The 57,671-nt window shown below is 72.0% G+C and carries 43 protein-coding genes and 1 pseudogene (2 of these 44 running past the window's edge); 25 read left to right on the top strand and 19 right to left on the bottom strand.

The window, feature by feature from the left end; all coding sequences use genetic code 11:
* Together NOO62_RS06220 and NOO62_RS06215 are read right to left on the bottom strand one after the other, a co-directional pair.
* Positions 1–1,123 carry the 5' portion of an MFS transporter gene (locus NOO62_RS06220; RefSeq protein ID WP_268769906.1) on the bottom strand. The gene continues 398 nt to the left of window position 1, outside the view, so the window shows 1,123 of its 1,521 coding nt (coding positions 1–1,123); it begins with the start codon at positions 1,121–1,123; the stop codon falls past the left edge of the window.
* A 106-nt stretch (positions 1,124–1,229) separates the two neighbouring features.
* Positions 1,230–2,405: an alpha-hydroxy-acid oxidizing protein gene (locus tag NOO62_RS06215; RefSeq protein WP_268769905.1), complete on the bottom strand. Its 1,176-nt coding sequence runs from the start codon at positions 2,403–2,405 to the stop codon at positions 1,230–1,232.
* 247 nt (positions 2,406–2,652) lie between these two features.
* Between NOO62_RS06215 and NOO62_RS06210 the strand changes: the two genes are divergently transcribed.
* From NOO62_RS06210 to NOO62_RS06200, 3 genes are all read left to right on the top strand, one after another.
* On the top strand, positions 2,653–3,078 hold the full coding sequence (locus tag NOO62_RS06210; protein ID WP_268769904.1) for an ATP-binding protein: 426 nt from the start codon (positions 2,653–2,655) through the stop codon (positions 3,076–3,078).
* Between the two features lie 231 nt (positions 3,079–3,309).
* Positions 3,310–3,438, top strand: a complete 129-nt coding sequence (locus NOO62_RS06205; RefSeq protein ID WP_268769903.1) for a hypothetical protein — start codon at positions 3,310–3,312, stop codon at positions 3,436–3,438.
* Positions 3,439–3,483: 45 nt separating this feature from the next.
* Positions 3,484–4,443 carry a GNAT family N-acetyltransferase gene (locus NOO62_RS06200; protein WP_268769902.1) on the top strand — a complete coding sequence of 320 codons (960 nt, stop codon included), beginning with the start codon at positions 3,484–3,486 and terminating at the stop codon, positions 4,441–4,443.
* A 76-nt stretch (positions 4,444–4,519) separates the two neighbouring features.
* On the opposite strand, the pseudogene NOO62_RS06195 reads toward NOO62_RS06200, so the two are convergent.
* The 6 genes and pseudogenes from NOO62_RS06195 to NOO62_RS06170 all read right to left on the bottom strand — a co-directional run.
* Positions 4,520–5,086 (bottom strand): annotated as a pseudogene (locus NOO62_RS06195) (dioxygenase); the annotation flags it as partial.
* Between the two features lie 196 nt (positions 5,087–5,282).
* Positions 5,283–6,263, bottom strand: a complete 981-nt coding sequence (locus NOO62_RS06190; RefSeq protein ID WP_268769901.1) for a helix-turn-helix transcriptional regulator — start codon at positions 6,261–6,263, stop codon at positions 5,283–5,285.
* A 125-nt stretch (positions 6,264–6,388) separates the two neighbouring features.
* Positions 6,389–7,102: a respiratory nitrate reductase subunit gamma gene (gene narI / locus NOO62_RS06185; protein ID WP_268769900.1), complete on the bottom strand. Its 714-nt coding sequence runs from the start codon at positions 7,100–7,102 to the stop codon at positions 6,389–6,391.
* Positions 7,099–7,731 carry a nitrate reductase molybdenum cofactor assembly chaperone gene (gene narJ / locus NOO62_RS06180; RefSeq protein ID WP_268769899.1) on the bottom strand — a complete coding sequence of 211 codons (633 nt, stop codon included), beginning with the start codon at positions 7,729–7,731 and terminating at the stop codon, positions 7,099–7,101. Before narJ ends, narI begins: the two co-directional genes overlap by 4 nt.
* Entirely contained in the window at positions 7,728–9,371 is a 1,644-nt protein-coding gene (gene narH / locus NOO62_RS06175; protein ID WP_268769898.1) for a nitrate reductase subunit beta, read from the bottom strand. Before narH ends, narJ begins: the two co-directional genes overlap by 4 nt.
* Positions 9,371–13,048: a nitrate reductase subunit alpha gene (locus NOO62_RS06170; RefSeq protein ID WP_268769897.1), complete on the bottom strand. Its 3,678-nt coding sequence runs from the start codon at positions 13,046–13,048 to the stop codon at positions 9,371–9,373. The genes narH and NOO62_RS06170 overlap by 1 nt, the downstream gene beginning before the upstream one ends.
* A 235-nt stretch (positions 13,049–13,283) precedes the next feature.
* Here NOO62_RS06170 and NOO62_RS06165 point away from each other — a divergent pair, with 235 nt between their 5' ends.
* Positions 13,284–14,009 (top strand): nucleotidyltransferase domain-containing protein, encoded by a 726-nt coding sequence (locus NOO62_RS06165; RefSeq protein ID WP_268769896.1) that lies wholly within the window; start codon positions 13,284–13,286, stop codon positions 14,007–14,009.
* Between the two features lie 17 nt (positions 14,010–14,026).
* Here NOO62_RS06165 and glgB read toward each other — a convergent pair whose 3' ends face one another.
* The 5 genes from glgB to NOO62_RS06140 all read right to left on the bottom strand — a co-directional run bounded on the left by glgB (position 14,027) and on the right by NOO62_RS06140 (position 21,781).
* Complete coding sequence (glgB, locus tag NOO62_RS06160) at positions 14,027–16,255, bottom strand: 1,4-alpha-glucan branching enzyme (RefSeq protein WP_268775486.1); 2,229 nt, start codon at positions 16,253–16,255, stop codon at positions 14,027–14,029.
* 61 nt (positions 16,256–16,316) lie between these two features.
* A complete protein-coding gene (locus NOO62_RS06155; protein ID WP_268769895.1) occupies positions 16,317–17,657 on the bottom strand; it encodes a maltokinase N-terminal cap-like domain-containing protein in 1,341 nt (446 codons plus the stop codon).
* 13 nt (positions 17,658–17,670) lie between these two features.
* On the bottom strand, positions 17,671–19,404 hold the full coding sequence (gene treS, locus NOO62_RS06150) for a maltose alpha-D-glucosyltransferase (RefSeq protein ID WP_268769894.1): 1,734 nt from the start codon (positions 19,402–19,404) through the stop codon (positions 17,671–17,673).
* Positions 19,401–21,431: an alpha-1,4-glucan--maltose-1-phosphate maltosyltransferase gene (locus NOO62_RS06145; RefSeq protein WP_268769893.1), complete on the bottom strand. Its 2,031-nt coding sequence runs from the start codon at positions 21,429–21,431 to the stop codon at positions 19,401–19,403. The genes treS and NOO62_RS06145 overlap by 4 nt, the downstream gene beginning before the upstream one ends.
* 56 nt (positions 21,432–21,487) lie before the next feature.
* On the bottom strand, positions 21,488–21,781 hold the full coding sequence (locus tag NOO62_RS06140; RefSeq protein WP_268769892.1) for a DUF5133 domain-containing protein: 294 nt from the start codon (positions 21,779–21,781) through the stop codon (positions 21,488–21,490).
* Between the two features lie 240 nt (positions 21,782–22,021).
* Here NOO62_RS06140 and NOO62_RS06135 point away from each other — a divergent pair, with 240 nt between their 5' ends.
* Positions 22,022–22,552 (top strand): pep a2, encoded by a 531-nt coding sequence (locus NOO62_RS06135; RefSeq protein ID WP_268769891.1) that lies wholly within the window; start codon positions 22,022–22,024, stop codon positions 22,550–22,552.
* A gap of 118 nt (positions 22,553–22,670) precedes the next feature.
* Positions 22,671–24,806 carry a glycogen debranching protein GlgX gene (gene glgX, locus NOO62_RS06130; RefSeq protein WP_268769890.1) on the top strand — a complete coding sequence of 712 codons (2,136 nt, stop codon included), beginning with the start codon at positions 22,671–22,673 and terminating at the stop codon, positions 24,804–24,806.
* Here the strand turns inward: glgX and NOO62_RS06125 are convergent.
* Positions 24,787–25,215 carry a hypothetical protein gene (locus NOO62_RS06125; protein WP_268769889.1) on the bottom strand — a complete coding sequence of 143 codons (429 nt, stop codon included), beginning with the start codon at positions 25,213–25,215 and terminating at the stop codon, positions 24,787–24,789. The two genes, glgX and NOO62_RS06125, sit on opposite strands and share 20 nt — an antisense overlap.
* 342 nt (positions 25,216–25,557) lie before the next feature.
* On the opposite strand from NOO62_RS06125, the gene NOO62_RS06120 reads away from it, so the two are divergent.
* On the top strand, positions 25,558–27,066 hold the full coding sequence (locus NOO62_RS06120) for an FUSC family protein (RefSeq protein ID WP_268769888.1): 1,509 nt from the start codon (positions 25,558–25,560) through the stop codon (positions 27,064–27,066).
* Between the two features lie 21 nt (positions 27,067–27,087).
* On the opposite strand, the gene NOO62_RS06115 is transcribed toward NOO62_RS06120, so the two are convergent.
* Entirely contained in the window at positions 27,088–27,717 is a 630-nt protein-coding gene (locus NOO62_RS06115; protein ID WP_268769887.1) for a sigma-70 family RNA polymerase sigma factor, read from the bottom strand.
* A 151-nt stretch (positions 27,718–27,868) separates the two neighbouring features.
* Between NOO62_RS06115 and NOO62_RS06110 the strand changes: the two genes are divergently transcribed.
* The 4 genes from NOO62_RS06110 to NOO62_RS06095 all read left to right on the top strand — a co-directional run bounded on the left by NOO62_RS06110 (position 27,869) and on the right by NOO62_RS06095 (position 32,479).
* Positions 27,869–28,837, top strand: coding sequence for a MerR family transcriptional regulator (locus tag NOO62_RS06110; RefSeq protein ID WP_268769886.1), 969 nt, complete (start codon positions 27,869–27,871; stop codon positions 28,835–28,837).
* A 114-nt stretch (positions 28,838–28,951) separates the two neighbouring features.
* Entirely contained in the window at positions 28,952–30,184 is a 1,233-nt protein-coding gene (locus NOO62_RS06105; protein WP_268775485.1) for a lycopene cyclase family protein, read from the top strand.
* Between the two features lies 1 nt (position 30,185).
* Complete coding sequence (locus tag NOO62_RS06100) at positions 30,186–30,914, top strand: methyltransferase domain-containing protein (protein WP_268769885.1); 729 nt, start codon at positions 30,186–30,188, stop codon at positions 30,912–30,914.
* A complete protein-coding gene (locus NOO62_RS06095) occupies positions 30,911–32,479 on the top strand; it encodes an FAD-dependent oxidoreductase (RefSeq protein ID WP_268769884.1) in 1,569 nt (522 codons plus the stop codon). Before NOO62_RS06100 ends, NOO62_RS06095 begins: the two co-directional genes overlap by 4 nt.
* 221 nt (positions 32,480–32,700) lie before the next feature.
* On the opposite strand, the gene NOO62_RS06090 is transcribed toward NOO62_RS06095, so the two are convergent.
* The 4 genes from NOO62_RS06090 to NOO62_RS06075 are packed head-to-tail and all read right to left on the bottom strand — an operon-like array spanning position 32,701 to position 37,380.
* Entirely contained in the window at positions 32,701–33,696 is a 996-nt protein-coding gene (locus NOO62_RS06090; RefSeq protein ID WP_268769883.1) for a DUF5914 domain-containing protein, read from the bottom strand.
* Positions 33,693–34,721, bottom strand: coding sequence for a phytoene/squalene synthase family protein (locus NOO62_RS06085; protein WP_268769882.1), 1,029 nt, complete (start codon positions 34,719–34,721; stop codon positions 33,693–33,695). The genes NOO62_RS06090 and NOO62_RS06085 overlap by 4 nt, the downstream gene beginning before the upstream one ends.
* Positions 34,718–36,202: a phytoene desaturase gene (locus NOO62_RS06080; RefSeq protein WP_268769881.1), complete on the bottom strand. Its 1,485-nt coding sequence runs from the start codon at positions 36,200–36,202 to the stop codon at positions 34,718–34,720. The genes NOO62_RS06085 and NOO62_RS06080 overlap by 4 nt, the downstream gene beginning before the upstream one ends.
* Entirely contained in the window at positions 36,199–37,380 is a 1,182-nt protein-coding gene (locus NOO62_RS06075) for a polyprenyl synthetase family protein (protein ID WP_268769880.1), read from the bottom strand. Before NOO62_RS06075 ends, NOO62_RS06080 begins: the two co-directional genes overlap by 4 nt.
* Before the next feature lie 823 nt (positions 37,381–38,203).
* On the opposite strand from NOO62_RS06075, the gene NOO62_RS06070 reads away from it, so the two are divergent.
* The 14 genes from NOO62_RS06070 to NOO62_RS06005 all read left to right on the top strand — a co-directional run.
* Positions 38,204–39,682 carry a sugar transferase gene (locus NOO62_RS06070; protein WP_268769879.1) on the top strand — a complete coding sequence of 493 codons (1,479 nt, stop codon included), beginning with the start codon at positions 38,204–38,206 and terminating at the stop codon, positions 39,680–39,682.
* 73 nt (positions 39,683–39,755) lie between these two features.
* Positions 39,756–41,072 carry a nucleotide sugar dehydrogenase gene (locus NOO62_RS06065; RefSeq protein WP_268769878.1) on the top strand — a complete coding sequence of 439 codons (1,317 nt, stop codon included), beginning with the start codon at positions 39,756–39,758 and terminating at the stop codon, positions 41,070–41,072.
* On the top strand, positions 41,062–42,327 hold the full coding sequence (locus tag NOO62_RS06060; protein ID WP_268769877.1) for a glycosyltransferase family 4 protein: 1,266 nt from the start codon (positions 41,062–41,064) through the stop codon (positions 42,325–42,327). The genes NOO62_RS06065 and NOO62_RS06060 overlap by 11 nt, the downstream gene beginning before the upstream one ends.
* Positions 42,324–43,724, top strand: a complete 1,401-nt coding sequence (locus NOO62_RS06055) for a Wzz/FepE/Etk N-terminal domain-containing protein (protein ID WP_268769876.1) — start codon at positions 42,324–42,326, stop codon at positions 43,722–43,724. Before NOO62_RS06060 ends, NOO62_RS06055 begins: the two co-directional genes overlap by 4 nt.
* Entirely contained in the window at positions 43,721–45,250 is a 1,530-nt protein-coding gene (locus tag NOO62_RS06050; protein WP_268769875.1) for a Wzz/FepE/Etk N-terminal domain-containing protein, read from the top strand. Before NOO62_RS06055 ends, NOO62_RS06050 begins: the two co-directional genes overlap by 4 nt.
* Before the next feature lie 3 nt (positions 45,251–45,253).
* A complete protein-coding gene (gene asnB, locus NOO62_RS06045) occupies positions 45,254–47,182 on the top strand; it encodes an asparagine synthase (glutamine-hydrolyzing) (protein ID WP_268769874.1) in 1,929 nt (642 codons plus the stop codon).
* Positions 47,183–47,207: 25 nt separating this feature from the next.
* Entirely contained in the window at positions 47,208–49,400 is a 2,193-nt protein-coding gene (locus NOO62_RS06040) for a bi-domain-containing oxidoreductase (protein WP_268769873.1), read from the top strand.
* On the top strand, positions 49,397–51,358 hold the full coding sequence (locus tag NOO62_RS06035) for an alginate lyase family protein (protein WP_268769872.1): 1,962 nt from the start codon (positions 49,397–49,399) through the stop codon (positions 51,356–51,358). Before NOO62_RS06040 ends, NOO62_RS06035 begins: the two co-directional genes overlap by 4 nt.
* A 9-nt stretch (positions 51,359–51,367) precedes the next feature.
* The gene (locus tag NOO62_RS06030) at positions 51,368–52,915 is read left to right on the top strand and encodes a right-handed parallel beta-helix repeat-containing protein (protein WP_268769871.1); all 1,548 of its coding nucleotides are present in this window, start codon (positions 51,368–51,370) and stop codon (positions 52,913–52,915) included.
* A gap of 1 nt (position 52,916) precedes the next feature.
* On the top strand, positions 52,917–54,155 hold the full coding sequence (locus tag NOO62_RS06025; protein WP_268769870.1) for an O-antigen ligase domain-containing protein: 1,239 nt from the start codon (positions 52,917–52,919) through the stop codon (positions 54,153–54,155).
* A 44-nt stretch (positions 54,156–54,199) separates the two neighbouring features.
* Positions 54,200–55,477, top strand: coding sequence for a glycosyltransferase (locus tag NOO62_RS06020; protein ID WP_268775484.1), 1,278 nt, complete (start codon positions 54,200–54,202; stop codon positions 55,475–55,477).
* The gene (locus NOO62_RS06015; RefSeq protein WP_268769869.1) at positions 55,474–56,727 is read left to right on the top strand and encodes a class I SAM-dependent methyltransferase; all 1,254 of its coding nucleotides are present in this window, start codon (positions 55,474–55,476) and stop codon (positions 56,725–56,727) included. Before NOO62_RS06020 ends, NOO62_RS06015 begins: the two co-directional genes overlap by 4 nt.
* Positions 56,724–57,518, top strand: a complete 795-nt coding sequence (locus NOO62_RS06010; RefSeq protein WP_268769868.1) for a sugar phosphate nucleotidyltransferase — start codon at positions 56,724–56,726, stop codon at positions 57,516–57,518. Before NOO62_RS06015 ends, NOO62_RS06010 begins: the two co-directional genes overlap by 4 nt.
* On the top strand, positions 57,515–57,671 hold the start of the coding sequence (locus NOO62_RS06005; RefSeq protein WP_268769867.1) for a PIG-L deacetylase family protein. 491 nt of this gene lie beyond the right edge of the window; the window shows 157 of its 648 coding nt (coding positions 1–157); its start codon is at positions 57,515–57,517; its stop codon lies beyond the right edge, outside the window. Before NOO62_RS06010 ends, NOO62_RS06005 begins: the two co-directional genes overlap by 4 nt.

The following is a 57,671-nucleotide window of genomic DNA, read 5'->3' as shown; positions in this document are numbered from 1 at the left end:
CGATGCCGACGCCGCAGCCGAGCACGCCGAGCGCCACGGCGACCTCGCCGTAGCCGAGCGGGCCCGACAGCTGGAGCAGCCACGGCAGGGAGAGCCCGGCGGTCATCAGGAGCAGCCCGCCGCCCATGACGTGGCGGATCGGCAGGCGGTGCATCAGTGCTGGGGTGACCAGTGAGGTCAGGACCAGGCCGAGCGGCGCGGGCAGCAGGCGCACACCCGCTTCCAGGGGGCTGTAGCCCTCCCCGTACTGGAACCACTGGGTGATCAGGAACAGCGCCGAGCCCAGCGCGATCATGCCGAGGAAGATCGAGGCCGCCGCGATGGCGAAGGGCCGGGACGCGAAGAGGCGTACCTGGAGCAGCGGGTGGGCCAGGCGCAGCTGGCGGCGCACGAAGACCGTGAGTGTCACCGCGGCGACCACGAGGAGCGCCCAGGCGGCGGGGTCGGCGGGGCCGCCCTTGCCGAGCTGTTTGATGCCGCCCGCGAGGGCGAGCATGCCGACGACGGACTGGCCGACGCCCCACCAGTCCCAGCGGCCCTCGCGGGGCTGGCGGGACTCGGGCAGGAACCACAGGCCGAGCGCGATGATCACCAGCGCGACCGGGATGTTGATGAGGAACGCCGACTGCCAGCCGTTGTGCTCGACCAGCAGACCGCCGACGACCGGACCGAGCGCCATGCCGCCACCGAAGACGGCCGACCACACCGCGTAGGCGAGCGCGCGCTCGCGGGCGTCGGTGAAGACCTTCCGCAGGATCGACAGGGTCGCGGGCATGATCGTCGCGCCACCGGCGCCGAGCAGCGCCCGGGCGGCGATGACCTGCCAGGCGGCCGTCGCGAAGACGGCGAGCAGCGAGGCGAGGGCGAACACGCCGAAGCCGATCAGGAGCAGCCGCTTGCGGCCCCACCGGTCGCCGAGCGCGCCCGCGGTCACGAGGAGTCCGGACAGCACGAGGGCGTAGACGTCGATGATCCACAGCTGCTGTACGGAGCTGGGCCGCAGATCGGCGACGAGGGAGGGGAAGGCGACGTTCAGGATCGTGGTGTCCATGGCGATCAGCAGGAGGCTGCCGGAGAGGATCGCGAGGACGGCCCAGCGTCGTGGATCACGCTGCGGGGTCATGTGGGGTAACACCTCAGTTTCGAATGAGACATCAATGTCTCACAAGGAACGTACGGGTGTCTAATGGATGGCGGGGCGGGCCCCGCACCCGGCCTGGGGCCTCGCGTCACCGCACGCGCTGAAGCGCCTCCGCAGTGAGGTCCGCGAGCGTCGGATAGCCGTCGACGGCCATCAGCAGGTCGGCCTCGGCGAGGAGCGAGCGCAGCACATGCGTGACGCCGTCGGCCCCGCCCATGCCGAGCCCATACGCGTACGGGCGGCCCACACCCACGGCGGTGGCGCCCAGCGCGACGGCCTTGACGACGTCCGCGCCGCTGCGCACCCCCGAGTCGAAGAGGACGGGCAGCCCTCCGGCGGCCTCGACGACCGCGGGCAGCACGTCGAGCGCGGGGAGTCCGCCGTTGGCCTGGCGGCCGCCGTGGTTGGAGCAGTAGATGCCGTCGACGCCGCCGTCCCTGGCCCGGCGCACGTCCTCGGGGTGGCAGAGGCCCTTCACGATGAGGGGCAGCGAGGTCAGGGAGCGCAGCCACGGCAGGTCGTCCCACGTCAGCGGGTTGCCGAAGACCTGCACCCACTTGAGCACCGCGGACTGCATGTCGTGCTCCGGGTCGGCGGGCAGCTGGGCGCGGAACACCGGGTCGCTCGTGTAGTTGGCCAGGCAGTGGCCGCGCAGCTGGGGGAAGTTGGAGGTGCTCAGGTCGCGCGGGCGCCACCCGGTGATCCAGGTGTCCATGGTGACGACGATGCCCTTGAACCCGGACTTCTCCGCCCGGCGCACGAGACTCTCGGCGAGAGCGCGGTCGGTCGGCGTGTACAGCTGGAAGAAGCCGGGCGTCCCGCCGAACTCGGCGGCGACCTCCTCCATCGGATCGGCGGACAGGGTGGAGGCGATCATCGGGACCCCGGTCCGCGCGGCCGCCCGCGCGGTCGCGAGATCTCCGTGCCCGTCCTGCGTGCAGATGCCGAGGACCCCGATGGGCGCCATGAACAGCGGAGAGGGCAGCGTCATGCCGAACAGGTCGACGGAGAGATCGCGCTCCGCGGCCCCCACGAACATGCGCGGGATCAGCCCCCACCGCTCGAACGCGGTGACGTTGGCATCCTGCGTGCGCTCGTCACCCGCGCCGCCGGCGACGTACGAGACGACCGAGGGCGGCAGCGCGGCATGGGCGCGTGCCTCCCATTCCGCGTACTTCATCGGGTACTTCGGGACGACGCCGCGCAGACCGTCGAGGTAGATCTCGTCCTGGTAGTCCTTGAAGGGGCGGGGCGTCGGTTGCATGGAGGCCTTCCCGGCACGGAGGATCGGATGGCCGCTCAGTCTTCTTCGAAGCTGATGTCAAGGTCAATGCGCGCGGTCATATGCGGTCCGACGGATGCGCACGGAAGTGGCGCGGGGCGGATTGGGGATCTGTACGCGAGGGCATCACCGTGAGGCAGGACAGGTCGCGCCGGATGAGCAGCGACCCCGGTGGCGACGTGGTTCGCGGGTGGACGCCGGTCTGTTTCAGGGAGGGGAGTGAGCTGCCATGCGTGCGCACCAGCGCGCCCATCGGCCCACGGAACGCGTGGAGTACGCACTGCCGCAGGAGCCCGCTTCGGCGGGCCGCGCGCGGAGGCTGGCCTCGGCGTTCCTCGCCGGGTCCCGGCGCCGCAAGACCGAGGTGGACGCCGAGCGGCTCGACGACGCCGCGCTGATCGTCTCGGAGCTCGTGTCCAACGCGCTGCGGCACGGGCAGGGCGGCTGCCGGCTGCGCGTGGAGGTGTCGGGCGCGAGGGTGACCGTGGCGGTCACCGACGCCAGTCCCGAGCATCCACGGTTCCGGCAGCACGGCATGGACGACGCGGAGAAGGAGAGCGGGCGCGGCCTGGCGATGGTCCGGCTGCTGACCCATCGGCTCGAGGTCGTGGGGGCGCACCGCGGGGGCAAGACGGTGCGGGCGGTGCTGGCTTGAACCTGTGGCGGTTCTGGTGCTCGCCTGAGCCCGTGGCCGTTCCGGTTCAGGAGATTTCCAGCGCCGCCTCGTCCGCGAGTGCCGTCAGCTGTGCCGCGATGGCCGCCGAGACGTCGTGCACCAGCCGGCGAGCACGGCCACGCCCCGCACGACCTCCTCGGCCTCCCCGCGGGCGCGCGGGCCACGGAGACATCCGCGCGCGCCCGGGAACGCCTCACACACTGGGCGGCGTTGACGGCCGACCCGACGCATGCGGGCGCGACCCGCCGCGCGTGCCGTGTGGTCCGCCGCTCGTACGAGCGGCTGATCGACCGCCTCGACCACCCCGACCGGCACCGGACGGCGGGGCCCTACGCATGAAAAAGTCCGTTGCGGGCCGGGGGCCGGTCCCCGGACAGTGGCCCCATGACGACGTCTCTCACGCTGCCCCCGGGGCTCACCGTTCGCCCGGCGACCCTCGACGACGCGGCGGCCGTGTGCGCGCTGCTCAACGAGATCGACCTGCTGGAGATCGGCCGCGCCGACACCGAACTCGAACTGGTCACCGCCGACTTGAAGCACCCCGAGGTGGACCTGGAACGGGACTCCCGGCTGCTCTTCGCCGGTGACCGGCTCGTCGGGTACGCGCTGGTGTGGGACGAGTCCGCCGGTGAGCGCGTCAACGTCGACCACTACGTCCTTCCCGGCCACCCGCAGGGCGCCCTGTACCTCCTCGGCCTCCTGGAGGCACGCGCCGCGGAGCGCGCGGCGGCCAACGGCGCGGCGCGGGCGGTCGTGCATCTGTATCTCAACACCGAGCCCACCACGGATCCGGCGGAGCTCCGCGCGCGGGGCTGGCGAACCGTCCGGCACTACAAGGTCCTCGAGCGGCGGATCGGCGTGGACACGGACCCGTTGCCGAAGGCACCGCCCGGTGTGGTCCTGCGGTCCTGCCTCGCCGAGGAGGACCGCAGGCGCGCCCACGCCCTGCTCCAGGAGAGCTTCACGGAGCACTTCGACCACCAGCCGCGCACCTACGAGCAGTGGCTCGACGACATCGGCGCCCAAACCGTCGACTGGTCGCTCATCTGGATCGCCCACGTCGAAGGAGTCGGCTACGCCGCCGCGATGCGCACCCGCGACAACCGTGCGTCGTCGAAGGGGTGGATAGGCGATCTCGGCGTGCTGGCCGAGGCCCGCGGGCGCGGCCTCGGCAGCCACCTCCTGCGCCACGCCTTCGGGCACTACGCCGCGCTGGGCCGCGACCGGATCGGCCTCGGCGTCGACACCGACAACGGCAGCGGCGCACTCGCCCTGTACGAACGGCACGGCATGACCCTCGACCACGCCGTCGACACCTGGGAGCTGATCCGCCCGGGGTTATGACACAGGCTCTGCGCCCCACACAACCACCGCGCAGGGCCGCAAGGCCGCTGCCCGCCAACAGCTGCACGCGGGGTTACTGCGGCACGTTCAGGACGAAGTCGAAGTCCGCCTCCTTCGTGTTGCCGACGTTGCGGACGTTCATGAGGAGGCGCGGGTCGAAGAGGGTGTCCGTGTTGTTGCGGGGCTCACCGGGGAAGTACAGCTGCGTCGTGAGGATCGGACGTCCGGGGGCCTGCACCTTGACGTGCAGGTGCCGGGTGCGGCCGGGGTAGAGGCCGGGCACGATCGTGGTGAGCTTGAACGCGCCGTTGGCGTCGGTGAACTGGTGCCCGCGGAAGCGGAAACCGACGTTGTCGTACGTGCCGTACGTGTCGGCCTGCCAGAAGTCCAGCAGGGCCCGGGCGATCGGCTTGCAGGCACGCCCGAAGACGTAGCCGGTGACGGTGAGGCGCACGCCGGGGGTGCCGGCCTGGACGAGCGACGTGCGCTGCGGGGAGTTGCGCTTGAAGTACGGCCCCTCCATCTGCGGGATGGTCGGGTCGTCACCGTCGTCGCAGGTGGGCGTGAGCTCTGGCGCCTCGCCCCGCTCGGCGGCGGTCCTGGCCAGTGCGGGCACGCCCATGAGGGACACCGGCACGGCCATGCCCAGCGCGGCCGCGGCCCGCAGGACGGTCTTGCGGCTGGGGCCCTTGCTGCCGTTCACGCCGTCGGTGGCGGGGGCGCCGCCCGCGCCCTGCGTGTCGTCCGCGCCCGGTATGCCGTCTCCGGGGCTGCCGGTCTCGTGGTCCATCGCTCCTCCTGAGCCTGTGGGGGTCGGTGGTTCCGGATCGGCTATGAAGCTATGCGGGGGAGGAGGGCCCGGCGATGGACTCGAGCCGGTGGTCGTGGTGAATATCGCCACCGCCGCGCCGGAAGTCCCCGGGGCTCGCGCCGGTCTCGCGGCGGAAGAAGCGGCAGAAGTACGCCGGGTCCTTGAAGCCGACCCGCCCGGCGACCTGGCGCACCGTCAACTCCGTGCGCAGCAGCAGTCGTTTGGCCTCGTGCACGCGGGTCTGCCGGATCAGTTCGCCGGGCGTCCTGCCGGTCTCCGCCTTCACCACCTCGCTCAGGTAGCTCACCGAGACACCCAGGTGGTCCGCGCAGGACCGCACCGACTGCAGGGCGCCGTCGGAAGACCCCATCAGCGTCAGGAAGTCCGCGGCCACCGAGCCGGGACGTGAGTGGGAGGGGCCTTCGGGCAGGGGTGGCGGCGCGGGTGGTTCGACGGGCGACCGGGGCGCGGGGAGCCGTGCCGCCCGCACGATCAGGACGTGCAGCAGCGCCCGCAGGACGCTCTGGAAACCGGCGGCCCCCGACCGGTACTCCCCGTCGAGCTCGGCGACCAGGCGCGTGGTCTCCTCTGCCGCCTCCCCGGACAGGTCCAGCCAGGAGCGCCGGGAGAGGGTCCGCAGGACGTGCCGGTCGGCGGGGTGGTCCACGAGGAAGTCGTCGGTGAAGAGGATGACCCGGCCCTCCAGACCGGTCACGTTCTCCCAGTGGTGGACCTGGCCGGGGGCGATGAAGCACAGGTTGGGCGGCCGCAGCGGGAAACGGCCCAGGTCGACGACGTGCCGGCCGGTCCCGCCGGTGACGTGGACGATCTCGTGGAAGGTGTGCCGGTGCGGGAACGGGGCGCGCGACATGGGGCCGATGCTGTCGAACGTGCCGATGGCGAAGGGCAGGGCGTTGGGCATCGGCACCTGCAGCCGGTGCATGGGCATGCCGTCCTCGCCCGGCTCTCCGTTGTTTCCCTCACCGGGTAAGACCGTGGTGCCTCGCATGCGCACGCTCCTTCGTCGGGGCACGGCGCCGACCGCGGGGGCTGGTCCGTACCAATCGCCGGTCCGTCCTCACGATGGCACGAGCGGACGCCCGGGGGCAGGGGCGCGGATGCCAGGGCCTGCGGTCAGCGCCGCGTCGCCTCCTCCCGGCGCCCCGCGGGGACCCCGCGCGACCGGTAGACCACGTACGGGCGGGCCAGGTAGCCGAGCGGTGCCGTGAAGGCGTGCACCAGGCGGCTGAACGGCCACAACGTGAACAGGGCCATGCCGAGCAGGGCGTGGACCTGGTAGGCGAGCGGGGCGTCCGCCATCGCGGAGACGTCGGGGTCGAGGGCGAACAGTGAGCGGAACCACACCGAGACCCCGAGGCGGTAGTCGTAGGAGTGCGGTCGCAGTGTGGTGGCCGTGGCGACGAGGCCCGCCAGGATCACGCAGAGCAGGACCGGCAGGACGACGCGGTCGCTGCCGCTGGTCGCCCCGCGCACGGCGGGCACGCGCAGCCGCCGGTGGATGAGGACCGCCAGGCCCGCGAGCGTGGCGAGGCCCGCCGTGCCGCCCACGACCAGCGCGTTGGCGTGGTACATCCACTCGTGGACATGGGCGCGTTCGGTGAGTGACTCGGGGATGAGGAGTCCGACGGCGTGCCCGGCCACCACGAACAGGAGCCCGTAGTGGAACAGCGGGCCGCCGATGCTCAGCAGGCGGTGCTCGTGCAGCTGGCTGGAGCGGGTGGTGAAGCCGAACCGGTCGTAGCGGTAGCGCCACGCCGTGCCGGTGACCATGACGAGGAGGGCCAGGTAGGGCAGTACGCCCCACAGGACGATGCGCAGATGGTTCACCGGGAGGTCTCCTCCGCGTGCGGGGCGTCGGGCACCGGTCGGAGCCGGGGGAAGGGCAGCAGGCCGACCGATTCGGCGGGCGGGCCCGTGCGGGCCAGGCGCAGGGCCGCCTCGCGGGTGGCGGGGCCGGGGCCCGGCAGGGTGCGGCAGACGGCCTCGACGATGTCGGCGTAGGGGCTGTCGTAGGCCGTGAGGCCGAAGCGGAGCAGTTCCAGGGCGGGACGGTGCTCGGTGAGCAGCCGCGCCCCGGCGTCGGGGGTGCGGGCGGCGAACTCCAGCACCAAGGGCAGGAAGTCGGGGAGTTCGTCCGCGGGCGGTTGCCAGCCGTGGTCGCGGTAGAGCGATTTGAGCCCGGCCATGGTGGTGCCGCGCCTGCGGGTGTCCCCGTCGGTGTAGTACGTGAGGTAGAGGCAGCGTCGGCGGCTGCGGTCGAACGTGGCGACGTACCGGGCGGCGAGTTCGAGCGGCGCCGTGCCGTCGACGCGGGTACAGAACCGCCGCAGGAGCCGGACGTCGGCGCCCGGCACGGGTTCCAGCGCCGAGCGGACGGTGTGCAGCCGCCCGGACCAGTCCTGGTCCGGGTAGCCGAGCAGCAGGGACGCGGCCTGATGGACGACGGCCCGGTTCACCGGGCGTCGCCCTCCGCGCTCGGGAAGAGGCCGTCGGGGCGGCCGCGGCCGTTCCAGTTCAGCAGGTTGACCCGGTCGCGCAGTGAAGTCCCCGCGTGCTCCGCCCCCTTGCCGGACGCCGGAAGGCTCGGCGGGACGTGGAAGGCGTCCGGGTCGTACATGCCGGGCCCGTCGTGCCCGTCCAGGCTGCACCCGGCGTCGAGGTCGTCGGAGCCGGGGGCCGGCGCGGTGTAACTGGTGGGGACGACGTACCGCTCGTCGTACTTGGCGAGGGCGAGCAGCCGGTACATCGCCTCGATCTCGTCGGCGTCCATGCCGACGGCGCGCGCGATGGCGGGGTCCTGCTCCTCGCCGAGGTTGACGCGCCGCATGTGGGAGCGCATCGCGGCGAGTCGGCACAGCGCCGCCTCCACCGGCGCCGGGTCGCCCGCGGTGAACAGTTCCGCGAGGTAGCCGACGGGGATGCGCAGCGAGTCGATGGCGGCGAAGAGCTTGGCCGGGTCCTCGCCGTCGTGCCCGGTTGCGGTCAGGGACTCCACGACGGGCGACAGCGGAGGGACGTACCAGACCATCGGCATGGTGCGGTACTCGGGATGCAGCGGCAGCGCCACCTTGTGGCGGCTGATGAGCGCGTGCACCGGGGAGCGCCGGGCGGCGGTCACCCAGTCGTGGGGGATGCCGGACGCCTCGGCGGCGCGCGCCACCTCGGGGTCGTCGGGGTCGAGGAAGCAGTCCAACTGGGCCTGATACAGGTCCTGTTCGTGCTCCGTGGCTGCTGCCTCGCCGACCTTGTCCGCGTCGTAGAGGATGACGCCGAGGTAGCGCAGGCGGCCCACGCACGTCTCGGAGCACACGGTCGGCAGGCCCGCCTCGATGCGCGGGTAGCACATCGTGCACTTCTCGGCCTTGCCGGTGCGGTGGTTGAAGTACACCTTCTTGTACGGGCAGCCGCTCACGCACATGCGCCAGCCCCGGCAGCGGTCCTGGTCGACGAGGACGATGCCGTCCTCGATGCGCTTGTAGAGGGCGCCCGACGGGCACACCGCGACGCACGACGGGTTGAGGCAGTGCTCGCAGATCCGCGGCAGATAGAACATGAACGCCTGCTCGTACTCCAGGCACACCTTGTCGTTCATCTTCTTCAGCACCGGGTCCCCGGCGAGGTGTTCGGGGCCGCCGCCGAGGTCGTCGTCCCAGTTCGGCCCCCACGTCACCGCGGCGGGCTCGCCGTCGATCAGGGAGCGCGGCCGCGCGGTGGGCACGTCGTCGCCGAGGGGGGCGGTGGTGAGGGTCTCGTAGTCGTACGTCCACGGCTCGTAGTAGTCGTCGAGCGCGGGGAGTTCGGGGTTGGCGAACAGCCGGGCCAGGCGCCGGGCGCGGCCGCCGCCGCGGGGCACGAGCCGGCCGCGTTTGAGCTGCCAGCCGCCCCGCCACTTCTCCTGGTCCTCGTAGCCGCGGGGGTAGCCCTGGCCGGGGCGGGTCTCCACGTTGTTGAACCACACGTACTCGGTGCCCGCCCGGTTGGTCCAGGTCTGTTTGCAGGTGACCGAGCAGGTGTGGCAGCCGATGCACTTGTCGAGGTTCATCACCATGGCCACCTGTGCCATGACCCGTCCGACAGTGACTCCGTCACTTGGCATCAGTACTGCACCTCCTGGGAGCGGCGCCGGATGACGGTGACCGCGTCGCGCTGGTTGCCGGTGGGGCCGTAGTAGTTGGGGGCGAAGCTGAGCTGTGCGTGGCCGCCGATCAGGTGCGTCGGCTTGATCAGGAGCTTGGTGAGCGCGTTGTGGACGCCGCCGCGCCGCCCCGTCGCCTCGGACTTGGGCACGTTCACCATGCGTTCCTGGACGTGGTACATGAACACCGTGCCGGGCGGCATGCGGTGGGAGACGACCGCGCGGGCCACCACCACGCCATTGGCGTTGTGCGCCTCGATCCAGTCGTTGTCGGCGACGCCGATCGACGCGGCGTCGGCCACGCCGATCCAGATGACGGGGCCGCCGCGGGCCAGCGTCTGCATCAGCAGGTTCTCCTGGTACTCGGAGTGGATCGACCACTTGGAGTGGGGCGTCAGATACCGCACGGTCACGGAGCGTCCGCCGTCCGGGTCGGCCGTCGGCTGCTCGCCGAGCGCGGGGAGGTTCAACGGCGGCCGGTAGACCGGGAGTTGCTCGCCGTACTCGGCGATCCACGGATGGTCGAGGTAGAAGTGCTGGCGTCCGGTGAGGGTGTGCCAGGGCTTGAAGTGCTCCGTGTTGATCGTGAAGGGGGAGTAGCGGCGCTCGGGGCCCTCCTTGCCCGACCACTCGAAGCTCGCGCCCACCTGCACCGGCCGTGCCTGCGTGTCGGAGAACGTGACGCGCCGCTCGGCCACCGAGGCCGCGAGCTCGCCGAGGCCCGTGTCGGCGCCGCAGCGCTCGGCGAGCCGGTCGAATCCCTCGGCGGCGAGCCGCCCGTTGGTGGTGCCCGACAGGGCGAGGATCGCCTCGCACATCTTGACGTCCGTGTCGAGGAGCGGCCGCCCGCGTGCGGGGCCGCGCGTCGCCGTGCCGCAGCGGGTGCCGAGCCAGTCGATCTCCGGCAGCGGCCGCACGGTCACGCCCTTGACCGTGATGCCCTCGTCGCCGGTGAGCGGCCCGAGCGCGGCCATCTTGTCGCCGATGGCCGTGTAGTCCCGCTCCACGAGGGTGAAGCGGGGGCCTGTGGGGCCTTCGGGCGGCGCCTCGCCGGGAGTGTCGTGCTGCAGGGGGGTGGCGACCAGGTCGTGGGCCACGTCCAGGCGGCCGGCGGCTAGGCGGGCGACCTCGGCGGCCAGGCCGTGGAAGATCTCGAAGTCGGTGCGGGCCTGCCACGGCGGGTCGATGGCGGGCGAGAAGGCGTGCACGTAGGGGTGCATGTCCGTGCTGGACAGGTCGTGCTTCTCGTACCAGGTGGCGGCGGGCAGCACGAGGTCGGCGAAGAGCGTGGTCGACGTCATGCGGAAGTCCAGCGCGAGCAGCAGGTCGACCTTCCCGCGCGGCGCGTCGTCCCGCCAGGTCACCTCACGCGGCCGCTGTTCCGGCGGCGCCTCCTCGGCGCTCGCGTTGTCGGACGCGCCCAGCAGGTGCCGGAGGAAGTACTCGTTGCCCTTGGCGGACGACCCGATGAGGTTGGCCCGCCACACGGTGAGCACCCGTGGCCAGTTGGCCGGATCGTCCGGGTCCTCGCAGGCGTACGCCAGACGCCCCGCGTCGCGTTCGGCCGCCACCCAGCCCGTCGCGTCGGCCCCCGACTCGTGCAGGCGCCGCCCCAGATCCAGGGGGTTCGCGCCGAACGTCGGGTACGAGGGCATCCAGCCCTGCCGGACGGAGCGGGCCACGAGGTCCGCGGTGTGCAGGCCCGCGAGGGTGCCGGGCGCGGTGGGCGCCGCCAGGGCGTCCGCGGTGAACTTCTCGTACCGCCACTGGTCGGTGTTCAGGTACCAGTACGGCGTCCCGGCCATCTGCCGCGAAGGACGCACCCAGTCCGACGCCGTCGCCACTTGCTGCCAGCCCGCGTACGGCCGCACCTTCTCCTGCCCCACGTAGTGCGCCCAGCCGCCGCCGTTGACGCCCTGGCAGCCGGTGAGCAGCAACAAGGAGAGGAAGGACCGGTAGATGGTGTCCGAGTGGAACCAGTGGTTGGTGCCCGCCCCCATCACGATCATGCAGCGGCCGTGTGTCTGCTCCGCGGTACGGGCGAACTCCCGCGCCGCTCGCACGACGGCCTGCGCGGGCACCGACGTGACCGCCTCCTGCCAGGCAGGGGTGCAGGGCGTGGCCGCGTCCTCGTACGACACGACCGCCTCGCCGCCCAGCCCGGCGCGCCCGACACTGTACTGAGCGAGCATCAGGTCGAAGACCGTCGTCACCAGATGCCCGTCGACGCGCAGTGCGGGGACCGTGCGCCGCACGGTGGCGCCCTCCTCGTCGAAGCGGGGCAGCACCACGTCGGCCGTCTCCGTGCCGGGGTGCCCGAGCAGGCTCAGGAGCGGGTCGATGTCCCCCAGGTCGAGGTTCCAGCGGCCTTCGCCGTCCTTGCCCCAGCGGTCGCCCAGGGTGCCGTTGGGGACGGCGGGGCGGCCCGTGGCAGCGTCGTGGAGGACGGGCATCCAGCGCCGCGACTCGGCCTCGGCGTCCTTGGCCAGGTCCAGGTCCCTGGCCGTGACGAACGCGCCGGGCACGCGGGCACCCGTGCCGGGCTCGCCGCGACCGAGCTCGTCGAGCGCGACGAGGAACGGCAGATCGGTGAAGCGTTTGACGTAGTCCGTGAAGTAAGGCACCTGCCGCTCCACGAAGCACTCCCGCAGGATGACGTGCCCCATCGCCATGGCCAGCGCACCGTCCGTGCCCGGATGCGGGTGCAGCCACTCGTCGGCGAACTTCGTCGCGTCCGCGTAGTCCGGCGAGACCACGACGACCTTCTGCCCCCGGTAGCGCGCCTCCGCCATCCAGTGGGCGTCGGGTGTCCTGGTCACCGGCACGTTGGAGCCCCACAGCATCAGATACGCGGCGTCCCACCAGTCTCCGGACTCCGGTACGTCGGTCTGGTCGCCGAAGACCTGCGGCGAGGCGATCGGCAGGTCCGCGTACCAGTCGTAGAAGGAGAGCATCGGGGCGCCGATGAGGGAGTGGAAGCGGGCTCCGACGGCGTGCGAGGCCATCGACATCGCGGGGATCGGTGAGAATCCTGCGATGCGGTCGGGCCCGTACTCCTTGAGCGTGTGCACGTGCGCTGCGGCCGCGATCTCCAGCGCCTCGTCCCAGCCGATCCGCACCAGGCCGCCCTTGCCGCGCGCCGACTGGTAGCGGCGCCGCTGGTCCGGATCACCCGTGATCTCCGCCCAGGCCGCCACCGCGTCACCGCCGAGGCGTCGCTTGGCGTCCCGGAACATCTCCACGAGGGCGCCGCGGGCGTGCGGGTAGCGGACGCGCGTCGGGGAGTACGTGTACCAGGAGAACGACGCACCGCGCGGGCAGCCCCGCGGCTCGTAGTCGGGCCGGTCCGCGCCCGCCGAGGGGTAGTCGGTCGCCTGCGTCTCCCACGTGATGAGGCCGTCCTTGACGTACACCTGCCAGGAACACGAACCCGTGCAGTTCACTCCGTGGGTGGAGCGCACCACCTTGTCGTGTGCCCAACGGTCGCGGTACGGGCTGTCGTTGACGTCTTGATCGGTGCGGAACACCGCCCTGCCGTCGGGCGTCGTCGGCGCCCTCCGCAGCAACTGTCCCGCGGCGAGAAGGCGTTCTGCGGCATCCGCCGCGATACGCTCCGCCTTCGCCCTGCCACGTCCCATTCCTCGGACTCCCCTCGGGGACCGGCCTGCCGGAGCGGTCACATCCGGCCTGCGTGTTTCGACGAACGAGCTCAGAGTCCTCCCGCCCCGTCCGCGATGTGGAATCCATTCCGGCCAGTTGGTTGTACCGAGAAGTTGTTTTTCCGGTTCTTGGTACGGACCAGTGCCGGGCAAGGCCGGACCAGCACGGTCCCTTTACCCGGAGCACGCACGTGCGCTGGCACGATGACCGTCCATGAACAGTCAGAACAGCGCCACCGCCCAGGCCTCGCGCCTCGTCGCGGAGCGCTTCCCGGGCGCTCTCGGCGCCGTCCTGGGAGGTTCGGCCGCCCAGGGGCGCGCCGCCGCGACGAGCGACCTCGACATCGCCGTCCTCCTCCCGGACTCCGACGTCAGCCGCCGCGAAGTGATACGCCACGAAGGACGGCCCGCCGAGCTTTTCCTCACCACGCTCGCGGACGTGCCGGAGTTCTTCGCGTGGGACAGGGGCCGCCGCCGCGGCACGGTCCTGTTCGTCTACGCCGAGGGACTGTCAGTCCTGGACCCCCACGGGCATCTCGCCCGCGCGTGCGCGCGGGCCCGTGCCGTGCTCGCCGACGGGCCGCCTCCCCTCACCCCCGGGGAACGGGAACGGGACCGCTACGCCCTCACCTGCTTCATGGACGACCTCGCCGACACCACGCCGGACCAGCGGTACGAGCAGCTCTCCGTCGCCGACCTCACGCTCGGCAAGGCGGCGCACCTCCTCACCGCCCACCACAACGCCTGGGCAGGCATCGGCAAGTGGCTGCCCCGCAGGCTGCTCAGCGCGGACCCGGCGCGCGGCAAGGCCCTGCTGGACGGCCACCGGACCGTGGCCGAGCACGCCGACCCCGCACCCCTGACGGCCGCCGTCGCAGAGGTGCTCGACCTGTACGGCGGACCGCTGCGGGAGGGGTACGCGCAGCGCTGGCGGCCCTGAACCTCAGAGCCCGTCCCTCACTCGGGTCGCAGCCACAGCGTGGCCAGCGGCGGAAGCGTGACGCGCAGGCGGGCGGGGAAGGCGCCCGCGGGCTCCGGCTCAACCAGCAGCGGCGCCGTGTTGCGCACGTCGCCGCCGCCGTAGTCCGCCGCGTCCGTGTTGAGCGTCTCCCGCCACACGCCGGGCGACTCCGGGACGCCGAGCACGTAGTCGTGGCGGATGACCGGGGAGAAGTTGCTCACGGCGAGGAGCGGTGTCCCGTCGGCGGCGAACCGCAGGAACGCGACCACGTTGTCCTGGGCGGCGTCCGCGTCGACCCAGGCGAACCCGGCGGGCACCGTGTCCTGCTCCCACAGGGCGGGCGCGTCCCGGTACCCGTGGTTGAGGTCGCGCACCAGCCGCCGCACCCCATTGTGGTCCGGTTCCGCGGGGTACGCCGGGTCGAGGAGACCCCAGTCGGGACCGTGGTCCGGCGACCACTCGGCTCCCTGCGCGAACTCCTGCCCCATGAAGAGGAGTTGCTTACCGGGGTGGGCCCACATGTAGGCCAGGTAGGCGCGGTGGTTGGCGCGCTGCTGCCACCAGTCGCCGGGCATCTTCGACACCAGCGCCTGTTTGCCGTGGACGACTTCGTCGTGGGAGATCGGCAGGAGATAGTTCTCGCTGTACGCGTACACCATGGCGAACGTCAACTCGTTGTGGTGGTACTGGCGGTGCACCGGCTCGTGCCGGATGTACTCCAACGAGTCGTGCATCCAGCCCATGTTCCACTTCAGGCCGAAGCCGAGGCCGCCTAGCTCCCCGTACCCCGTGTCGTGCGTGGCGCGTGTGACGCCGTCCCACGCCGTCGACTCCTCGGCGATGGTGACGACGCCGGGGCAGCGGCGGTACACCGTCGCGTTCATCTCCTGGAGGAACGCCACCGCGTCCAGGTTCTCCCTGCCGCCGTGTTCGTTGGGCCCCCACTGGCCGTCCTCGCGCGAGTAGTCGAGGTACAGCATGGAGGCCACGGCGTCGACGCGCAGGCCGTCGATGTGGAACTCCTCGCACCAGTAGACGGCGTTGGCGACGAGGAAGTTGCGGACCTCCGTGCGGCCGTAGTCGAAGGTGAGGGTGCCCCAGTCGGGGTGCTCGGCACGCCGGTGGTCCCCCGGCTCGTACAGCGGGCCCCCGTCGAACTCCGCGAGCGCCCAGTCGTCCTTCGGGAAGTGCGCCGGAACCCAGTCCACGATGACGCCGATGCCCGCCCGGTGCAGCGCGTCGACGAGGAACTTGAAGTCGTCGGGCGTGCCGAGGCGGGCGGTCGGCGCGTAGAGCCCGGTGACCTGATAGCCCCACGAGCCGCCGAACGGGTGCTCGGCCACCGGCATGAACTCCACGTGGGTGAAGCCCGCGTCACAGACGTAAGCCGTGAGCTCCTCAGCAAGCTGTCGGTACGTCAGGCCCGGGCGCCAGGACGGGAGATGGACCTCGTACACGGAGAAGGGGGAGCGGTGGACGGGCCGGTCCGCCCGGTGCTCCATCCACTCCTGGTCCGACCACTCGTGCGTCGACCGCGTGACGACGGAGGCGGTCGCCGGTGGCACCTCCGCGCGGCGGGCCATCGGGTCCGCGCGGAGGGTGTGCGTGCCGTCGGGGCGGGTGATGTCGAACTTGTACAGGTCGCCCTCGCCGATGCCGGGCAGGAACAGCTCCCACACACCGGACGAGCCGAGCGAGCGCATCGGGTGGGCGGCGCCGTCCCAGTGGCAGAACTCCCCGCACACCCGCACCCCCAGGGCGTTGGGCGCCCACACCGTGAAGCGGGTCCCGACGACGCCTCCATGCGTCATCGGGTGCGCCCCCAGCGCCTTCCACAGCTCCTCGTGCCTGCCCTCGCCGATCAGGTGCAGGTCGAGTTCACCGAGCGCGGGCAGGAAGCGGTACGGGTCCTGGAGCTCGGTCTCGACGCCGTCGTACGTCACCCGCAGCTCGTACACGGGAATCGACGCGAGCGGCAGCAGACCGGAGAAAAGGCCGTCGCCCACGTCGTGGAGCGGAACGGCCTGCCCCTCGACGACGACCCGCACCGCCTCGGCGTACGGGCGCAGCACCGTGAACGCCACGCCGCCCGCGACCGCGTGGGCGCCGAGCACGGCGTGCGGGTCGTGGTGCGTGCCGGCCAGCAGGCGGCCGCGGCTCTCGTCGTCGAGGGGCGCGACCGCGGCGCGGAGGACGGGCGCGGGGGCGGTGGTGGACGTATCGATGAGGACCACGGGTGTCAGGTCTCCTTAAGGGGGCGTGCGGGCGACGGGGACGGCGGTGAGGTCAGCGGCCCTCCGCGAGACGGGCGATCGCCGCCATGGGCACGGGCAGCCAGTCCGGTCGGTGCCGGGCCTCGTACAGGGCCTCGTACACGGCCCGGTCCGTCTCGTAGGCCCGCAGGAGTCCGGCCTCCGTCCGCGGGTCCCAGGACGCCTCGGCGGCGTACCCCGCGCAGTACGCCTCGCGGCAGCGCCGGGCCCAGCGGGGCTGCCAGGGGCGCCTGGCGTGGGCCGCGTAGTCGAAGGAGCGGAGCATGCCCGCCACGTCCCGCACGGTCGCCTGGGCGCGCCGCCGTTCGGCGATCGGGCGGGCGGGCTCGCCCTCGAAGTCGATGACGAACCACCGCTGCCCGGCCCGCAGGACCTGGCCGAGGTGCAGATCGCCGTGGATCCGCTGGGGCGGTCGCGCCGGACCGCGCGCCGCGACCGCGTCGTAGGCGGCGCGCAGGCGGGACACGTACGGCACGAGTGCCGGCACCTGACGGGCGCTGGTGTCCAGGCGCGACGTCATGCCCTCGGCGAGGCGACGGCCGCCGTGCCGGTCCGGGATGTCGGGGTCGAAGACCTGGGCGAGGGCCAGGTGCACTTCGGCGGTGGCGCGTCCCAGTTCGTATGACTCGTCGGTGAAGTCCCGCCCCGCCGCGAGGGATTGCAGGGCGAGCGTCCAGCCGTCGGTCGCGCCGCGCAGGAACGGCTGGAGCACGCCGAGCGTCGTCTTGCGCGGCTCGCTCGTCCAGAACCAGGCCACGGGGGACGGCACGCGGGCGCAGCCCTGACCGGCGAGCGCCCACGGCACTTCGAGGTCGGGGTTGACGCCGTACTGGATGCGGCGGAAGAGCTTGAGGATGAAGGAATCGCCGTACACGAGGGAGGTGTTGGACTGCTCGCCGTCCAGGACGCGGGCCGTGAGGTTCGGGGGCACCACGGTCTGTACGTCGCGTTCGAAGCGCAGGGGGCCCGCCGTGCCCGGGGTGCGCAGGCGTTCCAGGAGCAGCGCGGCGGAGCGGGGGTCGTGCAGGGCGTCGTACACGGTGAGGCCCGCGAGCGGGCCCTCGCTCGGGCGGCCGATCACGGCGTGGTGCAGGCGCGGCGGCAGGTCCCTGCGCACGCCGAGGAGCAGCTGGTAGCAGTCGTCGCGGGACCCGGCGTGCCGGGAGCGGATCAGCAGGTGCAGGCAGCCCGGGTGCAGCTCGGTCATCGACACCACGGCGAGCTCAGTGACGGGCAGTCCCTTGCCGGCGAACCACCGCTGTTCGGGCAGCCACTTCTGAAGCACTCCGGCCAGCGACGTGAGCAGCAGCGGCGGGCTGAGGCTTTCGCGCGACTGCGTAGCGGTCTTGAGCATGCGACACGTCCCTTCAGAGGCGCACGGCGGGTTCGGCCGGACGGCGCGGGTGGAGGTCGTTGCACAGCCGGAACCAGTAGAAGCCGTGTCCCGCGAGGGTCAGGAGGTACGGCAGCTCACCGATGGCGGGGAAGCGCACGCCGCCGATGAGCTCGACGGGGTGGCGTCCGTCGAAGGTCTGGAGGTCGAGTTCGGTGGGCTGGGCGAAGCGCGAGAAGTTGTGCACGCACAGCACGAGGTCGTCCTGGTATTCGCGCAGGAAGGCGAGGACCGCCGGGTTGGAGGAAGGGAGTTCCGTGTACGAGCCGATGCCCATGGCGGGGTTCTGCTTGCGGATCTCGATCATGCGGCGCGTCCAGTGGAGCAGGGAGGACGGTGAGGACATGGAGGCTTCGACGTTGGTGACCTGGTAGCCGTAGACCGGGTCCATGATCGTGGGGAGGTAGAGCCGCCCGGGGTCGCAGGACGAGAATCCCGCGTTGCGGTCGGGGGTCCATTGCATGGGGGTGCGGACGGCGTCGCGGTCGCCGAGCCAGATGTTGTCGCCCATGCCGATCTCGTCGCCGTAGTAGAGGATCGGCGAGCCGGGCAGGGAGAGCAGGAGTGCGGTGAAGAGTTCGATCTGGTTGCGGTCGTTGTCCAGGAGCGGGGCGAGCCGTCGGCGGATGCCGATGTTGGCGCGCATGCGCGGGTCCTTGGCGTATTCCGCGTACATGTAGTCGCGCTCTTCGTCGGTGACCATTTCCAGGGTCAGTTCGTCGTGGTTGCGCAGGAAGATGCCCCACTGGCAGCCGGAGGGGATGGCGGGGGTCTTGGCGAGGATTTCCGAGACGGGGTAGCGGGATTCACGGCGTACGGCCATGAAGATGCGGGGCATGACGGGGAAGTGGAATGCCATGTGGCATTCGTCCCCGCCGTTCTGGAAGTCGCCGAAGTAGTCGACGACGTCCTCGGGCCACTGATTGGCCTCGGCAAGAAGAACGGTGTCCGGGTAATGAGCATCGATGACCGCACGCACATGCTTCAGCATTCCGTGGGAGCGGGGGAGATTTTCGCAGTTGGTGCCCTCTTCGGCGAAGAGGTAGGGGACGGCGTCGAGGCGGAAGCCGTCGATGCCGAGGTCGAGCCAGAAGCGCAGGGCGGAGATGATCTCTTCCTGGACTGCGGGGTTCTCGTAGTTGAGGTCGGGCTGGTGGGAGAAGAAGCGGTGCCAGAAGTACTGCTTGCGGACGGGGTCGAAGGTCCAGTTGGAGGCTTCGGTGTCGACGAAGATGATGCGGGCGTCCTGGTACTGCTTGTCGTCGTCGGCCCAGACGTAGTAGTCGCCGTAGGGGCCTTCGGGGTCGGTGCGCGAGGCCTGGAACCACGGGTGCTGGTCGCTGGTGTGGTTCATGACGAAGTCGATGATGACGCGCATGCCGCGCTGGTGGGCGGAGTCGACGAATTCGACGAAGTCGGCGAGGTCGCCGAATTCGGGGAGGACGGCGGTGTAGTCGGAGACGTCGTATCCGCCGTCGCGCAGCGGGGATTTGAAGAAGGGCGGGAGCCAGAGGCAGTCGACGCCGAGCCATTGGAGGTAGTCGAGTTTGGCGGTGATGCCTTTGAGGTCGCCGATGCCGTCGCCGTTGCTGTCCTGGAAGGAGCGGACGAGGACTTCGTAGAAGACGGCGCGTTTGAACCATTCGGGGTCGCGGTCCTTGGCCGGTGTGTCCTCGAAGGTGTCCTGGACGGGCTCGTTGACGATCATGGTGTGGGTGACCCTCCGATCAACGGTGAGGACGGTCGCAGGACCGTGAAGAGGTGCGCGGGCGTGCGGCCGGGTTCCAGGCGCACGTAGTTGGCCCTGCCCCAGTGGTAGGTCTCGCCGGTGAGCTCGTCGCGCACCGGCACCGACTCGTGCCGGTCGAGGCCGAGTTGCGGCATGTCCAGCGTGACCGTGGCCTCCTGGGTGTGGTGGGGGTCGAGATTGACGACCACGAGCACCGTGTCGTGTCCGGCGCGCTTGCTGTAGACGATGACCGCGTCGTTGTCGGCCTCGTGGAACCGGAGGTTCCTGAGCTGTCGCAGCGCGGGATGCTCGCGCCGGAACCGGTTCAGCGTGGTGATCAGCGGCGCGAGGGAGTAGCCCGCCCGCTCCGCGTACTCCCAGTCGCGCGGGCGCAGTTGGTACTTCTCCGAGTGCAGGTAGTCCTCGCTGCCCGCACGCGCCGGGGTGTTCTCGCACAGCTCGAACCCGGCGTACATGCCCCAGCTCGGCGCGAGCGTCGCGGCCAGCACGGCCCGTACCTCGAAGGCGGCGCGGCCGCCGTCCTGGAGGTAACCGGGCAGGATGTCCGGCGTGTTCACGAACAGATTCGGGCGCAGATACGCGGCGGTCTCCACGGAGAGCTCGGTCAGGTACTCGGTGAGCTCCTGCTTGGTGTTCCGCCAGGTGAAATACGTGTAGGACTGCTGGAAACCGGCCTGGGCGAGGGCGCGCATGACGGGGGGCCGGGTGAAGGCCTCCGCGAGGAAGACAACGTCCGGGTCGCTCGCGTTGACCTCGGCGAGCACCCGGTCCCAGAACGCCACGGGCTTGGTGTGCGGGTTGTCGACGCGGAAGACACGTACGCCGTGCCCCATCCAGAACCGCAGCAGCCGCACTGTCTCCGCGACCAGACCCGGCAGATCCTCGTCGAAAGCGATCGGATGGATGTCCTGGTACTTCTTCGGCGGGTTCTCCGCGTACGCGATGGAACCGTCGGGACGGTGGGCGAACCACTCGGGGTGCTTCTCCACCCACGGGTGGTCGGGGGAGCACTGGAGCGCGAAGTCGAGGGCGACTTCGAGACCCAGCTCGGTGGCGCGGCGCACGAACGCGTCGAAGTCGTCGAGCGTGCCCAGATCCGGATGGACGGCGTCGTGCCCGCCCTCCGGCGAACCGATCGCCCACGGCACACCGACGTCGTCGGGACCGGCGGACAGCGCGTTGTCCGGACCCTTGCGGAACGTCGTGCCGATGGGGTGGACCGGCGGCAGATAGACGACGTCGAAGCCCATCCCCGCGATCGCGGGCAGCCGCTCGGCCGCGGTGCGGAACGTCCCCGGGACGGGCGGCGCCCCCTCCTCGACGACGGCGCCCTCCGACCGCGGGAAGAACTCGTACCAGGACCCGAAGAGCGCGCGCTCCCGCTCCACGAGCAGGGGCATGGCCCGCGAACGGGAGACCCGCTCGCGCAGCGGGTACCGCGCGAGGACCGCGTCCACCTCCGGAGTGAGCGCGGCCGCCAGGCGTGCGCCCGGCGACTGCTCCTCGTCCTGAAGCGCGGCGACCGCGACAAGCAGCGTCTGCCGCGCCGGGCCCGCCGGGACGCCGCGCGCCGCCCGCTCGTACAGCAGCACGCCCTCCTCGAGCACCAGCCCGGCGTCGATGCCCGCGGGCACCTTGATCCCGGCTGCGTGCCGCCACTGCGTCACGGGGTCCGTCCAGGCCTCCACGTGGAAGGTCCACCGCCCCTCGGCGTCCGGAGTGACGTCCGCGCCCCAGCGGTCGCTGCCCGGGGCGAGTTCACGCATCGGTGTCCACGGCCCGCGGCGTCCGCCGGGACCGAGCAGCACGACGTCGGCGCCGACCGCCGCGTGACCCTCGGCGAAGACGGTCGCCGTGACCTCGAAGGTCTCACCCGGGACGGCCTTCGCCGGGCGGCGGCCGCCGTCGACCGCGGGTCGGACGTCGAGGACGGGTACGGGTACGGGTACGGCGGCGGCAGCGGTCGTCCGTGCAGCTGGCGTCATCGGTCCCTCCTCCGCAGGGCGTGCGTGCAGGCGGCCCCCGCGGGAGCGGGGTGTCGCTATCGGGTCCGGGCGCTCGGGGACAACTGAGGCCGACGGGTCGCCGTCTGAGGTGTTCGTGCTGTGCGGGACGGTCGTGCCTCTCGTGGACGCAGATACTGCTCGGCCGCGTCGGCGGCCTCCCGTGCCTTGCACTCGCCCATCAGGACGCAGAGCGTGTACGCGGTGTCCTCGAAGTGCATGCGCACGGATCGGTCGGCGGGATGCGCGAGCAGCCGCCGCTCCCACGCGCGGTATTGACGCAGATGCCGGGCGACCTCGGCCTTGGCGGGCAGCAGCTTCACGCTGGTCACCCTTTCGTTCGTCGATTCCTCTGACTCATCGTGCACGTATGAGCACCCAGCGTCCTGTTAGGCATTCAACTAAGGGGGTGGTGACGGAGCGCTCGCCCGTGCCTCGTGTTGCGCAAATGGAGTAGCGCTCGCACCCTGAGACTGACTCAGAAGCGATCAGTGCTCACGCTGCGTGTTCGGGGCCCGGCCGGGTCAGGCCGGGACGGAGCGAACAAGCTTCGCCGAGAGGAGCCAAGAGCAATGAAATCCGCGATCCCCTGCTACTACCACCTCGAAGTCGAGGTAAGCCCGGAGAGGATCGACCAGGTCGGGCGCATCCTGACCGCGCATCTCCGGCATTGGGGGCTGGGGGTTCTCAGCGAACCCGTCTCCCGTTGCACCGGGGTTCTGCTCCACGAGATCGAGGAGCACGGAGCCGACAAGAACACGGTCGTGGAGATGTGGTGGAACGGTCAGCACCTCATCACCGCCGTGTCCGACACCAACCGTGAACTGCCCGAGCGGCACTACGGACCGCAGGGCTGCCTGACGCAGATCGCCGCGCTCAGCGACGGCTGGGGCAGCTTCCCCGCGACCCACGGCAAGACCATCTGGTTCTCCCGCCGGGTCCGCGCCCCCGAACGCGCCCCGCTGGCCCCCGCCGCCCCCGCACCCAGCCTGCGCGAAGCCCTGGAACTGCCCCGCGCGATGCCCCTCGCCACGCTCGCGGCCCCCGCGGAGGCGCCACCCGTGGAAGCGCAACCCGCGGAGGCGGAACCCGCGGTGGTGTGAACGCCCGCGTCACCCGGCGGCGCGGCGCACCGGCCGCGGCTTCCCCGAGCGGGCTGCCGCGGCCGGCGCACCGCATCCCGGCCCGACCCCGAATTCCCCCCTGTACGGAGGCAGTCGCGTGCGCACCTGGACCGGCACCCCCTTCCCGCTCGGCGCCACCTACGACGGTGAAGGGACCAACTTCGCCCTGTTCAGCGAGGTCGCCGAACGCGTCGACCTCGTCCTCATCGACGACGACGGCGCGCACCGCAGCGTCACCCTCACCGAGGTCGACGGCTTCGTCTGGCACTGCTACCTGCCCGGGGTCGGCCCCGGCCGCCGCTACGGATACCGGGTGCACGGCCCCTGGAACCCCGCCGAAGGCCACCGGTGCAACCCGGCCAAGCTGCTCCTCGACCCGTACGCCCGGGCCATCGAGGGCCAGATGGACAACGACGCCGCCCTCTTCGAGCGCGCGCCCGACGGACCCGGGCGGGCCGACAGCGCCGGACACACCCCGCTCTCCGTGGTCACCGACGCGGCCTTCTCCTGGGAGGGCGACCGGCCGCCGCGGCGCCCCTACGCCGAGACGGTGGTGTACGAGGCCCACGTCCGCGGCCTGACCCGGACGCACCCCGGAGTGCCCGAGGCGCTGCGCGGCACGTACGCGGGCCTCGCGACCGAACCGGTCATCGAGCACCTCACGTCGCTGGGCGTGACCGCGATCGAGCTGATGCCGGTCCATCAGTACGTACAGGACGGCTTCCTGCGCGACCGCGGCCTGTCCAACTACTGGGGCTACACCTCCATCGGCTTCTTCGCCCCGCACAACGCCTACGCGGCGCACGGCTCGCGCGGCGAACAGGTCACCGAGTTCAAGTCCATGGTCAAGGCGCTGCACCAGGCCGGACTCGAAGTGATCCTCGACGTCGTCTACAACCACACCGCCGAGGGCAACGAGAACGGCCCCACCCTCGCCTTCCGCGGCATCGACAACGCGTCGTACTACCGCCTGGCCGAGGACGACCCGGCGCACTACTTCGACACCACGGGCACCGGCAACAGCCTGCTGATGCGCCACCCCAACGTCCTGCAGATGGTCATGGACTCGCTGCGGTACTGGGTCACCGAGATGCACGTCGACGGGTTCCGCTTCGACCTGGCCGCCACGCTCGCGCGGCAGTTCCACGACGTCGACCGGCTCTCGGCCTTCTTCGACCTGGTCCAGCAGGACCCCGTCGTCAGCCGCGTCAAACTGATCGCCGAGCCCTGGGACGTCGGCGACGGGGGTTACCAGGTCGGCAACTTCCCGCCCCTGTGGTCGGAGTGGAACGGCAAGTACCGCGACTCGGTACGGGACTTCTGGCGCGGCGCCGACCACACCCTCGCCGAGTTCGCCTCCAGGCTGACCGGGTCGTCCGACCTCTACCAGCACGACCGTCGCCGCCCGCGCGCCAGCGTCAACTTCGTCACTGCGCACGACGGATTCACCCTGCGCGACCTGGTCTCGTACGACGACAAGCACAACGAGGCCAACGGCGAGAACAACCAGGACGGCGAGAGCGCCAACCGCTCCTGGAACAGCGGCGTCGAAGGACCCACCGAGGACGAGGCAGTCCTCGAACTCCGTGCGCGCAGGCAGCGCAACTTCCTCGCCACCCTCATGCTCTCGCAGGGCATCCCGATGCTCGCCCACGGCGACGAACTCGGCCGCACCCAGCAGGGCAACAACAACGCCTACTGCCAGGACAGCGAGCTCTCCTGGATCGACTGGGACCTCACCGACGAGCAGCGCGACCTCATCACCTTCACCCGCCGCGCCATCACGCTCCGGCTCGCCCACCCCGTGCTGCGCCGGCGCCGCTTCTTCCGCGGCGACACGGCCACGCACCAGGGCCAGCCGCTCCCGGACCTGGTGTGGCTACGGCCCGACGCCCTGGAGATGACGGACCAGGACTGGCAGCGCGGCGACGCGCACGCCGTCGCCGTCTTCCTCAACGGCGACGCCATCGCGGAGCCCGACGCCCACGGCAGACCCGTGGTCGACGACTCTTTCCTGATCCTGCTCAACAGCTACCGGGAACCGGTCGTCTTCGACCTGCCGGACGCCGCGTACGGCGAGCGCTGGACGACGCGGATCGACACCTCGGACCCCACGGGGGTGGCGGACGAGACGGAACACAAGGCGAACACCGAAGTCACCCTGGAGCCGCACAGCTTGCTCCTGCTGTCCCGTCCCGCCCGCACGACGTCGGTCAGCGCACGGTCACGGTGAACACGCCGGAGGCCGTCGAACCCTGGACGACGCGCAACTCGTTCTTGCCCTTCATGCCCAGCTTGACGCCCAGGGAGTAGCTGCCGCTGCGGGTGAGGGGCGCGGAAGCGGGCAGCGAGACCCACTGGCCGCGCTGCTTCTGCTGAAGGGTCACCTTGCTGCCCGGCTTCAGGCCGGTCGTGGTGCCGGTGACACGGAACAGCTGCCACGCCTTGACGGACTTCACCGAGGGCTTCGCGGTGATGGCCTTGGCGGTGGTGGCCTTCGTCGCGCCGGCCTTCTGCGTGACGGACACGGGGTGCGCGGCCGGGGCCGCGGCCATGGCGGCGGTGCCCGCCGTGCCGAGCGCGACGGCGCCGATGATGCCGACGGCAGCCATGCGCAGGGAGTTCCGCTTGGAGACGATCATGAGGGTGCCTTCCGTGTAAGGACATGGGAGGAGAAGCGCGCTATCTCCCATTCGGGCTGTTCACGACTGTTGAGACGGTCGGCCACCCCCAAGCGTTGTGCCCGCAGTGTCACCGTCCTGCAACAGCCGCCGCCCGCGCCGACGCCGGACCGCTTTGAGCCGTTGGCGCCGGGTGTGGCCCGAATCCGCGCGCATGAGTGAGCCAATGGCCCACCCGCACGAGGTTGAGTTGAGCCAGATGGTGATCGGATGGTCTGATGGTCCTGTCGATGGCGCTGCGGATCTCCGTGGCGCCTTTTTCATGCGAGCAGATCGAGAAGTGCACGGAAGGGCGGGGAAGCTTTGCTGAAGAGGGTGTTCGTGGCGCCGGATCCGGGACGGATGCGGCTCCGCTTCGCTGCACGGGCCGTACTCGGCATCTCCTTGGCGGTCGTCGTGTGCGGCCTGGCCGGACATTCGCTCGTCGCGGCGATCACCGGAGGACTCGCCGCGCTCCTGGCCCTGTTCACCGTCACGGACACGACGGTGCGGGGACAGGCGATCACCACGGCCCTGCTGCCCGTCGTCGGGTTCCCCGTCCTCGCGCTCGCCGCGTCGCTCCACGACATCCCGCTCGCGCGGGACTGCGCCTTCCTCGCCGTCATGGGCCTCGGCGTGTACGCACGGCGGTGGGGGCCGCGCGGGCACTCGCTCGGCGTGTTCGCCTTCATGACCTTCTTCATCAGCCAGTTCCTCCACACGGAGCCGCACCAGCTTCCCCAGCTCTACGTCGCGGTGCTCCTCTCGCTCGCCGCCTCCTCGACCGTGCGCTTCGGGGCGTGGTGCTACGAGCGCGGGCTGCTGCCCGGCGCCGTACCGCCCGCGCCGCCCGCCGCCAGGGGACTGGCCAGGGCCACCACCCGGCAGGCCGTCCAGGCGGCCGCGGGCGGAGCCTTCGCGCTCGCCGCGGGCCAGCTGCTCTCCGGTGAACGCTGGTACTGGGCGGTCGGCGCCACCTGGTGGGTCTTCGTCAACACCACCTCGCGCGGCGAGACGGTCGTACGGAGCTTCCGGCGCGTGCTCGGCACGCTGATCGGGATGGCCGCGGGCCTCGTCCTCGTCGTCCCCCTGGAGGGTGCGCCCGTGCCCAGCGCCCTGCTCGTGGCGGTCGGCGTCTTCGGCATCTTCTACACGGCCGCCGTGTCGTACACGTGGATGATGCTCTCGGTGACGGTGCTCGCCGGTTCGCTGTACGGCCTGCTCGGCGTGCTCGACGCGGGCCTGCTCGGGCTGCGCCTCGCCGAGACCGGCATCGGCGCGCTCGGCGCGGTCCTCGCCGTGCTGCTCGTCCTGCCGATCACGACGCACGCGACGACCGAGGCGTGGATCGAGAAGGCGCTGCACTGTGTGCACGACTGCACGAAGGAAGCGGCCGCCCGGCTCGGGGGCGTGGAGTCCGCCGACCCCGCCCGCCGCATCGCCGAACTGGAGGCGATCCTCGGGCGGGTGCGCATGTCCCTCGCGCCGCTCGTGCATCCGTGCAGCCCGCTGCGGACCCGCAAGGGACGCGCTCTTCAGGTGGTCGCCCTGCTCGACAACTGCGCGCGCGAGATACGGGGGCTCGCCGCCGTCGCCGCCGACCCGGAGGCATCCCACGACGCCCGCCTGGCCGCCGCGTGCCGCCGCGTCGAGGCCGCGGTCGAGTCCCTGACGGCGCCGCGGGGCGCACCGGCACAGGTCAACGCGGCCGCGGACCTGCCGCACGCCGTCGTGGAACCGGCCCTCGCCCACCTGCACAGCCTGGAACGGGCGCTGATCGACCTGGCCCACCCGCTCCAGCGGGCGGGGCGTGCGCCGTTGCTGGGCGCCTGAGCCCGTACCGGAGGACCGGCGTCACGGCTGGTGTGCGGCGCCGGTGTCCGCGTCGTGCTCGAAGGCGTGGCGCAGGCGCAGCAGGCCGCGACGGGCGTGGCTCTTGACCGTGCCCAGGGGCCAGCCGGTGACCACGGCGATCTGGGGCTGCGTGAGGTCGTCGTAGAACGCCAGGCGCAGGACCTTGCGCTGCGGCGGTGGCAGACGGGCCAGTTCGTGCTCCACGAGGACCTGGTCCAGCACGCCGTCCAGGGAGGGCGACTCCGGGGTGCGCACCGCGAGTGCCGCGCCCACCGCGTCGACCAGGGCGGCCCGGCGGCTGCGCGCGGACAGGGCGTCGGCGACCTTGCGCCGGGTGATGCCGATGAGCCAGCCCGCGAGGGTGCCGCGGCCGGGGGAGTAGCCGGCCCGCCCGCGCCAGGCGGCGATGAACACCTGCTGCGTCACGTCCTCTGCCTCCCGCGCGTCCCCGAGCGAACGCCGGGCGACGCAGTGCACCAGCGCCGACCACCGCTCATGGACGACGGCCAGGCACGCCTCGTCCCCCGCCACGAAGCCGGTGGCCAGGTCCTCCTCGTCCCGGCCCGCCGCGCGGCCCGGCAGGGGGGCGGGAACGCTCTCGGTGACCGGGACCGGTCGGCTGGCGATCATGTGCGGCTGCTCCTTCTGCCGAGCGGCCGCTTCTTCCGTCCCGGGGTGGTCCGTGGCGGGCGGGCGGCCTGGCGCCGATCCTTCGCGCGGGCGGACGGACGAGCAACGTGCATCGATTCCGCGTCGTATTCCTGCGTCGTACGTTGGGGGCATGAACGATTCAGCGGCCGCGCTGACCTCGGGCGCCGTCGCCCGGCGCCTGGGCGTCTCACCGACCACGCTGCGCAGCTGGGACCGCCGCTACGGCCTGGGTCCCGCGGCCCGCACGCAGGGGCGCCACCGGCGGTGGACGCCCGAGGACATCGCGGTGCTGGAACACATGTGCAGGCTCACGGCCGGTGGCATCCCGCCCGGTGAGGCGGCACGCCTTGCGTCGGAGGGCTCCCGGGCGCCCTCGGAGAAGGCACCCGGGGAGTCCGGGGTGCCGCCCACCCGCCCGCGCCGCCGCGACGCCAGCACCGTCCTGCCCCTCAGCGACGTACGCCAGGAGTGCCGGGGCCTCGCCCGCGCCGCGGTCCGCCTCGACGCGCAGGAGATGCAGAGCAGGCTCGACTCGCTGGTCGGCGAGCACGGCCTCGTACCCGTATGGGAAGAGGTCATGGTGCCCACGCTGCGGGCGGTGGGACGCAAGTGGGAGCTGTCCGACGACCGTTACGTGGAGGTCGAGCACCTCCTGTCCTGGCACATCTCGACCACCCTGCGCAGCGCCCCCCTGCTCCGCCCGCGCACCGCACCGCTCCTCGACACCTCGCCGGTCCTGCTCGCCTGCATGCCGGACGAGCAGCACACCCTGCCCCTGGAAGCACTCAACGCCGCCCTCGGCGAGAAGGGCGTCCCCACCCGCATGCTGGGCGCCGCCGTGCCACCGGAGGCACTCGTCGCCGCCGTACGGCGCACCGGGCCATCGGCCGTCGTGCTGTGGTCACAGGCCCGCTCCACCGCGGGCGAGGCCGTCGCCCGCCGCGTGGCGGCCATGGAGTGGGGGCCCGCGGGGGCCCGCCGGCGCGCCCTCGTCCTGCCCGCGGGACCGGGCTGGGGCCGGACCACGCGCACCGGGCCCGCCCGCGTCGGCAACCTGCGGGACGCCGTCACCCTGCTGAGCACGCCCCACCCCGGGTAGGGGAGTCACCGCGGCGTCCGTCACCGGCGATTCGCGCGCGGTCGCTGCATCCAAGGGGCGATCCCGTACGGAATGCTGGGCATGGGCATGGGCGGACGACCGGCGAGGGGCTTCATGCAGGACGCGGACATCGCCATCGTGGGGGCCGGTGCGGCGGGCCTGTCGCTCGCCCACCGCCTTGCCGTCGACCGCCCCCGCGGCCCGATGCCGTCGGTGGTCCTGATCGACGCCCCCGCAGGACCGCTGAGGCCCGCGGAGCGCACCTGGTGCTTCTGGGAGGAGCCGCACGGCGAGTTCGACACCGCCCTGACCGCCGTCTGGGACACCCTGCGCGTCCGCGCCCCGGACGGCACCGCCGTCACCGCCTCACCCGCCCCACTGCGCTACAAGATGCTGCGTTCCGGTGCCTTCGAGTCCCTCGTCGGCGACCGCCTCGCCGACGAGCCGAACGTGGCACGCCTGGAGGCGGTGGTCGAGGAGATCCACGACGCCGGCGACGGTGCCGAGGTCCGCACGCGCACCCCCGACGGGAAACCCCTGTCGCTGCGCGCCCGGTGGGTGTTCGACTCGCGCCCGTCCAAGGTCCTGCCGCCCGGCCGCACCACCCTGCTGCAGCACTTCCACGGCTGGTTCGTCACCACCGACCGGCCCGCCTTCGATCCGCAGGTGGCCGACCTGATGGACTTCCGCACGCCCCAGCCCCCGCACGGCCTCTCCTTCGCCTACGTACTGCCCACCAGCCCGCACCAAGCCCTGGTCGAGTACACGGAGTTCTCCCGCCAGGTCCTCGACGACCAGGCTTACGACCGGGCCCTGACGCGGTACCTGACGGACGAACTGGCCCTCGGCGCCCACGACGTCGTCCGCGTGGAACACGGCGTGATCCCCATGACCGACGCACGCTTCCCGCGCCGCGCGGGCCGCTCCGTCTTCCGTATCGGCACCGCGGGCGGAGCGACCCGTCCCTCGACCGGGTACACCTTCGCCGCCATCCAGCGACAGACCCGCGCCATCGCCACCGCCTACCACCGCGGCCGCACCCCGCTCCCGCCGCCCGCGCACTCGGCACGGTCACGGGCGATGGACGCCGTACTGCTGCGGGCCCTGGACACCGGCCGGGTGAACGGCGCGTCGTTCTTCACCCGCCTCTTCCGCGAGGTCCCCACGGAACGGCTGCTCCGCTTCCTCGACGGCCGCACCAGCATGCGCGAGGACTGGACGATCGGGCTGCGCACCCCCGTGGCCCCCATGCTGCGTACGGCGGCAGAACTGCCCCGGCTGCCCAAGTACCGTGCCCCCGCCCCCGCCCCACGGCCCGGACGTCCGGCCGAACGGAAAGAGAACTGAGATGACCGTGCTGCGCGACGACACCCTGTCCGCCGCGTTCGACCACGCAGCCCGCACCTACGACCGGCTTGTCGCGGCCAACCCCGGCTACCACGCCCACCTGCGCCGCTCCGCCAGGCGGCTGCGGCTCCCGGACGGCGGCGCCGGACTGCGCCTGCTCGACCTGGGCTGCGGCACCGGCGCCTCCACCGCGGCCCTGCTCAGCGCCGCCCCGCTGGCCGAGATCGTCGCGGTCGACGCGTCGGCGGGCATGCTGGAGCGCGCCCGGGCCAAACCCTGGCCGCCCTCCGTGACGTTCGTGCACGCCCCCGCCGAACGGCTCGGACAGGCGGGCGTGGAGGGGCCCTTCGACGCGGTCTTCGCCGCCTACCTCTTCCGCAACCTCGCCGACCCGGACGCCGTACTCGCCGCGGTCCGCGCGCTGCTCGCCCCGCACGGCCGCCTCGCCGTGCACGAGTACACCCTCAGCGGGCGCCTGACGGACCGCCTGGTGTGGACGGCAGTCTGCAAGGCGGTGGTGCAGCCCGCGGGCACCCTGTCCGGCGACGCGGCCCTCTACCGGCACCTGTTCCGCAGCGTCTCCGGCTTCGACACCGCCGACGCGTTCGCCGCACGCACCCGCAGAGCGGGCTTCGACCGCGTACGTGTCCTGCCGATGCCCGGCTGGCAGACCGGCATCGTGCACACCGTGCTGGCCGCGGCCGACGGATCCGGCGGGGCCGCCCGATGAACCCGAACGTCTCGGAGCAGCCGTACGCGGCGCCCCGCCGCGGCCGCGACCGCCGCGCCCGGGTGTGGCACGGACCGACCGGACTCGCGCGCGTACCGCGGGGCGAGACGCGCACCACGGCCGTCGTGGGCGGCGGCCTCGCCGGTCTCGCCGCCGCCACGGCCCTGGCCGAACGCGGCGTCCACGTCACCCTGTACGAACGCGAATACCAACTGGGCGGCCGCCTGGCGGGCTGGCCCATCGAGCTCGCCGACGGCTCCACGGCGACCATGACCCGCGGCTTCCACGCGTTCTTCCGCCAGTACTACAACCTGCGCGGCCTGCTGCGCCGGGTCGATCCGGGACTGACCACGCTGACCGGCCTGCCCGACTATCCGCTGCGGCACAGCGCCGGATTCCAGGACAGCTTCGCGAAGGTGCCGCGCACCCCGCCGTGGAGCGCACTCGGCTTCGCCGCGCTGAGCCCCACGTTCGGCGGCCGCGACCTGGCCCGGATGAACCCGCGCGCGGCCCTGCCCCTGATGGACGTGCGCGTCCCCGAGACCTACCGGCAGCTCGACGGCACCAGCGCGCGCGAGCTCCTCGAACGCATCCGGTTTCCCGAAGCCGCTCACCACCTGGCCTTCGAGGTGTTCTCCCGCAGCTTCTTCGCCGACCCACGCCTGCTCTCGGCCGCCGAACTCGCCCTCATGTTCCACATCTACTTCCTCGGCTCCAGCGAGGGCCTGCTCTTCGACGTACCGCAGGAACCCTTCCCGACGGCCTTCTGGGAACCCCTTTCCGACTACCTCATGGGCCACGGCGTCGACATCCGCACCGGGCACGCCGTGGAGAGCGTGCGGCCGGTGCCGGGCGGCGGGTTCCGCGTCAGCACCGAGGACGGCGGAGCGCAGTACGACACCGTGGTGCTCGCACTCGACACGACGGGCCTGCAGCACGTCGTCGCCCGCTCGCCCCGCCTCGCCGACCGCCGGTGGCGCGAGCGGATCATGCGGCTGCGCACCGCACCGCCCTTCCTCGTCTCCCGCCTCTGGCTCGACCGTCCCGTGGCCGCCGATCGCCCGGGGTTCATGGGCACCAGCGGATACGGGCCGCTGGACAACGTGAGCGTCCTCGAACGGTGGGAGGGCGAGGCGTTGCGCTGGGTCGCGCGCACGGGCGGCTCGGTCGTCGAACTGCACGCGTACGCGGTCGACCCGGGCGCCGACCGGACGGCGGAGCAGGAACGTTTGCGGGTGCAGCTGCAACGCGTCTACCCCGAGACGCGCGACGCCAAGATCGTGGACGAGCGGCACGAATGGCGTGCCGACTGCCCGCTGTTCGCGGTCGGCGGCTACGAGGACCGGCCCACCGTGCACACCGCGGACCCGGCCCTGACCGTCGCGGGCGACCTGGTACGCACCGACCTGCCGGCCGCCCTGATGGAGCGCGCCGTGACCACGGGGTTCCTCGCGGCGAACGCACTGCTGGAACGCTGGGGGCTGCACGGCCAGACACTGTGGTCGGTCCCCGACCGGGGGCGGGTCGGGGCGCTGCGGGCACTCAACCGGCTGCTCGGCACGTAGGAGCCCGGGCTCCGCCCGGTTCAGAGCCTGTGTCATAACCCCGGCCGGGTGGTCGACGCCTGGCACGCCCTCCCTCCCCCAAGGCCTTAAAGGCCAGGGGGGACCCCCATGCCGCGTTGCCGAACCGCCCAGGTAGCTCCGCTACCAGGACGCTCCGGCGCCTTGCGATCGCACGCACCAGACGACGCCCACTGATCCGACCGGGGTTATGACACAGGCTCTCAGCCCGGGAACCGGCCCGTGCTGCGCAGGGTCCAGCGGCGTTCCGCGTACGCCAGGTCGTCGCGCCACAGCCGGGCCGCCGCCGCCCTCATGAGCGGCCGCAGCGCGGGCCCGGCGGCCCTGGCGGCGAGGAAGCCGGGGCGCCCGGACGTGGCGATCACCGCTTCGACGACCGCGGTACGAGGGTTCCCCGCCCGGTCCGTGCCCAGGGGCGTCGCATGGGTCTCCACCACGGAACCCTCGCCCTCGCCCCGCGTGATGTGCATGACGACGGTACGGGGCTCCGGTGCGGTGAAGACCGCCCGCACCGGTACGACCGCGCGCCCCGCCACCTTGAACGACACATCGACGGTGAACGCGTCCTGCCGCGGGTCGTCCCCGTCGTCGTCCGCGACGGGGGCCACGGTCAGATCGACGAAGGAGTACGGGTGGAACCACGCGCCGTGCCAGGGGTCGAGCCGGTTGGCGACGACGTCCTCCGGCTCGCAGCGCCCGGCCACCGTCAGCACGGCCGCCACGCTCTCCGCCGGGCCGGGACGCCACGGCAGCACCGGCCGGTCCAGGGGCTCTTCGCCGCCGACGTCGTCGAGCCTGACCCAGACCAGGACGCCGTCGTCGAAGGCCGGATAAGGACTCCAGCCCGCGAACGGCGCCCCGTCCAGGGACATGCCGTGCCAGTGACAGATCAACGTGCCGCAGCGCACCGGACTGTCCTTGAGCGGCGCGCCGAGGTGCGGACAGGCGCCCGGGCCCGCCCGCAGCGTTCCCGCGGCGTCACGCCACAGGACGACCTCCCGCCCCGCCACCGTGCGGCCCAGCGGACGGTCGTCCCTGAGCTGCCGGGTCGCGCCCACCACGTACCAGTTGCCGGACGGACGGCCCTGGGCACGCTTCAGCGCGGCGGCGATCACCGCGGGCCGGGCCTCCCGCCACGTCGGGCGCTGGTCCTCCCAGGCGACGGGCCGACGGCGCAGCCGCAAGGGATAGCGGCTCATACCGGCTCCTTCCGTGAGCGCGGGGTGTACGTGCCGTGGTGCGGGGGCGCGGCTTCGGGCGGGGCGGGCGGCAGCGCGGGGGCGCCGGCCGGCCGGTGCCGCAGGCGTGCGGCGGCCACCCGGGCGAGGCCGTCGCAGGCGACCGCGGCGCGGCGGCGGCGGGAGACGGCCGCCCGCCGGTGCAGGACGGCGTATCCGTCGTCGGCGATCGCGTCCAGGATCGCGCCGTACAGCACGAAGGCGGTGCGGATGCAGGGGCGCGCGACGGGATCGAGCATGGCGAGGCCCGGGGCCGCGGTGGCGTAGACGCCGCGGGTGAAGGCGGCCGCCTCCTTCAGGGCCTCGGTGACTCTGGGGTCCCCGCGCCCGGTGGTGCGGCTCCAGTGCAGCAGCGCGCGGTCGACGCCGTGTGCCGCGAGGAGTTCCTGGGGCAGGTAGATCCGGCCGCGGTCGAGGTCCTCGCCCACGTCCCGCAGGAAGTTGGTGAGCTGGAAGGCGACTCCGAGGGCGGCGGCGTGCGGGGCGGCCTCGGCGCGGGGGACGACGGTGCCGAGCACGGGCAGCATCTGCAGGCCGATGACAGCGGCGGAGCCGTGCATGTACCGCTCCAGATCGCCGTAGGTGGGGTACTCGGTCACTTCGAGGTCCTGGCGCATGGACGTCATGAAGTCGCTGAAGTGCCGCGGGTCGATGGCGTACCGGCGGGCGGTGTCGGCCAGCGCCGTCACGACGGGTTCGCCGCTCTTCCCGGTCCGCATCCCCCGGTCCAGCTGGCCCTGGAGCCGCCGCAGCGCCAGGGAGCGTTCGGCGGGTGCGGTGGTGACCTCCAGGTCGTCGACGATGTCGTCGGCCCAGCGCGCGAAGCCGTACAGGGCGTGCACGGCGGGCCGCCGTTCGAGGGGCAGCAGCCGGGTGGCCAGGAAGTACGTCTTGCCGTGGCGGGCGTTGAGACGTCGGCAGTGGCCGTACGCGGCGCGCAGCGCGGGATCGGTGATCGCCGCGGCGTCCAGCTCCCGGCCGCTCATCGGCTCACTCCCGTGATGCGCGCGGCGGCCAGCTTGCCGGAGATCAGGACCGTGGGCACGCCCACACCGGGTGTGGTGCCGCAGCCCGCGAGGACCGCGTTGTCCGTGCCCCGTACGAGGTTGCGGGGCCGGAAGGGCCCGGTCTGCGGGAAGGTGTGGGCGGCGGAGAACGGGGTGCCCGCCGCGTGTCCTTGGCCGGTCCAGTCCGCGGGGGTCACCATGCACTCCTCTTCGATCGCCGCCCCGATCCCGGCGAGTCCGCGCCGCTCGAGGACGGCGAGGAGGCTGTCGCGGTAGCGGGGCGCGAGGTCGGTCCAGTCCCGGGCGGCGGGGCCGATGTCGGTGTTGGGGCAGGGGGCGAGCACGTAGTGCAGATGGCGTCCGTGGGGCGCGAGGGAGGGGTCGGTGGCCGTCGGCCGGGTGATGAGCAGGGACGGGTCGGACATGAGCTTCCCGGTGCGGGTCAGTTCGTCGAAGGTCTGCTTCCATGCCGACCCGAAGGAGATCGTGTGGTGGGCCAACTGGGGCCAGGTGCGGTCGGTGCCGAGGTGCAGGACCACAGCGGACGGCGAGTGCCGCAGCGGGTTCGGGCGGCGTGGGGCGCGGCCCAGGAGTCCGTACGCGACGGGGAGGTCCGGGGTGAGGACCACCGCGTCGCAGGGGACCCGGCCGTGGTCGGTGACGACGGCCGTGATCCGGGAACCGGACCGCTCCAGACGCTCGACCGTGTGCCCGTACCGGACGTCGGCGCCCGCGTGTTCGGCGGCGGCCGCCATGGCGCGCGGCAGGGCGTGCATGCCGCCGCGCGGGAAGTGGACCCCGGCGACGGTGTCCATGTAGGCGATGACCGCGTAGGCGGCGAGGGCGCGGGCGGGTGGCACGCCCGCGTACAGCGCCTGGAAGGAGAAGACCCGCCGCAGCCGCTCGTCGGGGAGGAACGAGGCGATGCGCGCGTCGAGGCGTCCGAAGCCGCCGAGGGCGGCGAGCCGGGCCAGGTCGGGGGTGAGGAGTTCCAGCGGGGAGTCGAAGTTGGTGTCGATGAACCGGCGCATCTGGAGCTCGTAGAGCCGCGTCAGCCAGGCGCGCAGCCGCCGGTACCCCACGGCATGCCGGGCCCCGGCGAACCGTTCGATCTCGGCTTCCATGGCCTCGGCTCCGGTGTGGACGTCCAGGGAGCTGCCGTCGGCGAACGCGGCCCGGTAGGCGGGGTGCAGCGGCACGAGGTCGAGGCGGTCGCGCAGGCTCTCGCCCACCGCGGCGAAGGCGTCCTCGACGAGTTCCGGCATGGTCAGGACCGTCGGCCCGGTGTCGATCCGGTAGCCCGCGCGCTCCATGAGCCCGGCCCGGCCGCCCGGTTGGTCGGCCCGTTCGACGAGCGTGACCGTACGGCCGGAGCCCAGCAGATGCAGGGCGGCGGACAGGCCCGCGAGCCCGGCGCCCACGATCACCACATGGTCGGTCCGGCCAGGGATGGTCCTCATCGGCTCCCGCTCTCGGTCCAGGGAAGGTGCAGCGCGGCCGTCGCACCGGTCCCGGGCAGACCGGCCACGCGGCAGAACAGTTCGTGCAGCCGCCGGTCGGCGTGGGGGACCAGGGCGCCGGAGGCGAGGTGGCGGTGCGCCTGGTGGACCAGCCGGCGGATCTTGTCCTCGACGATCCCGCGGGCCCCGGTCGTCACGAACGCCTCCCGCACCCCGCGCACGTCGTCCTCGTCCAGGTCGGCCCTGCCGGTACAGCGGTCGAGCAGCGCCAGCACGTCGTGGTCCGCCGCGGCCTCGGCCCGGGCGGCCGCCACCGCCAGGAGGTACGTGCCCTTGCCGTCGCGAATGTCGTCCCCCGAGGGTTTGCCGGTCTCCCCGGGCTCGCCGAACACGCCGAGGAGATCGTCCCGCAGCTGGAAGGCGATTCCGGCGCAGCGACCCGCCGAGCAGAGTGCTCCGGTCGTCGCCTCGTCGGCTCCGGCGAGCGCCGCTCCGAGGGCCAGCGGGCGTTCCACCGAGTACAGGGCGGTCTTGAGCACGGCAGTCCGCACGGCTCCGGTCACCGACCGGGAACGGGTGGCCTGCCCCTGGAGGTCCAGGTACTGGCCCGCGACCATCTCCGCGCGCATGGCCCGCCACAGTCCGCGCACCCGGGGCGCCCGCACCGCGTCCAGGCGGGTCGCGGCGACCACGTCGTCGGCCCAGCTGAGTGCCAGGTCACCGGCGAGGATGGCGGCGGCCGCCCCGAAGCCCTGTCTCCCGTGCGGGCCGTACTGGTTCTGGAGATCCACGTGCACGGCGTCCCGGCCCCGGCGCAGGGGTGAGCCGTCCATGACGTCGTCGTGGACCAGGGCGCACGTCTGGATGAGTTCGAGCCCCGCGGCCAGGCGCAGGGCCGCGTCCGCCTGACCGGGTCCGGCGCCTCCCGCACACGCCCGAAGGCCCCACCACAGGAACTGCGAGCGGATGCGTTTGCCGCCGCGCAGGGTGAACCGGGCCACGCGGTCCGCGATGTCCTCGGCGAACGTGGGGTCGATGGCCCTGGCTTCCTCGAGCCGTCCGTCGAGGACGCCCTCCAACGTACGGTGCACCGCGGCGGACACGTCGGCGTCGATGTCGCACGCGCTCGCACCGTCCAGGGTGTCCTGCCTGGTCCCCTCCGCGGGTCCCGAGAGCATGGCGCGTCCTCCCACCGTGACACTTGATCGATACGGGTCACAGAACGCTTCGGGCGCCGGGGGTCTCTCGGATGCACCCGCGCGGCACCTACCGACCGTCACCGGGACGGCGCGGGCGGCGCCGGTGGGCGCGCGGTGTGCGAACGTGTCCAAATCCGTGGCCAAGGCCATGGAACTGGCCATTCGGCCGCTGTTCCGGGGGCGAAATTGCGTCAGCCGTCCGGCGCCCCACGCGGTGGCGCCGACTCCGGGTCGTCATCGCCCGGGCGGTCGGGAGCCCCTATCGCCGCTGGTCACAGCGCGTGTCCTGACCGTTACAGAGACGCGGGTGTTCACCGAACGGTTGATCCGGTCTCAAAGGTCGAGCACAAATTCCACACATGGCCTCTCCATACCCGTCCCCATGCTCTAGATTGTCCGTGCTTCAGCTGTTCGGGTGCGAGGCGGCTATAAATCAGCAATAGTCCGGCGTTGCGGACAGTGAGTGATCGCGTGCCGACGCCGTACGTGGGGGTGATCAATTTCCTGGGGCCCGGGGCGGGCTTCGGGTGCGGGGAGCGCCCGGGGTTCGGACGGGTTCCGGTATCGGTTCGTGATTCCGGCAGGACGAGTGTGTCCTTTGCCGCTGGGGTGGGTTGTTCACAAGCGCTGAATTGTGCGGAATGCCGTGCGCGTGGGGCGTGCGCTTTCCGCGGGGAGGAACAGCGCGGCGCGGGAGGCGGGGGTCTCCCGGGGGAGGACCAGTGCGGGAGGCGGGGGTCTCCCGGGGGGGAGGGGCAGTGCTGGGCGAACACGTCGAACCACTGGGGACCTGGGGGGTTCTGTGCGGCAGGGGGGATTAGTCAGCCCGTTTCCGTCGGCGCGAGGGCGTCTGACGAACGGGGCGATCAGCCAGCCCACAACGGAATGGGAGCAGCGGTACCGGCGTACCGTGATCATCAGCGATACCCTGGCCACCGCCTTTGTGGTGGCTGGAATAGGTATCTTCTTCGGGGCCCGGGACGCAGCCAACTGGCATGAAAAGTGGGGCATTCTCGCATTCGGCACCGAACTCCTGGTGCTGGGCGCATTGGCGGTCAGCCGTGCGTGGGCTCCGTCCGTTCTGGGACAGGGCGCCGAGGAATTCAGGCGCCTCGGACGCTCACTCTTCACCGCGGTAGTCGTCCTGGCGCTCGGCGGAATCGCTCTCACGTCACGCAACATCAAACTCTGGATCTTCGTGGCGATCCCCGCGATCGGGCTCGTCACCATGACCGCGCGGTATCTGCTGCGCCTGCGGCTGCACAAGCGGCGGCAGGACGGACGGTGCCTGCGGCCGGTGCTCGCCGCCGGCAGCCCGGCCACCGTGCGCGACCTGATCACCCGGGCCCGCAAGCTCCCGCACCTCGGCTGGCGCGTGGAGGCGGTGTGCACGGCGGACGGCATCGGACCCGACGGTGACCATCTCGACGGAGTGCCGATCGTCGGCGGGCTCGCGGACGTCGCGAACCACGTCCGCCGCGACGGCTACCGGGTCGTCGCGGTCACCCCGGACCCGCACTGGTCACCGGACCGGCTGCAACGGCTGGCCTGGAACCTGGAGGGCAGCGACGCCGAAATGGTCGTGGCCCCCGTCCTGATGGAGGTGGCGGGACCGCGGCTGCACGTCGACGCGGTGCTCGGCATCCCGCTCCTGCGGGTGAGCATGCCGACCTTCACCGGGGGCCGCCGGGTGGTCAAAGGCATCGTCGACCGGCTTGGCGCGGCGGTCCTGCTGCTCCTGTTCGCGCCGCTGATGGCCCTCGTCGCGATGCTCGTCCTCGCGGACAGCCGGGGCGCCGCGCTCTACCGCCAGCGAAGAGTCGGCAAGGACGGCCGCGAGTTCACCATCTTCAAGTTCCGCACCATGGTCACCGGGGCGCACAAGGCACGCGCCCAGCTGGCCGAACACAACGAAGGCGCGGGACTGCTCTTCAAGCTCCGCAGGGACCCGCGGGTCACCCGGGTGGGGGCGGTGCTGCGGCGGTACTCGATCGACGAACTCCCGCAGCTGTTCAACGTACTCACCGGATCGATGTCGCTCGTCGGGCCGCGGCCACCGCTGCCGGAGGAGTCCGCCGCGTACGGCCCGGACATCAGGCGGCGGCTGCTGGTCAAGCCGGGCCTGACCGGTCTGTGGCAGATCAGCGGGCGCAGCGACCTGCCGTGGGAGGAGGCGGTCCGCCTCGACCTGCGGTACGTGGAGGACTGGTCGCTCGCCCTCGACACAGTGATCTTGTGGAAGACGCTGCGCGCGGTGATCCACGGCCAGGGGGCCTACTGATGCACGGGGACCGGCGTCCGGACAGGGCGCGTACAGCAGGCCGGGACAGCCGGCCTGGGGGGAGTAACCAGTCATGAAGGTCAGCGTTTTCGGGCTCGGCTACGTGGGCTGCGTGTCGGCCGCGTGCCTGGCCGGCAAGGGGCACGAGGTCATCGGCGTCGACGTGAACCAGGTGAAGGTCGACCTGGTCAACGACGGCAAGGCCCCGGTGGTCGAGGAGCGGATCGGCGAGCTCACCGCCGAGGTCGTACGGACCGGGGCGTTACGCGCCACCGCCGACGTCCGCGAAGCGATCATGGACAGCGAGGTGTCGCTGATCTGTGTGGGCACGCCGTCGGAGGCCAACGGCAGCCTGTGCACCACGTACTTGGAGCGCGTCACCGAGGAGATCGGCATCGCGGTCGCCGAGCGGGGCGGACGGCACACCGTCGTCTTCCGCAGCACCATGCTCCCGGGCACCTGCCTCAACCTGCTCGTGCCCATCCTGGAGAAGCACATCGGCGGCACGGCCGGAGTGGACTTCGGGGTCGCGGTCAACCCGGAGTTCCTGCGCGAGGGCACGAGCGTCCGGGACTTCTTCGACCCGCCCAAGACCGTCATCGGCGAGCTCGACCCGGCGAGCGGCGACGCGGTGGCGGCGCTGTACGAGGGCCTGCCCGGCGAGGTGTTCCGGGTGCCGGTGCCGACGGCCGAGGCGATCAAGTACGCGGACAACGCGTTCCACGGCCTCAAGATCGGCTTCGCCAACGAACTGGGCGCCGTGTGCCAGGCCCTCGGCGTCGACTCGCACCAGGTCATGGACGTGTTCATGGCCGACCGCAAACTGAACATCAGCCCCGCCTACCTGCGGCCGGGATTCGCCTTCGGCGGCTCCTGCCTGCCCAAGGACCTGCGCAGCCTGGTCCACGCCGCGCAGCGCGCCGACGTCTCGGTGCCCATCCTGTCCCACGTACTGCCCTCCAACGCCGACCACCTGCAGCGCGCGGTCGAGCTGGTCGAGCGCACCGGCAAGCGCCGGGTGGGAATGTTCGGGCTCTCCTTCAAGCCCGGCACCGACGACCTCCGCGAGAGCCCGCTCGTCGAGCTGGCGGAGAGACTCTTCGGCAAGGGGTACGACCTGCGGATCCACGACGCCAACGTCAGCCTCTCGCGGCTGATCGGCGCCAACCGCGAATACATCGAGACCCGGTTGCCGCACCTCGCGCAGCTGCTCGCCGACTCCGTCGACGACGTACTGGAGCACGCCGAGGTGTGCCTGGTCGGGACCAAGGACCCGGCCGTGCTTTCGGCGCTGCCCCATGGCGAGGGACCGGTGCTCATCGACCTCATCCACCTTCCCGACGCCGACGCGCGCCGGACCGAACCTGGGTACGTGGGCCTTGCTTGGTAATGCAATACGTGACGACCGGCCCCGCCGGCGCGCGCTGATCCTGGTGGAGAACCTGTCGGTGCCGTTCGACCGGCGGGTGTGGCAGGAGTGCACGACGCTCCGCGACGCGGGATGGACGGTGCACGTCATCTGTCCCCAAGGCACCAAACGGGACACGGAAGCGGAGGTGGAGATCGACGGGGTGCGGATCCACCGCTACCCGTTGCGCGCCGCCACCGGAGGTCCCGCGGGCTATCTGCGGGAGTACGGATCGGCGCTGTGGCACACGGCACGCCTGATCCGCAAGGTCGGCCCGGTCCACGTGGTCCACGCCTGCAACCCGCCGGACCTGCTGTTCCTGCCGGTCCAGTGGCTGACGCGGCGCGGCGCCCGGTTCGTCTTCGACCAGCACGACCTGGTGCCCGAGCTGTACCTCTCCCGGTTCGACCGCGGCGAGGACCTCCTGTACCGGGGCGTGTGCGCGCTGGAACGGATGACCTACCGGGCCGCCGACATCGTGCTCGCCACCAACGAGAGCTACCGGGACGTCGCGGTGAGCCGCGGCGGCAAGCGGCCGCAGGACGTCTTCGTGGTGCGCAGTGCGCCCCAGGTCGACCGGTTCCAACCGGTGCCGCCGGAGCCGGAGTTGAAGAACGGCAAACCCCATCTGCTGTGCTACCTCGGCGTCATGGGGCCGCAGGACGGCGTCGACTACGCCCTGCGGGCCCTCGCCAAGCTCCGCGACGAGCTCGGCAGGACCGACTGGCACGCGGTGTTCGTCGGCTCCGGCGACGCCTTCGACGCGATGGTGGAGCTGTCCGAGCAGCTCGGGCTCTCCGACCAGGTGCAGTTCACCGGCCGAATACCCGACGCCGACCTGGTGCGCTACCTGTCCACCGCGGACGTCTGCCTCTCGCCCGACCCGCACAACCCGCTCAACGACGTGTCGACCATGAACAAGGTCCTCGAGTACATGGCGATGGGCCGCCCGATCGTCTCGTTCGACCTGCGCGAAGCCCGCGTCTCCGCCGGTGACGCCGCCGTCTACGCGCCCGCCAACGACGAGGCGCAGTTCGCGAAGCTCATCACGCAGCTGCTCGACGACCCGGAGAAGCGCGCCCACATGGGCGCCGTCGGCCAGGAGCGGATCACCGGCCGGCTCTCCTGGCAGAACTCCCAGAAAGAGCTGCTCGCCGCCTACGAAGCCGCCTGCCGCGGACGCACCGCGGCGCCGAGAGCCGCCCCGGGACGCCAGGGGAGGAGGCGGCACCGTTGAGCGACGAAACGATACGACTGGCCACGATCGGCCAGGTCCTGCGCCGACGGTGGCGGCTCCTCGCGGTCCTCACCCTGGTGGGCGCACTCGTCGGGTACGGCGCCTCCGTGGTGCTGTTCCCGCCCCGGTACACGGCAGTGGCGTCCGTACTCCTGCCGGGGCAGTGGGAGGAGCGCGAACTCCTCACCCAGGCACAGGTCGCGACCAGCTCATCGGTGGTCGACCGCGCGGCCGCCGAGCTCCAGTGGAAGGGCGTCGGCGCCACCGAGCTCAAGAGCAAGGTGAGCGCCAAGGCCACGAACGGAAACATCATCAAGATCTCGGGTACGGCAGAGAGCCCGGAGCGCGCACAGCAGCTCTCCGACCGCATGGCACAGGAGTTCGTCACCTTCTCCGCACGGCTCACGGGCGGCAACACCGACACCGGCGCGGAGACGGGCCCCGAGGCCCTGCGCAAGAAGGTGGAGGCGACCAACCGCCGCATCAGCGAACTCGCCGACGCGGCCGACCCGGGACAGACCGTGGAAGGCGTACAGGCCCGCACCTCCCTGGAGAAGCTGCGTGCCTCGCTGGAGGAGGCCATGAAGAAGCTGGACCAGGCCGAGACCGTGTCCAGCAAGGCCGGCATGGTCGTCATGGGATCCTCGCCCCGGCCGACCGGCGTGGCACCGCCGACGCGCACCCAGCTCATGGCAGGCGGGGCGCTCCTCTTCCTGGTGTCCGCCGTCATCGGCCACCTCGCCGCCGCCCGCACCAACCGCAGGCTTCGCACCGAATCCGAGATCGCCGCGGCGCTGCGCTCCGAGTTGCTCGGCACCGTCGACGTACCCGACGAAGGGCGCGCGCACCGGCCGGACAGCGGCGGCCCACGGGCCATGATCCGCCGGTTCCTCGACCTCGACACCCGCTGGGACACACCGGCCCCGCAGCGGTCCGCCGACGAGGCGGGCCGGCGGATCCGCTACCGGCGCGTGTGCGCCCGCCTCCGCAGCACACTTCCCGCCGCCCGGCGGCTGCTCGTCGTCGTGCCCGAAGGCGACGAGGTCGCCCACCGGGCCGCGGGGCAGCTCGTCGCCGAGGCCGCGAGCGATCCCTCCGCGACCGGCGCGAACCGGGGATACCCCGTGCTGCGCGTGGTGGAGGTCCCGGTGGTCAGGCCGGTGGTGCCCGACAGCGGCGCCGAGTCCGGCGCCCTGATCGTGCTCAGCGCGGGCAACTGGACCGCCGCCGAGCTCGGCGGCATCGCCGAGGCGTGCGCGGACGGCAGGCACCAGGTCGTCGGCGTCGTCGTCGCGGGCGCGGTCCGTGCCCGCCAGGACCGCCCGGCCGACCAGCCCCCGGAGAAGGCCACCCTGGCCCTCGCCGGCCGCGGCAACGCGACGGGAGGCCAGGCGTGACGACGAACCCGAGCGCGGACGCCCCGGCGCCCACTCCACTCTTCGACCTGCACTCCCTGGTGGTGTCGGTGCGCAGGCGCCGCCGCCTCTGGTGCTCGCTGGCGCTCCTCGGACTGCTGATCGGCGCGGCCCTCGCCGTCCTCATGCCGCCCCCGCCGAGCGCGGCGACCAAGGTCCTCGTCGTGCACCAGGAGGACCAGCCCAACGACACCGGCACGCTGATCCGTACCGACGTCGAGATCCTGGGGACCACCCGGATCGCGGGCAGGGCCCTGGCAGCCCTCAAGTCCGCCGAGAAGCCCGAGGACTTCCTCCAGGACTACCGGGGCACCGGCCTGACCAACAACCTCCTGCGGATCGACGTGACGGCGAAGAGCGACGCCGACGCGGTCGCCCGGGCCAAGGCCCTGGCGGACGCGTTCGTCGCGGACCACGTACGGCGGATGCAGGCGGCGGCGAAGGCCGAGGCCAAGGCGCTGCGCGACCAGCGCGACCGGATGCGGGACGAGCTCAAGGAGGTCAACGCGTCGATCGGTGACAGGTCGCCGGAGACCGACCCGCAGGACTCGGCCAGCATCGAGTCCCTCTTCTCCCGCCGGGCCGAACTCACCTCGCGCATCGCCGACTACGACCAGCGCGCCGAAGAAGCGCAGATGGGCACACCCAAGATCATCGCCGGTACGCAGATCGTGGACGCTCCGCGCGCCGTGCCGCAGTCGCTGCCCAAGTCGGCCGCCACCAAGGCCGCGATCGGACTCGTCCTCGGACTCGTCCTGGGCCTCGCGCTGGCCGCCGTCACCTCGGTGGTGGCCGACCGCCCCGTGCTGCGCCGCGAGATGGCGGCGAACCTGGGCGCCTCGGTCATCGCGGAACTGCCGCGCGTTCCGCGCCGCCCGGCGGGGCGGTGGCAGCTCAAGCGCACCCGGGTGGCACGCGAACGGCTCGCCGCTTCCCTGGCCCGCACCGCGCGCGGCTCCAGAGAACCGGTGTCCCTGCTGGAACTGGGGTGCGCGCGCACCACGAGCGCGATCGCCCTGGACGTCGCGGGGGTCCTCGCGGCGGAAGGGCCCGTCATCGTCATCGACGGCCTGCCCGGCTCGGAGCTCGCCGACAGCCGCCGCGTTCCCGGAGACGTGACCGTCGTCGGCGGCGAGCGCGCCGCGACCGTGTCGCACCAGGCGCGCCGCATCGGCGTCGGCTCCATCGCGCCCGGCACGGCGTGGACCGACCTCCAGTACCTGGGCAGCCGGACCGTGCTCGTCGTACGGGCCGGACACGGCAGCACCGCATGGCTGCACACCGTGGCACGACAACTCGCCGACCAGCGCATCCCGGTGGTCGGTGTCGTGCTGATCGACCCCGACCCGCGCGACCGGACCGACGGCACGCTGTGGGACGGACTGCACACCGCGCTGCGAGGCCCTCATGAGCGGCCGCCCCGGCAGAACGGGACGGGGCAGCCGCGGAGCGAAAGGCCGTCGGTACCGGCCGCACGGGTCCCGTACAGCGACCAGGAGGCCAGGTAAGACATGTGTGGCATCGCAGGAACGTACCGATGGCCCGACGGCAAGGCGGTGACCGACCGGCTCACCGACGTCCTCGCCCACCGCGGCCCCGACGGGTCGGGCAGGTACAGCCACCCGGCCGGTGACGGCGAGGTGCACCTCGGGCACCGCCGCCTGGCCATCATCGACCTGTCCGAGACCGGCGCCCAGCCGATGGTCTCGGACGGCCTCTCCCTCACCTACAACGGCGAGCTGTACAACGCGCCCGAGCTCCGCGCCGAACTCACGGGCGCCGGGGTGCGCTTCCGCGGCACCTCCGACACGGAGGTGCTCCTCGAGGCCTGGCGGCGCTGGGGCACGGACTGCCTGCCCCGGCTGCGCGGCATGTTCGCGTTCGCCGTCTTCGACGAGCGCACCGGCGAACTGGTGCTCGCCCGCGACCAGCTCGGCATCAAGCCGCTGTTCCTGCTGCGGCGCGGCGGGGGCATGGTGTTCGCCTCCGAGCTCAAGGCGCTCGCCGCCGTGACCGGCGGATCACTGGAGGTCGACCACGCGGCCCTGGTGGCCTCGCTCCTCTACTACTGGGTGCCCGACTCACGGTGCGCGTTCCGCGAAGCGGAGAAGCTGCCGCCGGGGAGCTGGCTGCGGATCCGGCCCGACGGCCGGGAGGAGCGCGGCAGATACTGGAACCTGAAGGACGTCGCCGCCGAGGGCCGGGAACGGGCCCGCAGCGGTGAGCGGCCCGACCTGGCCGCCATCGTCGAGGAGTCGACCCGCCGGCACCTGCTCTCCGACGTGCCCGTGGCGACCTTCCTCTCCGGCGGCCTCGACTCCAGCTTCCTGACCGCGCTCGCGGCCCGTCACCAGCCCGGAATCTCCGCCTACACCATCGGATTCCGCGCCGCCGACGCCAAGTTCGAGGCGATGCCGGACGACCTGCGCTACGCCCGGCAGGTCGCCCAGCGGTACGGCGTCGATCTGCACGAGATCGAGATCGCCCCGAACGTCCTCGACCTGCTCCCGCAGATGACGTACTCCCTGGACGAGCCGATCGGCGACCCCGCCGCGATCAACACCTTCCTGATCTGCTCGGCGGCCCGGGACGCCGGCGTCAAGGTGATGCTCTCCGGGATGGGCGCCGACGAACTGTTCGCCGGGTACCGCAAGCACCTGGCCAACCTGCTGGCCCTGCGCTACCAGCGCGTCCCGCGGCCGCTGCGGCGCGGGGTGTCCGGTGTGGTGGACCGGCTGCCGGTCGCCACGGCCCGCCGGGGCTACCGCTCGGTGCGCTTCGCCAAGCGGTTCCTCTCCTTCGCCGACCTGCCGGAGGAGACCGCGTTCCGGCGCAGCTACACCATGTACGACCAGGATGAACTGCTCGCCCTCGTCGACCCGGACCTGGCGGGGACCGTCGGCGACGTGCTGACCGAGCACGCGGACGTCTACCAGGACAACGACCTGGACGACCACGTCAACCGCATGTGCCTGACCGACACCCGGATGTTCCTGCCGGGCCTCAACCTCGCCTACACGGACCGCTCCAGCATGGCCGCGTCGACCGAGGTGCGCGTGCCGTACGTGGACGTCGACGTGGTCAGGGCGGCGTTCACCGTGCCCGGCGACCGCAAGATCGTCGGACGGCAGGGCAAGGCCGTCCTCAAGGAGGCCGCCACCTCCATCCTGCCCAAGGAGATCGTCTACCGGCCCAAGGGCCTGTTCAGCGCGCCGCTGCGGGCCTGGATGAGTCGGGACCTGGCGCCGCTGGTGCGCGAGGTCGTCAACGACGGCGTGCTCGTCAACTCCGGGATCCTGCGCCGCGACGCGCTGGCCCGCATGGTCGCCGAGGACGCCGCGGGGCAGCGGGACTTCTCCAAGCATCTGTGGCATGTGCTGACCCTCGAGTACTGGTACCGCGGCGCTGTCTCCGGCTCCGGCCGGAGCCAGGCGGCCTGAAACACGTAAAACAAGAGGAGCTCGGGTGAAACAGGTTGTGCAGAACTACAAGAGCGGCGAACTGGCGCTGCTCGACGTGCCGGCACCGGGGTGCAAGCCCGGCGGTGTCCTGGTGCGCAGCGCCTACTCGCTGATCTCCACCGGAACCGAGCTCATGAAGGTGTCCGAGGCCGGCATGTCGATGGTGGGCAAGGCCCGCTCCCGGCCCGACCAGGTGGCCAAGGTCATGCAGAGCGTCGCCACCAACGGCGTGCCCGCCACCTACCGCAAGGTGATGGGCAAGCTCGACTCCTACACGCCGCTGGGCTACTCGCTGTGCGGCGTGGTCGAGCAGGTCGGCGACGGGATCGACGACGTGGCCGTCGGCGACCTCGTGGCCTGCGCGGGCAACGAGCACGCCCTGCACGCCGAAGTGAACTGGGTGCCCAAGAACCTCTACACCCCGGTCCCCGACGGCCTCGCGCCCCGGCACGCGGCCTTCGGCACCGTCGGTTCGATCGCGATGCAGGGCGTACGCCAGGGCGCACCGCAGCTCGGCGAGGTGGCGCTGGTCATCGGCCTCGGCCTGATCGGACAGCTCGTCGCGCAGCTCCTCACCGCCTCCGGGGTCCGCGTCGTCGGGGCCGACCCCGACCCCGCGCGCTGCGAGCTCGCCGAGAGCCTGGGCGCCGCGGCCTGCGGCGACCCCGCGTCCGCCGCCGTGGAGGCCGCCGTCGCCGAACTCACCGGCGGCCACGGCGTCGACCAGGTGTATCTGGCCGCGGGCGGCGGCAGCAACCAGCCCGTCGAGCTCGCCGCCCACCTGTGCCGCGACCGCGGGCGGGTCGTCGACATCGGCAAGTGCCGCCTGGACCTCCCGTGGAACGCGTACTACGAGAAAGAGCTCGACGTCCGCTTCTCCCGCAGCTACGGACCGGGGCGCTACGACCCGTCGTACGAACTGGAGGGCCGCGACTACCCGATCGGCTACGTCCGCTGGACCGAGCGACGCAACCTGGCGTGCTTCCTCGACCTCGCCGCCCGCGGCAGCGTCGACGTGGAGCCCCTCATCTCCCACATCGCCGACTTCGGCGAGGCCGTGGAGACGTACCAGAGCCTGAAGGACGGCGACCTCAAGGCCGTCGCCGTGCTGTTCCGCTACCCCGAGCAGACGGCGGAGGCTGGCGAAACGGCGGCTCCGGCGGTGACCGTGCCCGCGGTGAAGCTGAGCGGCGGCGGGACGTCGGCCCCGGCCCGCGCCATCAAGTCGCCGGTGCGCCTCGCGTTCGTCGGCGCCGGGAACTACGCGACGTCGATGCTGCTGCCCCACCTGACCGGGCGCGACGGCGTCGAGCTGTCGACCGTGGTCACCACGACCGCGCTCTCCGCCGCCAACGCCAAGCGGAAGTTCGGCTTCACCGAGGCGACCACCGACCTCGACGCCGTGCTCGGCGACAAGTCGATCGACGCGGTCTTCGTGGTCACCCGCCACAGCTCCCACGCCGACCTGACCAAGAAGGCACTCCACGCGGGCAAGGCGGTCTTCGTGGAGAAGCCCCTGGCCCTCGGCGAGGACGAACTCGCCAGTGTGCTCAAGGCGGTGGAGGAGTCCGGGAACGACCGGCTGCAGGTGGGCTTCAACCGCCGGTTCTCCCCGCTGCTGCGCGAGGCCAAGAAGCGGTTCGGCGCCCGGACGGGACCGGCCAACGTCCGCTACCTGGTCAACGCGGGCCGGCTGCAGCACGGCAGCTGGTACCTCCGGCAGGGCAGCGAGGGCACCCGGTTCGCCGGTGAGGGCGGGCACTTCATCGACACGGTGAGCTGGCTGCTCGATGCCGACCCGACATCCGTGTACGCGCTCGCCACCCCCGGCAACGACGACCTCCAGGTCGTCCTGCGCTACCCCGACGGGTCCACCGCCACCATCAGCTACGTGACCTCGGGACCGTCCAGCCTCCCCAAGGAGACACTGGACCTGGTCGCCGACGGCAAGGCGCTGCGGCTCGACGACTTCGTCCGCGCCTCCGTGTACGGCAGCAAGCGGTGGGTCAGCTCCCGGCTGCCCAAGGCCAGGGACAAGGGCCAGGAAGCCGAACTGGCCGCGTTCGTCAGGGCCGTGCGCACCGGCGCCCCGATGCCGGTGCCGCTGACGTCCCTGGCCGCCACCACCGCGGCCACCCTCGCCGTGCGGACCGGCCTGGCCGGTGGCGCGCCGGTGACGCTGGCGGGCGCCGAATGAGCATGAGCGCGGGCTGGTACCTGCGACGGCTCTCCCGGATGGGGCCGCGGGAGGTCGGCGGCCGGGCCGGTGACGTCGTGCGCAGGCGGCGCTGGCGGTCCGCGCCGCCCGCCTGCCCGCGCCCCGCCGACGCCCGGTTCACCGCGGTACTGCCCGCGGGGACCCTCGGCGCCGTGCCGCCGGAGGCCGCCGAGCGGCTCGTCGCCGAGGCGGACCGGCTGATGGCCGGGCACGCCGAGTTCTTCGGCGTGGTCCGCGACGACCTGGTGGACCCGGACTGGTGGTACGACCCGAAGACCGGGCGCCGCGCCCCGTGGGGCTACGCCTTCGACGTGCCGTACCGCGACGAGGACGCGGTCGGCGACATCAAGCAGATCTGGGAGCCGTCCCGGCACCAGTACCTCACCGTGCTCGCCGCGGCCTACGCGGTCACCGGGGACGAGCGGTACGCGGAGCGGGTGGCCGAGCACCTGCGGTCCTGGTGGGCGGCGAACGCGCCGTTGCGCGGGGTGCACTGGATCAGCGGCATCGAGCTGGGCATCCGGCTCCTTTCGTGGGTGTGGGTCCGCAGGCTGCTCGACGACTGGCACGGCGCGGCCGACCTGTTCGAGAACAACCCGGTCGCGGTCAACCAGATCTGGCACCACCAGCGCTGGCTCGCCGCCTTCCCCAGCCGCGGCTCCTCGGCGAACAACCACGTCGTCGCCGAGGCCGCCGGACAGCTCGCCGCGTCCTGCGCGTTCGCGTGGTTCCCCACCTCGGCGCGCTGGCGCGACGGCGCGCTGCGGTCCCTGGAGCGGAACCTGCGCGGCAACACCTTCCCCTCCGGCCTCAACCGCGAGCTGGCGAGCGAGTACCACGGACTCGTCCTGGAACTCGGCCTGGCCGCGGTGGCCGAGGCGGACGCCGCCGGTGTCGCCGTGCCCACGACCGTACGACTCGTGCTGCTGCGCATGACCGACGCGCTCGCAGCCGTCGTCGACAACCGGCTGCGGCCGCCCCGCCAGGGTGACGCGGACGACGGGCACGGACTCGTCGTGGACGGCCCCGGCACCGACCGCTGGGCCTCGCTCCTCGCCACCGGCGACGCCGTGTTCGGCCGCCTCGACTGGTGGCCCGAGGTGCCGGAGTCCGACGTGCGCACCCCGCTCCTCGCGGCGCTCATCCGCCCGTACGCAAAGAACGACACCCCGCGGCGCGTGACCCGCCCGACGAGCCGCCCCGCCCACTTCGCCGACGCGGGCATGACCATCCTGCGCGGCCCGGAGAAGATCTGGTGCCGCTGCGACGGCGGCCCGCACGGCTTCCTCTCCATCGCCGCGCACGCCCACGCCGACGCGCTGTCCGTGGAGGTCAGGCACGACGGGATCGACGTGCTCGCCGACCCGGGCACGTACTGCTACCACGGGCAGCCCCACTGGCGGCAGTACTTCCGCTCCACCCTCGGCCACAACACCCTGCAACTGGACGACGCCGACCAGTCCGTCTCCGGCGGCCCGTTCCTGTGGACCAAGCACGCCCGCACCCACGTCCTGGTCGCCGACACCTCCGGCCGGAACGTGGCCCGCTGGTGCGCCGAACACGACGGCTACCGGCCCGCCGTGCACCGCCGCCGAGTCGAACTGGCAGCGCGTGAGCAGGAGGTGCGGATAACCGACGAGGTGCACGGTCCGCACCGGACCGTGCGCCTGGCGTTCCACCTCGGACCGGCGATCACCGCGGAGCTCGACGGAAACCGGGCCGCGCTCACCTGGGTCCGCGACGGCGAGGACCGCTCCGCCGTGCTGGAGCTGCCCGGCGACCTGCACTGGCGGGCGCATCACGGCGAGAGCGACCCCCCACTCGGCTGGTACTCCGCCGGGTTCGGGCGCAAGGAACCCGCCACCACGCTCGTCGGCACCGGAGCATCCGCCGACGGCGTGCGGGGATTCACCTCCGTACTCAGGTTCCAGGGCTAGGGGGGACGCGTGGGGATCAAGTGGCGGCACTGGGCGCTGCCGGCGGCACCGCTGGCACTCGCCCTGCTGGCGGTGAGCGGCTGTGACAGCTCACCGAGCGAGCCGGGCACCTCGGGCACGTCGGACGCGCGGTCGAAGCCGACGGCGGCGCCGACCGCATCCGTGGCACGGGTGTGCGCCAAGCCCGCCGCCGGTCCCGGGAAGGCGCCGGCGGGCGCGGTGACGGTCGACCCCAAGGTCGTCGGCGACCTGGCCGAGAAGACCAGGAGCAACCCTCCGAAGACCACGTTCTGGCTCAAGCCGGGGAAGCACCGTCTCGAGTCGGACCGGTACGCGCAGATCATGACCAAGAAGGGCAACCGCTACATCGGCGCGCCCGGCGCGGTCCTCGACGGCCGCGAGAAGAACCAGTACGCGTTCAGCGGCACCGCCGACGACGTCACCATCAGCCACCTCACCGTGGAGCGCTTCGTCGCGCCGCACAACGAGGGCGTGGTCAACCACGACATGGCCGACGGCTGGGTCATCGAGCACGCCAAGATCCAGAACAACAAGGGCGCGGGGCTGATGGCCGGGGCCCGGCAACAGGTCCGCGACAACTGCCTGCGCGACAACGGGCAGTACGGAATGAACGCGTACAAGACCGGCGACTCGATCAAGGACCTGGTGGTCGAGGGCAACGAGGTCGTCGGCAACAACACCGGCAACTGGGAACGGCGCAGGCCGGGCTGCGGCTGCACCGGCGGCATCAAGTTCTGGGCCGTCGACGGCGCCGACATCCGCGGCAACTGGGTCCACGGCAACCGCGGCGCCGGACTGTGGGCCGACAACAACAACAACGACTTCCGCATCGAGGGCAACGTCCTCGAAGCCAACGACGGCGCCGCCCTCATGTACGAGACCAGCTACAACGCGGTCATCCGCAACAACACGTTCCGCAAGAACAACTGGGTCGAGGGCCGCAAGAACGCCGACCGCGGCGACGACTTCCCGTACGCGACGATCTACGTCTCCGAGTCCGGCGGCGAGCCCCGGGTCCGCGCCCGCACCGACAAGATCGAGATCTATCGGAACGTGCTGGAGAACAACTGGAACGGCATCACCCTCTGGGAGAACGCCGACCGGTTCTGCAACAGCCCGGCCAACACCTCGACCGGCTACTGCACGCTGCTGGTGAAGGACACCGACACCTGCAAGCGACCGGCCATCACCAAGGCCCCGCTGTACGCCGACTGCCGGTGGAAGACCCAGCGCGTCGACATCCACGACAACCGCTTCAACCTCGACCCGTCCGTCGTCGAGTGCGGGGACGACTGCGGCCGCATGGCGATCATCTCCAACTACGGCACCTACCCCAAGTGGTCGCCGTACAAGGGCAAGCGGGTCTCCGAGGCGATCACCGAGAAGCAGCGCAACCGCTGGCACGACAACGACTACCGCGGACCCTGGAACTTCGTCGCGGGCGACCAGACGCACAAGCTCGACTCGGGACAGTGGCAGGACACCCCGCCCCGCCAGGACGCCGGCAGCACCTTCGTCCGACAGGACGGTGGCTGAGATGAGCACGGACACCGCGGCACGCCCGGCCGGCACACCGAAGGCCGTCGGCGTCGTCTGGGCGCTGCTCGGCCTCAACACGCTGGGCTCCGCGGGGGCGAAGACCATCGTCACCATTCCCCGCTCCCTCATCCAGATGGCCACCATGGGCGCGCTCGTCACCGCGTTCGCGCTGGCCCTCGTACTCAACCTCCGGCTCCGCATCCGGCCCAGCGCCTTCCTCCTCCTGCTCTCCCTGCTGCTCATCCCGAGCGTGCTCTCCAGCGCGAACCTGGAGGTCGGGTACGGCGCGCTGTTCCGCTGCTTCAGGCTCACGCTCTTCGTCGGCACGCTGTGGCTGCTCACCCGCTGGTGGGACGGCAGCCTGACGTTCGTACGCCACCACATCCGGATGTACTTCGTGGCGCTCTGCACGGTCGCCGTCGGCCTCGTCATCGCGCCCGGCACGGCCATGCCCGAGTACTACGGAGGACGCCTCGTCGGTGCGCTGTGGCCGCTCACGCCGCCGCAGATCGGACAGTACGCCGCGGTGATCATCGGGCTCACCGTGCTGCTCCTCATCGGCCGCAGGACCACCAAGGGCAGCGCGGCGTTCGTCATCGTGCCCTCGCTCGTCCTGCTCGCCCTCACCCACACCCGCACGGCCACCGTCGGCATGCTCGTCGGGCTGGCCCTGGCGATCTGCTCGCTCGTCATGACCAGCGCCGCCGCCCGCCGGTTCTTCGCCTGGACGGTCGCGTGTGTCACGGTCGGCGCGGTGGTCTTTTACTCCGCGATCCAGTCGTGGTTCCTGCGCGGCCAGAGCCAGGAGAGCCTCTCCAACCTCACCGGCCGCGCCAAGGTCTGGGACGCCCTCCTCTCCGCGCCCCGAACGACCGGCGAGAAGGTGTTCGGCACGGGCCTCGGCGACAAGTCGTTCGGCGGGCTGCCGATCGACAACAGCTGGCTGGCCGTCTACAACGAACAGGGGTGGACCGGCGTCAGCATCGTGGCGTCGATGCTCGTCGTCCTCGGCGGCGTCGCGCTGCTGCGGCCACCGTCCCTGTCGAGGGCCTGCGCGATCTTCCTGATCAGCTACGTCGGTATCTCCTCGTACACCGAGGCCGGACTCGGCGACGCCTCGCCCTACCTGCTCCACCTGGCCCTGGCCGCCGCGCTCCTCGCGACGCCCGCCCCGCCCCCGCCCCTCTCGACGCCCGCAGTCCCCACCCGACACGTCCCGCGATGGGCCCGGAGGTGACCTCAAGCATGCACGCCAGAAACGATCTGCACGACACGCACGACTTGCGCGTTCTCGTCGTGCACAACCGCTACTCATCGGCCCAGCCCAGCGGCGAGAACCGGGTCGTCGACGAGGAGGTGGCGCTGCTGCGCGCGGCGGGCCACCACGTCGACGTGTTCGAACGGCGCAGCGACGACATCGCCGCACGCTCCCTGCTCAGCAAGGCCACCGTGCCGCTGCTCGTGCCGTGGAACCCCGCGGTGCGCACCGAGCTCGCCGCCCGGCTCCGCGCCGAGCGGCCCGACGTCGTGCACGTCCACAACGTCTTCCCGCTCCTGTCGCCCGCGGTCCTCGCCGCCTGCGCCGACGCCGGCGTGCCCGCCGTCGCCACGCTGCACAACTACACCCAGGTCTGCCCGCCGGGCACCCTGCACCGGGACGGCAGGACGTGCACCGAATGCGTCGGCTCGTCGATGGCGCTGCCCGCCGTCCGGCACGGCTGCTACCGCGACTCCCGCCTCGCCACGGTGCCGCTCGCCGTCAGCCTCGCGGTCAACCGGCGGCGGTGGTGGTCCGGCGTGGAGCGGTTCTTCTGCATCTCCGCGGCGCAGCGCGACACCCTGGTGCGGTCCGGCATGCCCGCCGAACGGCTCACGGTCAAGCACAACTTCGTGCCCGACCCGGACGCCCGCAGGACGGGCGACGGCGAGCACGTGCTCTACCTCGGCCGCCTCGCGGAGGCCAAGGGCATACGGCTGCTCATGGCCGCGTGGGACCAGGTCGCGGCGAGCGGCGGGGTGGGCGTGCCGCTCGTGCTCGCCGGGGCGGGACCGCTCCAGCAGGAAGTGACCGCCTGGGCGAAAGGCCGGGACGACGTGCGCTACGTCGGCCTGTGGGACCCGGAGCGGTGCCGCGAGGGCGTCGCGAAGTCGGTCGCCGTAGTGGCTCCCTCCGTGGCCATGGAGACGTTCGGCCTGGTCGTCGCGGAGGGCATGGGGGCCGGGGTGCCGGCCGTCGCCGCCGCACACGGCGCCTTCGTCGAACTCATCGAGGACGGCGTGACCGGGCTGCTGCACCGGCCGGGCGACGCCACGTCGCTCGCGTCGTGCCTGCGCCGGATCACCACCGACCCGGCCGCCAACCGGGAGATGGGACGGGCGGCCCGGCGCCGCTACGAACAGGGGTTCAGCCCGGCCGTAGGCCTGGAGCGCCTGGAGGAGGGGTACCGCTCCGCGATCGCGGAGCGGTCCGGCGACGGGGAAAGCCCGTCGCCGACAGGAAAAGCAAGCACTGGCTCGCGGTGGGGGACACGCGCGGGCAGATATGGGGGGAACCGATGACAGCATGCCGACTCTGCGGCTCGGCGACGCTGGCGAGCGTCGTCGACCTGGGGGCGACCCCGCCGTGCGAGAGCTTCCTCGCGGCGGACCGACTGGACCTGGCCGAGCCCGCGTACCCGCTGCACCTGCGGGTCTGCACCGACTGCTGGCTCGCGCAGATCCCGCCGCTGATCAAGCCGGAGGAGACGTTCACGGAGTACGCGTACTTCTCCTCCTTCTCGACCTCCTGGGTGGAGCACGCCCGTACGTTCGTCGCCGACGCGGTGGAGCGGGCGGGGCTCGGTGAGGACGCCTTCGTCGTCGAGGTCGCGAGCAACGACGGATACCTGCTGAAACACGTCGTGGAGCGCGGAATCCGCTGCCTCGGCGTCGAGCCGTCGGTGAACGTCGGCGCCGCCGCACGGGAGGCGGGCGTCCCCACGCTCACCGAGTTCCTCTCCCCGGACACCGGTGCGGCCGTCCGCACCGAGCACGGCCCGGCCAACCTGGTCGTCGCCAACAACGTGTACGCGCACATCCCCGACGTCGTCGGCTTCACCCAGGGACTGCGCGCCCTGGTCGCCGACGACGGCTGGGTCTCCATCGAGGTGCAGCACCTGCTGACCCTGATCGAGGAGAACCAGTACGACACGATCTACCACGAGCACTTCCAGTACTACACGGTCGCGTCCGCGATCCGCGCCCTCGCCAGCGGCGGACTCGCCCTCGTCGACGTCGAGTTGCTGCCCACCCACGGAGGCTCCATCCGGCTGTGGGCCCGCCCCGCCGAGGTGGCGGGCGATCCTTCGCAGCGGGTCGCCGACGTACTGGCCCGCGAGAAGGCCGCCGGACTCCAGGAGCTGTCCGGGTACACCGAGTTCTCCGCCCGCGTGGCGAAGGTGCGCCGCGACCTCCTCAAGTTCCTGATCGAGGCGGCCGAGCGCGGCGAGACCGTCGTCGGCTACGGCGCGCCCGGCAAGGGCAACACCCTGCTCAACCACTGCGGGATCCGCCCCGACCTGCTCGCGTACACCGTCGACCGCAACCCGTACAAGCACGGCAGGTTCACCCCGGGCACCCGCATCCCGATCCTGGCGCCCGAACAGATCGCCGCCGACAAGCCGGACTACGTCCTCGTCCTGCCGTGGAACCTGCGGGCCGAACTGGCCGAGCAGCTCGCGTACGTGCACGAGTGGGGTGGCCGCCTCGTCTTCCCCATCCCCGAACTGAGCATCGTCGAGGCCGCGTCCTCGAAGGAGGTCACAGCATGAAGGTCGTTCTCTTCTGCGGCGGCTACGGGATGCGGATGCGCAACGGAGCCTCCGACGACGTGCCCAAGCCCATGGCGATGGTCGGCCCCCGCCCGCTGATCTGGCACGTCATGCGCTACTACGCGCACTTCGGGCACAAGGAGTTCATCCTCTGCCTCGGATACGGCGCCCACCACATCAAGAACTTCTTCCTCAACTACGAGGAGACGGCGTCCAACGACTTCGTGCTGCGCGGCGGGCAGACCGAGCTGCTCTCCACCGACATAGCCGACTGGACGATCACGTTCGCCCAGACCGGCATCGAGTCGCCGATCGGTGAACGCCTCCGCCGGGTGCGCCACCACCTGAACGGCGACGAGATGTTCCTCGCCAACTACGCCGACGTGCTCACCGACGCCCCGCTGCCGGAGATGATCGACAAGTTCTCCCGGCGCGACGCGGGCGCGTCGATGATGGTCGTGCCGCCGCAGTCCTCGTTCCACTGCGTGGAGCTCGGCGACGACGGGCTGGTGGGCGGCATCACCCCGGTCAGCGAACTGCCCATGTGGGAGAACGGCGGCTACTTCGTGCTCCGCCAGGAAGTCTTCGACCACATACCGGAGAACGGCGACCTGGTCGCCGACGGCTGTGCCCAACTCGCCAAGAGCGGCCGCCTGGTGGCGCACCAGCACCGCGGCTTCTGGAAGCCGACCGACACCGTCAAGGAGCGGGCCGCGCTCGACGACTCCTACACCCGCGGCGACCGCCCGTGGGCCGTGTGGGAGCACGACGACGCCGGGGTGGGCGCGTGATCAGGCTCGGCGCGGGACCCCTCGACCGGATCGTCGCGGTGGGCGCGCACTGCGACGACATCGCCATCGGCGCCGGCGGCACGCTCCTCACCCTGTGCACGGCACGGCCGGGCCTGCGCGTCGATGCGCTGGTGCTCTCCGGCGGCGGCAGCG

This window comes from Streptomyces sp. Je 1-369 (assembly GCF_026810505.1).
Taxonomy (GTDB): domain Bacteria; phylum Actinomycetota; class Actinomycetes; order Streptomycetales; family Streptomycetaceae; genus Streptomyces.
The sequence above is the reverse complement of the archived record's forward strand: the minus strand, read 5'-3'. Positions and strand labels throughout refer to the sequence as shown.

Excerpts from the sequence above, each read along its gene's own strand:
- NOO62_RS06155 (WP_268769895.1), bottom strand. The coding sequence starts at position 17,657 with ATGCTCAAGACCGCTACGCAGTCGCGCGAAAGCCTCAGCCCGCCGCTG.
- NOO62_RS06115 (WP_268769887.1), bottom strand. The coding sequence starts at position 27,717 with ATGATCGCCAGCCGACCGGTCCCGGTCACCGAGAGCGTTCCCGCCCCC.
- NOO62_RS06010 (WP_268769868.1), top strand. The coding sequence starts at position 56,724 with ATGAAGGTCGTTCTCTTCTGCGGCGGCTACGGGATGCGGATGCGCAAC.
- NOO62_RS06135 (WP_268769891.1), top strand. The coding sequence starts at position 22,022 with ATGAAATCCGCGATCCCCTGCTACTACCACCTCGAAGTCGAGGTAAGC.
- NOO62_RS06025 (WP_268769870.1), top strand. The coding sequence starts at position 52,917 with ATGAGCACGGACACCGCGGCACGCCCGGCCGGCACACCGAAGGCCGTC.
- NOO62_RS06190 (WP_268769901.1), bottom strand. The coding sequence starts at position 6,263 with ATGCGAGGCACCACGGTCTTACCCGGTGAGGGAAACAACGGAGAGCCG.
- NOO62_RS06165 (WP_268769896.1), top strand. The coding sequence starts at position 13,284 with ATGAACAGTCAGAACAGCGCCACCGCCCAGGCCTCGCGCCTCGTCGCG.
- NOO62_RS06095 (WP_268769884.1), top strand. The coding sequence starts at position 30,911 with ATGAACCCGAACGTCTCGGAGCAGCCGTACGCGGCGCCCCGCCGCGGC.
- NOO62_RS06200 (WP_268769902.1), top strand. The coding sequence starts at position 3,484 with ATGACGACGTCTCTCACGCTGCCCCCGGGGCTCACCGTTCGCCCGGCG.
- NOO62_RS06145 (WP_268769893.1), bottom strand. The coding sequence starts at position 21,431 with ATGACGCCAGCTGCACGGACGACCGCTGCCGCCGCCGTACCCGTACCC.
- NOO62_RS06065 (WP_268769878.1), top strand. The coding sequence starts at position 39,756 with ATGAAGGTCAGCGTTTTCGGGCTCGGCTACGTGGGCTGCGTGTCGGCC.
- NOO62_RS06085 (WP_268769882.1), bottom strand. The coding sequence starts at position 34,721 with ATGAGCGGCCGGGAGCTGGACGCCGCGGCGATCACCGATCCCGCGCTG.
- NOO62_RS06090 (WP_268769883.1), bottom strand. The coding sequence starts at position 33,696 with ATGAGCCGCTATCCCTTGCGGCTGCGCCGTCGGCCCGTCGCCTGGGAG.
- NOO62_RS06035 (WP_268769872.1), top strand. The coding sequence starts at position 49,397 with ATGAGCATGAGCGCGGGCTGGTACCTGCGACGGCTCTCCCGGATGGGG.
- NOO62_RS06210 (WP_268769904.1), top strand. The coding sequence starts at position 2,653 with ATGCGTGCGCACCAGCGCGCCCATCGGCCCACGGAACGCGTGGAGTAC.
- NOO62_RS06105 (WP_268775485.1), top strand. The coding sequence starts at position 28,952 with ATGCAGGACGCGGACATCGCCATCGTGGGGGCCGGTGCGGCGGGCCTG.
- NOO62_RS06125 (WP_268769889.1), bottom strand. The coding sequence starts at position 25,215 with ATGATCGTCTCCAAGCGGAACTCCCTGCGCATGGCTGCCGTCGGCATC.
- treS (WP_268769894.1), bottom strand. The coding sequence starts at position 19,404 with ATGATCGTCAACGAGCCCGTCCAGGACACCTTCGAGGACACACCGGCC.
- NOO62_RS06170 (WP_268769897.1), bottom strand. The coding sequence starts at position 13,048 with ATGGGACGTGGCAGGGCGAAGGCGGAGCGTATCGCGGCGGATGCCGCA.
- NOO62_RS06075 (WP_268769880.1), bottom strand. The coding sequence starts at position 37,380 with ATGCTCTCGGGACCCGCGGAGGGGACCAGGCAGGACACCCTGGACGGT.
- narH (WP_268769898.1), bottom strand. The coding sequence starts at position 9,371 with ATGCCAAGTGACGGAGTCACTGTCGGACGGGTCATGGCACAGGTGGCC.
- asnB (WP_268769874.1), top strand. The coding sequence starts at position 45,254 with ATGTGTGGCATCGCAGGAACGTACCGATGGCCCGACGGCAAGGCGGTG.
- NOO62_RS06110 (WP_268769886.1), top strand. The coding sequence starts at position 27,869 with ATGAACGATTCAGCGGCCGCGCTGACCTCGGGCGCCGTCGCCCGGCGC.
- NOO62_RS06215 (WP_268769905.1), bottom strand. The coding sequence starts at position 2,405 with ATGCAACCGACGCCCCGCCCCTTCAAGGACTACCAGGACGAGATCTAC.
- NOO62_RS06080 (WP_268769881.1), bottom strand. The coding sequence starts at position 36,202 with ATGAGGACCATCCCTGGCCGGACCGACCATGTGGTGATCGTGGGCGCC.
- NOO62_RS06015 (WP_268769869.1), top strand. The coding sequence starts at position 55,474 with ATGACAGCATGCCGACTCTGCGGCTCGGCGACGCTGGCGAGCGTCGTC.
- NOO62_RS06100 (WP_268769885.1), top strand. The coding sequence starts at position 30,186 with ATGACCGTGCTGCGCGACGACACCCTGTCCGCCGCGTTCGACCACGCA.